At 43.3% G+C, this 57,671-nt stretch carries 51 protein-coding genes, 1 other RNA gene and 1 pseudogene (1 of these 53 cut by a window edge); 27 read left to right on the forward strand and 26 right to left on the reverse strand.

Annotated features, from left to right (window positions below; all coding sequences use genetic code 11):
- Positions 1-106 precede the first annotated feature (106 nt).
- Positions 107-661, reverse strand: coding sequence for a DUF4136 domain-containing protein (locus AB4135_RS09455; RefSeq protein ID WP_371992323.1), 555 nt, complete (start codon positions 659-661; stop codon positions 107-109).
- A 177-nt stretch (positions 662-838) separates the two neighbouring features.
- Here AB4135_RS09455 and AB4135_RS09460 point away from each other — a divergent pair, with 177 nt between their 5' ends.
- Entirely contained in the window at positions 839-1,144 is a 306-nt protein-coding gene (locus AB4135_RS09460) for a DUF1289 domain-containing protein (RefSeq protein WP_371992324.1), read from the forward strand.
- A 28-nt stretch (positions 1,145-1,172) separates the two neighbouring features.
- Here the strand turns inward: AB4135_RS09460 and AB4135_RS09465 are convergent, their stop codons facing one another.
- The 5 genes from AB4135_RS09465 to AB4135_RS09485 form a co-directional block, all read right to left on the reverse strand.
- On the reverse strand, positions 1,173-2,432 hold the full coding sequence (locus AB4135_RS09465; protein ID WP_371992326.1) for an ATP-binding protein: 1,260 nt from the start codon (positions 2,430-2,432) through the stop codon (positions 1,173-1,175).
- Between the two features lie 18 nt (positions 2,433-2,450).
- On the reverse strand, positions 2,451-3,164 hold the full coding sequence (locus AB4135_RS09470; RefSeq protein WP_020911068.1) for a response regulator: 714 nt from the start codon (positions 3,162-3,164) through the stop codon (positions 2,451-2,453).
- Positions 3,164-3,532 (reverse strand): DUF3019 domain-containing protein, encoded by a 369-nt coding sequence (locus AB4135_RS09475; RefSeq protein ID WP_283105655.1) that lies wholly within the window; start codon positions 3,530-3,532, stop codon positions 3,164-3,166. Before AB4135_RS09475 ends, AB4135_RS09470 begins: the two co-directional genes overlap by 1 nt.
- Before the next feature lie 56 nt (positions 3,533-3,588).
- Complete coding sequence (locus AB4135_RS09480) at positions 3,589-4,467, reverse strand: MipA/OmpV family protein (RefSeq protein ID WP_371992329.1); 879 nt, start codon at positions 4,465-4,467, stop codon at positions 3,589-3,591.
- 379 nt (positions 4,468-4,846) lie between these two features.
- Positions 4,847-5,329: a YcxB family protein gene (locus AB4135_RS09485; protein ID WP_371992331.1), complete on the reverse strand. Its 483-nt coding sequence runs from the start codon at positions 5,327-5,329 to the stop codon at positions 4,847-4,849.
- Positions 5,330-5,465: 136 nt separating this feature from the next.
- Here AB4135_RS09485 and AB4135_RS09490 point away from each other — a divergent pair, with 136 nt between their 5' ends.
- Entirely contained in the window at positions 5,466-5,807 is a 342-nt protein-coding gene (locus AB4135_RS09490; RefSeq protein WP_371992404.1) for a DUF1971 domain-containing protein, read from the forward strand.
- A 56-nt stretch (positions 5,808-5,863) separates the two neighbouring features.
- On the opposite strand, the gene AB4135_RS09495 is transcribed toward AB4135_RS09490, so the two are convergent.
- The gene (locus tag AB4135_RS09495) at positions 5,864-6,763 is read right to left on the reverse strand and encodes a universal stress protein (RefSeq protein ID WP_371992332.1); all 900 of its coding nucleotides are present in this window, start codon (positions 6,761-6,763) and stop codon (positions 5,864-5,866) included.
- A 271-nt stretch (positions 6,764-7,034) separates the two neighbouring features.
- Here AB4135_RS09495 and AB4135_RS09500 point away from each other — a divergent pair, with 271 nt between their 5' ends.
- The 3 genes from AB4135_RS09500 to AB4135_RS09510 all read left to right on the forward strand — a co-directional run bounded on the left by AB4135_RS09500 (position 7,035) and on the right by AB4135_RS09510 (position 8,427).
- Positions 7,035-7,238 (forward strand): hypothetical protein, encoded by a 204-nt coding sequence (locus tag AB4135_RS09500; protein WP_371992334.1) that lies wholly within the window; start codon positions 7,035-7,037, stop codon positions 7,236-7,238.
- Positions 7,239-7,320: 82 nt separating this feature from the next.
- The gene (locus tag AB4135_RS09505; protein ID WP_371992336.1) at positions 7,321-7,566 is read left to right on the forward strand and encodes a hypothetical protein; all 246 of its coding nucleotides are present in this window, start codon (positions 7,321-7,323) and stop codon (positions 7,564-7,566) included.
- Between the two features lie 108 nt (positions 7,567-7,674).
- Positions 7,675-8,427 carry an SDR family oxidoreductase gene (locus AB4135_RS09510; protein WP_371992338.1) on the forward strand — a complete coding sequence of 251 codons (753 nt, stop codon included), beginning with the start codon at positions 7,675-7,677 and terminating at the stop codon, positions 8,425-8,427.
- A 34-nt stretch (positions 8,428-8,461) separates the two neighbouring features.
- On the opposite strand, the gene AB4135_RS09515 is transcribed toward AB4135_RS09510, so the two are convergent.
- Together AB4135_RS09515 and AB4135_RS09520 are read right to left on the reverse strand one after the other, a co-directional pair.
- Positions 8,462-8,878 carry a VOC family protein gene (locus AB4135_RS09515; RefSeq protein WP_371992340.1) on the reverse strand — a complete coding sequence of 139 codons (417 nt, stop codon included), beginning with the start codon at positions 8,876-8,878 and terminating at the stop codon, positions 8,462-8,464.
- 37 nt (positions 8,879-8,915) lie between these two features.
- Entirely contained in the window at positions 8,916-9,524 is a 609-nt protein-coding gene (locus AB4135_RS09520) for an NAD(P)H-dependent oxidoreductase (protein WP_371992342.1), read from the reverse strand.
- A 124-nt stretch (positions 9,525-9,648) separates the two neighbouring features.
- On the opposite strand from AB4135_RS09520, the gene AB4135_RS09525 reads away from it, so the two are divergent.
- The 5 genes from AB4135_RS09525 to AB4135_RS09545 all read left to right on the forward strand — a co-directional run bounded on the left by AB4135_RS09525 (position 9,649) and on the right by AB4135_RS09545 (position 15,899).
- On the forward strand, positions 9,649-10,272 hold the full coding sequence (locus AB4135_RS09525; protein WP_371992344.1) for a helix-turn-helix transcriptional regulator: 624 nt from the start codon (positions 9,649-9,651) through the stop codon (positions 10,270-10,272).
- 4 nt (positions 10,273-10,276) lie between these two features.
- Positions 10,277-10,978 carry a pseudouridine synthase gene (locus AB4135_RS09530; protein ID WP_371992346.1) on the forward strand — a complete coding sequence of 234 codons (702 nt, stop codon included), beginning with the start codon at positions 10,277-10,279 and terminating at the stop codon, positions 10,976-10,978.
- A 306-nt stretch (positions 10,979-11,284) separates the two neighbouring features.
- The gene (locus tag AB4135_RS09535; RefSeq protein ID WP_371992348.1) at positions 11,285-12,250 is read left to right on the forward strand and encodes a LysR family transcriptional regulator; all 966 of its coding nucleotides are present in this window, start codon (positions 11,285-11,287) and stop codon (positions 12,248-12,250) included.
- Positions 12,251-12,437: 187 nt separating this feature from the next.
- Positions 12,438-14,786, forward strand: coding sequence for an OmcA/MtrC family decaheme c-type cytochrome (locus tag AB4135_RS09540; protein WP_371992350.1), 2,349 nt, complete (start codon positions 12,438-12,440; stop codon positions 14,784-14,786).
- Between the two features lie 486 nt (positions 14,787-15,272).
- Positions 15,273-15,899, forward strand: coding sequence for an acetate uptake transporter (locus tag AB4135_RS09545; protein WP_371992352.1), 627 nt, complete (start codon positions 15,273-15,275; stop codon positions 15,897-15,899).
- 101 nt (positions 15,900-16,000) lie between these two features.
- On the opposite strand, the gene AB4135_RS09550 is transcribed toward AB4135_RS09545, so the two are convergent.
- The 10 genes from AB4135_RS09550 to AB4135_RS09595 all read right to left on the reverse strand — a co-directional run bounded on the left by AB4135_RS09550 (position 16,001) and on the right by AB4135_RS09595 (position 28,182).
- Positions 16,001-17,533, reverse strand: a complete 1,533-nt coding sequence (locus AB4135_RS09550) for an MFS transporter (RefSeq protein ID WP_371992354.1) — start codon at positions 17,531-17,533, stop codon at positions 16,001-16,003.
- Positions 17,534-17,822: 289 nt separating this feature from the next.
- Positions 17,823-18,512: an LrgB family protein gene (locus AB4135_RS09555; RefSeq protein WP_371992355.1), complete on the reverse strand. Its 690-nt coding sequence runs from the start codon at positions 18,510-18,512 to the stop codon at positions 17,823-17,825.
- Positions 18,509-18,988 (reverse strand): CidA/LrgA family protein, encoded by a 480-nt coding sequence (locus tag AB4135_RS09560; RefSeq protein ID WP_371992357.1) that lies wholly within the window; start codon positions 18,986-18,988, stop codon positions 18,509-18,511. The genes AB4135_RS09555 and AB4135_RS09560 overlap by 4 nt, the downstream gene beginning before the upstream one ends.
- 197 nt (positions 18,989-19,185) lie before the next feature.
- Complete coding sequence (locus AB4135_RS09565) at positions 19,186-19,350, reverse strand: YqaE/Pmp3 family membrane protein (RefSeq protein WP_012144718.1); 165 nt, start codon at positions 19,348-19,350, stop codon at positions 19,186-19,188.
- A 214-nt stretch (positions 19,351-19,564) separates the two neighbouring features.
- The gene (locus AB4135_RS09570) at positions 19,565-22,537 is read right to left on the reverse strand and encodes an ImpA family metalloprotease (RefSeq protein WP_371992359.1); all 2,973 of its coding nucleotides are present in this window, start codon (positions 22,535-22,537) and stop codon (positions 19,565-19,567) included.
- Between the two features lie 220 nt (positions 22,538-22,757).
- Complete coding sequence (locus AB4135_RS09575) at positions 22,758-25,673, reverse strand: valine--tRNA ligase (RefSeq protein WP_371992361.1); 2,916 nt, start codon at positions 25,671-25,673, stop codon at positions 22,758-22,760.
- Between the two features lie 26 nt (positions 25,674-25,699).
- Positions 25,700-26,173 carry a DNA polymerase III subunit chi gene (locus AB4135_RS09580; protein WP_371992363.1) on the reverse strand — a complete coding sequence of 158 codons (474 nt, stop codon included), beginning with the start codon at positions 26,171-26,173 and terminating at the stop codon, positions 25,700-25,702.
- A gap of 256 nt (positions 26,174-26,429) precedes the next feature.
- Positions 26,430-27,098 (reverse strand): hypothetical protein, encoded by a 669-nt coding sequence (locus tag AB4135_RS09585; RefSeq protein WP_371992365.1) that lies wholly within the window; start codon positions 27,096-27,098, stop codon positions 26,430-26,432.
- A 483-nt stretch (positions 27,099-27,581) separates the two neighbouring features.
- Positions 27,582-27,763, reverse strand: a non-coding RNA gene (gene ssrS, locus AB4135_RS09590) — 6S RNA.
- Between the two features lie 110 nt (positions 27,764-27,873).
- Positions 27,874-28,182, reverse strand: coding sequence for a cell division protein ZapA (locus AB4135_RS09595; protein ID WP_371992366.1), 309 nt, complete (start codon positions 28,180-28,182; stop codon positions 27,874-27,876).
- A gap of 358 nt (positions 28,183-28,540) precedes the next feature.
- On the opposite strand from AB4135_RS09595, the gene AB4135_RS09600 reads away from it, so the two are divergent.
- From AB4135_RS09600 to AB4135_RS09630, 7 genes are all read left to right on the forward strand, one after another.
- The gene (locus AB4135_RS09600; RefSeq protein ID WP_044555647.1) at positions 28,541-29,116 is read left to right on the forward strand and encodes a UPF0149 family protein; all 576 of its coding nucleotides are present in this window, start codon (positions 28,541-28,543) and stop codon (positions 29,114-29,116) included.
- Positions 29,117-29,205: 89 nt separating this feature from the next.
- Positions 29,206-30,438 carry a 2-octaprenyl-6-methoxyphenyl hydroxylase gene (gene ubiH / locus AB4135_RS09605; RefSeq protein ID WP_371992368.1) on the forward strand — a complete coding sequence of 411 codons (1,233 nt, stop codon included), beginning with the start codon at positions 29,206-29,208 and terminating at the stop codon, positions 30,436-30,438.
- A gap of 77 nt (positions 30,439-30,515) precedes the next feature.
- Positions 30,516-31,736 carry an FAD-dependent monooxygenase gene (locus AB4135_RS09610; RefSeq protein WP_371992369.1) on the forward strand — a complete coding sequence of 407 codons (1,221 nt, stop codon included), beginning with the start codon at positions 30,516-30,518 and terminating at the stop codon, positions 31,734-31,736.
- Between the two features lie 267 nt (positions 31,737-32,003).
- Entirely contained in the window at positions 32,004-33,098 is a 1,095-nt protein-coding gene (gcvT, locus tag AB4135_RS09615; protein ID WP_371992371.1) for a glycine cleavage system aminomethyltransferase GcvT, read from the forward strand.
- Positions 33,099-33,540: 442 nt separating this feature from the next.
- Positions 33,541-33,930: a glycine cleavage system protein GcvH gene (gene gcvH, locus AB4135_RS09620; protein WP_020911098.1), complete on the forward strand. Its 390-nt coding sequence runs from the start codon at positions 33,541-33,543 to the stop codon at positions 33,928-33,930.
- A gap of 173 nt (positions 33,931-34,103) precedes the next feature.
- Complete coding sequence (gcvP, locus tag AB4135_RS09625) at positions 34,104-36,992, forward strand: aminomethyl-transferring glycine dehydrogenase (RefSeq protein WP_371992373.1); 2,889 nt, start codon at positions 34,104-34,106, stop codon at positions 36,990-36,992.
- A 471-nt stretch (positions 36,993-37,463) separates the two neighbouring features.
- Entirely contained in the window at positions 37,464-37,865 is a 402-nt protein-coding gene (locus tag AB4135_RS09630) for a hypothetical protein (protein ID WP_371992374.1), read from the forward strand.
- Between the two features lie 198 nt (positions 37,866-38,063).
- Here the strand turns inward: AB4135_RS09630 and AB4135_RS09635 are convergent, their stop codons facing one another.
- The 3 genes from AB4135_RS09635 to AB4135_RS09645 all read right to left on the reverse strand — a co-directional run bounded on the left by AB4135_RS09635 (position 38,064) and on the right by AB4135_RS09645 (position 42,154).
- A complete protein-coding gene (locus AB4135_RS09635; protein ID WP_371992375.1) occupies positions 38,064-39,845 on the reverse strand; it encodes an AIPR family protein in 1,782 nt (593 codons plus the stop codon).
- A gap of 485 nt (positions 39,846-40,330) precedes the next feature.
- Positions 40,331-41,116, reverse strand: coding sequence for an NYN domain-containing protein (locus AB4135_RS09640; RefSeq protein ID WP_371992376.1), 786 nt, complete (start codon positions 41,114-41,116; stop codon positions 40,331-40,333).
- Positions 41,117-41,251: 135 nt separating this feature from the next.
- Positions 41,252-42,154 carry a nuclease-related domain-containing protein gene (locus AB4135_RS09645; protein WP_371992377.1) on the reverse strand — a complete coding sequence of 301 codons (903 nt, stop codon included), beginning with the start codon at positions 42,152-42,154 and terminating at the stop codon, positions 41,252-41,254.
- Between the two features lie 394 nt (positions 42,155-42,548).
- Between AB4135_RS09645 and AB4135_RS09650 the strand changes: the two genes are divergently transcribed.
- From AB4135_RS09650 to AB4135_RS09665, 4 genes are all read left to right on the forward strand, one after another.
- A complete protein-coding gene (locus AB4135_RS09650; protein WP_371992379.1) occupies positions 42,549-44,678 on the forward strand; it encodes a TonB-dependent siderophore receptor in 2,130 nt (709 codons plus the stop codon).
- A gap of 238 nt (positions 44,679-44,916) precedes the next feature.
- The gene (locus tag AB4135_RS09655; RefSeq protein WP_371992380.1) at positions 44,917-45,405 is read left to right on the forward strand and encodes a DUF6985 domain-containing protein; all 489 of its coding nucleotides are present in this window, start codon (positions 44,917-44,919) and stop codon (positions 45,403-45,405) included.
- Between the two features lie 311 nt (positions 45,406-45,716).
- Positions 45,717-46,166 carry a DUF1842 domain-containing protein gene (locus AB4135_RS09660; RefSeq protein WP_371992381.1) on the forward strand — a complete coding sequence of 150 codons (450 nt, stop codon included), beginning with the start codon at positions 45,717-45,719 and terminating at the stop codon, positions 46,164-46,166.
- A gap of 355 nt (positions 46,167-46,521) precedes the next feature.
- Positions 46,522-46,659 (forward strand): hypothetical protein, encoded by a 138-nt coding sequence (locus tag AB4135_RS09665; protein WP_371992382.1) that lies wholly within the window; start codon positions 46,522-46,524, stop codon positions 46,657-46,659.
- Positions 46,660-46,942: 283 nt separating this feature from the next.
- On the opposite strand, the gene AB4135_RS09670 is transcribed toward AB4135_RS09665, so the two are convergent.
- The gene (locus AB4135_RS09670; RefSeq protein ID WP_371992383.1) at positions 46,943-48,850 is read right to left on the reverse strand and encodes a methyl-accepting chemotaxis protein; all 1,908 of its coding nucleotides are present in this window, start codon (positions 48,848-48,850) and stop codon (positions 46,943-46,945) included.
- A gap of 444 nt (positions 48,851-49,294) precedes the next feature.
- Here AB4135_RS09670 and AB4135_RS09675 point away from each other — a divergent pair, with 444 nt between their 5' ends.
- Together AB4135_RS09675 and AB4135_RS09680 are read left to right on the forward strand one after the other, a co-directional pair.
- Positions 49,295-49,708 (forward strand): MerC domain-containing protein, encoded by a 414-nt coding sequence (locus AB4135_RS09675; RefSeq protein ID WP_371992384.1) that lies wholly within the window; start codon positions 49,295-49,297, stop codon positions 49,706-49,708.
- 274 nt (positions 49,709-49,982) lie between these two features.
- Positions 49,983-52,097: a TonB-dependent siderophore receptor gene (locus tag AB4135_RS09680; RefSeq protein ID WP_371992385.1), complete on the forward strand. Its 2,115-nt coding sequence runs from the start codon at positions 49,983-49,985 to the stop codon at positions 52,095-52,097.
- Between the two features lie 516 nt (positions 52,098-52,613).
- Here the strand turns inward: AB4135_RS09680 and AB4135_RS09685 are convergent.
- From AB4135_RS09685 to AB4135_RS09695, 3 genes are all read right to left on the reverse strand, one after another.
- Positions 52,614-53,078 (reverse strand): Fur family transcriptional regulator, encoded by a 465-nt coding sequence (locus AB4135_RS09685; protein WP_371992386.1) that lies wholly within the window; start codon positions 53,076-53,078, stop codon positions 52,614-52,616.
- 334 nt (positions 53,079-53,412) lie between these two features.
- On the reverse strand, positions 53,413-53,727 hold the full coding sequence (locus tag AB4135_RS09690) for a hypothetical protein (protein WP_259649927.1): 315 nt from the start codon (positions 53,725-53,727) through the stop codon (positions 53,413-53,415).
- A 222-nt stretch (positions 53,728-53,949) separates the two neighbouring features.
- On the reverse strand, positions 53,950-54,924 hold the full coding sequence (locus AB4135_RS09695; RefSeq protein ID WP_371992387.1) for a methylenetetrahydrofolate reductase: 975 nt from the start codon (positions 54,922-54,924) through the stop codon (positions 53,950-53,952).
- Between the two features lie 303 nt (positions 54,925-55,227).
- Here AB4135_RS09695 and AB4135_RS09700 point away from each other — a divergent pair, with 303 nt between their 5' ends.
- The 4 genes and pseudogenes from AB4135_RS09700 to AB4135_RS09715 all read left to right on the forward strand — a co-directional run.
- Positions 55,228-55,758 (forward strand): outer membrane beta-barrel protein, encoded by a 531-nt coding sequence (locus AB4135_RS09700; protein WP_371992388.1) that lies wholly within the window; start codon positions 55,228-55,230, stop codon positions 55,756-55,758.
- Between the two features lie 227 nt (positions 55,759-55,985).
- Positions 55,986-56,087, forward strand: coding sequence for a DUF3103 family protein (locus AB4135_RS09705; protein WP_371992406.1), 102 nt, complete (start codon positions 55,986-55,988; stop codon positions 56,085-56,087).
- Between the two features lie 128 nt (positions 56,088-56,215).
- A pseudogene (locus AB4135_RS09710) lies at positions 56,216-56,296 on the forward strand (hypothetical protein); the annotation flags it as partial.
- Positions 56,297-56,586: 290 nt separating this feature from the next.
- Positions 56,587-57,671, forward strand: partial view of a lytic polysaccharide monooxygenase gene (locus AB4135_RS09715; protein WP_371992390.1) — the 5' portion only. 424 nt of this gene lie beyond the right edge of the window; only the first 1,085 of its 1,509 coding nucleotides appear in the window; its start codon is at positions 56,587-56,589; the stop codon falls past the right edge of the window.

The raw sequence follows: 57,671 nt of genomic DNA on the forward strand, positions 1-57,671 counted from the left end.
CTGCGTTAATGAACTTGAACGTAGAGCAACTATGGCCTTCACTCATTAACTTTCCTCAAAACCGCTAAACTCTCGCTGAGCGATCAAATCTTTATACTGATTGGTATTACTGCTCTTTCTTGGGGGGGAATTGCGCCAAAATTTTGCTAACTGTGGCATTGGTCTCTTGGGCTTTTTTTTCACCGCCATCATCGAAGCTGAATTTGTCGCTACCTCGCCAAATAAGCTGCTTTGTCTGTGGGTCGAGAATATCAATTTGGATAGTTTGAATTTTAGCCGTATCACTGCCTACAGGTACATCAACGCTGGTACCGATACTGCCGCCACTTGAACTGCCCCATGAGCCCGCGCCTAGGCCAATAGAAAAACCGGAATCCTTCGGCTTATCATCAACCCTAAATCCATAAGTGACTAAGAAGTCTGCCTTATCATCTTGTTGAACAAAGCCCTGAGTTGTAAGAGCTGTTGCAATCGATTGCTGTATTCTGGCGGCGCTTAGAGGATCCGTCGTTTGTGCTGGGTTAATTTGGCTAAAACTCTTTAGCGGAGCAAAGTTATAGTTAAGATCATAATCATTTTTGGGTGTTGAGCTGCATCCAAGCTGGGCTAATAGCGGTATTGATATTGCGCAGGTGAATAGAATACGTTTTAGTTTGTTCATGCTCGAACCTCTTATTTTAGGTGGCAACGCCTTTGTCTTACTAGCCTACAACTTTGAATCACTTAGCGCGATGACTGTATTAGGTTAAAGGTTAAGTATAGCCATTTTAGTTAGATTGGCAGTGGCAATTTTTCCAATGCAATTGGTATTAATCCTTACATAGTATATGTTTAGGGTATGGAACAGTTAGAGTTTTTTGAAATCCCCAGTCCCTGCATTGGTGTTTGCCAAAGCGATGCGAGGGGATATTGTAAAGGATGTTTACGTAATCGAGACGAACGGTTTAAGTGGCTCGAGTTTTCTGATGCGCAAAAATTTGATGTTATTAGGTTATGTAAGCAACGTAAGCGTCGCCGCCAACTTGCAATGTTAAAAGCGAGAAAGGCACAATTGGTTGAAGAAAGAGCGAAGGTAAATCCGAGTTTAGATTTTCAGGAACTGCCAGAAGAGTCACTCGACTCAAAGGATTTTAAACTAGATTAATGGATTACCTGTTACGTTTATTGTAGTGCTATCTTTTGTGCCAAATAAGCGTGAATTGGGTGAAACCTGGCTGACTTTTTAGCGTAACTTTCCCCTGATGTCGATCCATGATTCGCTTGATAATCGCTAACCCCAATCCATGACCTTTATTGCCATTTGTGCTGGTTTCACTGCGGTAAAAGGGTTCAAAAATTTTGAGCTGATCCTGCGCTAATATCCCTTCGCCATCATCAGTCACAGATAATAAAACTTGTTCACCTTCAACACTTATTTCCACTGTTATTTTGTCAACGCAAAAGCGCTGGGCATTGGTAATTAGGTTCTGCAATGCTCGCTCAATCAAAGACGGTTCAGCCATAATTTGCGCGGCTGTTTCTGTTTCAATCAGCTCTATCGTTGTTGAATGATGTGTCTGTAAGCGGCTAATGGTTTGTTTCGCAAGGCTGTTTAATTCACAACGCTCAAACTGTAGCCCCTCTCTTTGGGTCTCTAAGCTTGCGTAGGTAAGCAGCTCTTGCAGTAAGTTCTCCATCTCCTTGATATCGAGCTGCATCTCATCGAGAAAGGCTTGCCGGCGCTGGGGATCTGATTCCGGCAGACAATATTGTGGGATCAATGCTAGGGCAAACTTAAGACGAGCAAGCGGTGTTCGTATTTCATGAGATACAGCATTCGATAGATGCTTTTGGTTTTCAATCAACGCACTGATGTGGGCCGCCATATCATTAAACGTGGTGGCTAGTGGTAATACTTGAGAGCGTTTAGTCAGCTTAATGCGGGTATTCCACTTTGCTTGGCCAAACTCCTTGGTTGCATTACGCAGGGTTTTCAAATCTTTCGACAGCGGCCAAACCCAGATTAGGGCGACAAAAGCTAGGGACAAGTAAAAGAAGATATTATAAAGGCCCCGTAAACTAGCGTCGGGGTCGAGCTCTATTGGCCCCGCCATTAGGATATGATCGCCTACCGCTATAAATTGTAACTCATGGTTGATATCATAGGGGGTGGCGATCACGGCATCATTTTGCACCATTTGATCTTCTGAGAATGCAACTTGATCGGCATCGAGTAATGCTAGCGGGAATTTGGGATTGTTATTGATGCTTTTGAGCATCTCATGTCGCTCAGAGTGTGGCAGCTTGCTTAACACCTGCGCTAAAGCCACTAAAGGTGCGTCTAGCGCACCTTCTTGATCGACATTCTTTTTCCAAAGACTATCGAGCGTCCAACCTATACCCAGAAAGCCTAGGCTTAATAATAGATATAAACTTAAAAATAGACGCTTCATTTGTGGCTAACTTGAAAGTTAGTTATTCCATGCTTCCGGTGCGAATAGATATCCCTGTCCCCAAACCGTTTTAATCCTAAAAGGTGTTTCGATGTTGTCACCCAGTTTCTTTCTCAAGCGCGAAATACGCACATCTATCTTTCTATCTTTACCGTCAAAGTCGATATTTAGCAAGTACTGATAGATATACTGGCGGCTCATCACTTGACCAGCTTGAGAAGCGAGTAACCATAACAGTTCAAACTCATGACTAGTAAGATCAACTTCAGTCTCGCCTAAGCGAATGGCTTGAGTGTGTGGATCGATACTTAGTTTACCAAAGCTTAAGCAGTGAGATTCAACTTGAGGTGGCTTAGCTTGACGACGCAGCAAGTTATTAATTCTGGCAACTAATAGCGCTGGATCGACCGGTTTGACCACGTAGTCATCTGCACCTAGTTCTAGGCCTTTTATTTGGTCTTCGTTTGAACCTAATGCGCTCATCAATAAGATTGGGCCTGCAAAGTAGTCTGGAAGCTTCTCACAAAGTGTTAAGCCATCCATGCCTGGCAGCATTATATCTAACAGGATAATGTCAGGTTTATAGTTGATAAGACGGGTTAAGACAGTATCTCCGCGACGTTCGACTTCGACGTGCATTCCATGCGATTTTAAGTAATCTACGATCAAGTTGGCCAGACGAATATCATCTTCTACGAGTAGGACTCTATGCGTAGATTGAGAGTTGGTCATTAGAATAAACTCCATGGGTTGCGGTAGCGACGCCTAACCTGAGGCGACGAAGCTTGAGTAACTTTTAATTTTACACCCGCAAGCGTCTCGTGGGTATCTTTGTCTATCATGACAAACTGAATATCTTTGTTTGCACTGATATTTACCGCTAAAGAGTTAACATCTGGTGAACTGTTGCACCATTTCTTTAGTTCTTTGTAATCAGAAAGGATACAAATGGGGCGGTCGTGCAACAATTCCCACCCAAGTACAACTTCAGTATTGCAGGTTTCTTCATCTGCACTGGTGATACAAATCTCGGGAGATAGGCTTAGGCTTGCTGCCAATGGTTCTTCTTCATCTTCATCAGCGACAGCGTAGCCGCTCAATACTGAGCAGAAAATAAAACAGAGAAATAATTTTTTAGTTAGCGATAGCACTGATATTAAAACCTGTATGCTGCGCCTACAAAATAGGTAGTTGTGTAATCTTTCTCGACTAGAGGACTATCAACAATTGCATCGGCAATGTCGGTATAGCGGGCAACAAGCAGTAAATTCCAATTCTCAGTTAACACATATTGTCCTGTAAATTCGATACTTTGATTCAAAGCTGACTCCGCTTGATACTTCTCGCTCCAATAAGGGCTTTCACTCGCCCTGATACCATAGTAATAGTCAACGACTTGTTCGCTCTTCCAGTCTAACACTGCTGCAAACTCAAAATTCCAGCTGTCTAGCGGAATATTGTACAACCATTTTAGCTGAGCTTCTGTTCCGTTGTGCACATTAAAAAGATCATGTGCAACAGACGCTTTAACTATACCAAACCTTGTGTAAAGAAAAGCTTCTGCTCCGCCAAGATAGGTAAAGTTTCTGTTTGCTAGCTCGCTGGTGTCGATTTCTGGCTCGCTACTAGCGGCCATTATAGTCGGACCTCTGGTCGTTGCGCGTTCGACACTATTTCCCTTTAGCAGAAAAATATTAGAGGGATCCCAACGATAAAAGAAAGCACGATCTGTACTAAAGGTGCCGACTAAATTGATCGTATAGTTCTCACCCTCTGTCAGAGTGTAACCAATATTCCCATTATCAAAAAACCACTGATCACCGTAGTAAGCAATGGTAGGAATGGCGTAAAGAGGAATATCATCAAAATCTTTAAGAGGATTAGACTTCTCACCATAGCCAAGAGCAATACCAATATCCCAACGACCCACTTCAATGCAGTCGCTGTTGTTATCGCAGCCTTCACTACTGTTGCTAGCATGGGCTGTGGTTGTTAAGAAGCTAATACTTAAGATTAGCGCCAATAAATAATGCATATATTGATATCGACTTATGATTACAAAATTAACAAATGAGAATATAGAGTATCACTATTTGCTAATGGCAGCATGGGGTTAAAGTTGATTTGTTGCAAAGTGATACAGGTCACAAAGTGTTCAACCAAAGGCTCTCATTTACGCCATTGCAACTGTGATTCTATCGGGCCTGGCAAATTCACTTGCAGATAAAAATCTTAGGCTGCTGAATAAGCTAAAGTTTACTCATTATTGAGTGGTTAGGTTAAAAAATATGTCAGTTTTTTAATCAAGCGTTTTGGCTAAGGATTTGCCTTTATTCAGCATGCTAATACTCATCAAACAGTGCAATTTAGCTGAACATTATTTTTTAAGCTGAGTTGTATTAATATGAGCTTGCTCACGCTTCGCGGCTACTTTTGCTAACGACAAATGCAATGGCTTCGTCATCTAAACTACGCTTGGAAAGGTAGCTGACGGTTTTGCTTTGATTGAGTAAAAAGCCTTGCTCAGTCTCTTTGATTGAAACAATATCTTGCCAAAGGATAGTGCCTTTGACATAGAAAGAATCATTAGAGATCCCTTTGGTATCAATGGTTAATGTCACTTCGTTATTGGCCGCCTTACTCATCATTTGGCGCAGTAGCCACCATGGCTTTTTATAACGAATGTTGAGCGCCTCTAAAACCCCTAAAGCGATTAAAAACCAAGAGGCATAAGCATTGATACCTGTTAGGAGTAATAGCACACCAATAAGGGTAAAGATGATCGCCTTTCGATATGCACGTATCGATGTATCAATAATGACTGATTCATCAAAGCACTCGCTAAAGTGACTTTTATCTAAGGTGTACTGTGTGGTGTAGCTGTATTCAGAATTCATTGGGGCTCATTCATTTGATACTTGGGTGCTAGCTCTGCTAGCAATTGCCCTAAGTTTGCATATAGTTGATTAACTCAGGCTTAATCGCGCTATATTGAAGCAAAGCGTGATAATGATAAAGGGATTAAAACAGACTATGGCAACGATACCGAAAGATTTTGTTAATTATAAATCAACGCCGATATTTGATAAGGACACTGTGCCGAAGATGTTCCTGCACCTACATAACACTAAAGCGGGTGTATATGGGCAGATCCATGTACTGCAAGGCAAGCTCAAGTTTTACGGCTTTAAAGATAGGCGAGCTGAGGTTGAAAAAGAGCTCATTATTGAAGTCGGGCAAACCGCTATCTCGCCACCACAGTATTGGCATAAAGTTGAGTTAATGTCAGCTGATACCCAGTTTAGGGTCGATTTTTGGGCACAAGCTGGATCTGCAATAGTTGCAGAAAATCAAAGTGAAAGAGACGCTGACTAGTCGATAGTTGCGCCTATGTGTGGGTAATGTCTGTGGTGAATCAGAAGTTAACTCATTTAGTGGCTGACGGGTTTTATCGCTAAAATGTCACACTTTAATTGATCGATGATTACCGAAGAAGTGTGACCTTTTAAATCGCTGATAAAGCCGTGATGTTCACCTGCGCCAATCACGAGCAAATTGGCATTACACCGACTAGCGATGACGGGAATGATGTGATCGGGAAGCCCCTGCTCAAGATGTAGATGGTCACTCTCTAATTGATAGGCTCTTGCTGAGTCAACCAAATGCCCCCAATACTGATCTCTTTGCTGTTCATCGCTAATGAAGTTCGCCTCACGTTTGATGGACATGCTCCAGTTTTCCAGCTGGTAACAATTTAGCAGATGGATGTCATTTTCCAGCAGGCTTGCAAGTTGCTGGCTATCTTCAAGCAGATCTTGGTTAAGCTCCCTATGGGCAATATTAGATTCGGCTGTTTCTAGTGCGGTTAAAATGTGTCCTTGCCTTTGCCATGATTTATTACCGACGATTAATATCGGTAGGTTGCTTTCTCGCAGCAGGTGGTCCTCGCAACTGGGCACAAATTCACTGACTATAGTGTTGTGGTGCTGATTATTCATCACCACTAAATCATAGTCGCTGGCATTGGTCTCATTGAGAATTGCAATGTGGTCTTTGGTGTTTTTAATTTGCTTAACCTCTACTTCGACACCTAGGCGTTGATACTTACTGATTAGTTTATTGACGAACAGCATTGGATCGAGCGCATTATCGGGGATTAGACCTAAGCGGTTGAGGAAGTTGTTATAGGGCTTTTCCACTTTTAAGGCGGTGACCTTAGCTTTGGTTTTACAGGCAAGTTGCAGCGCTTTGTTTAAGGCAAATTGGGCGACTGAATTATTGTCGACTAGCGCTAATGTATGGTGGTACGAGATCATAGTGAAATACTCCATTTACCTTTCACTCCATTTCGAACAACTGTAGTCGAAAGCTCAGTAAACACACGGCTTAGCTAATATCAAATAGCACTTAAAGCCACTCTGGTAAGCGCCTTTCAATCTAATTACGGTAAATCGCTGAATTCCTTCGTATCAACTATGCATCCTTTTCACTCATTCAAATAATTTCAAAATAAATAAATGAGTAAATGTAATGTTAATTAACTTTAACCTGACATTAACATGGTGGTTAGGTAACATTTTGTGGTCATCAAGGAGTAGTGATATGCCAATAACTGACATAGTAAAAGTAGAGCAACCGACAGCTAAACCTGCCGGTTTTGAGCTCAATGACCTACTGGAAATGCAGACTGAATTTGCGCTAATAAAATCAGTGTCGCAATCGAAGACGTTAGCTACGATGTTATTTATCGGAGTGACCTTTTTTAGTGCTTTTGGCGTTTTTCTGTTTCACATGGCACCGAGCTAGTAAACACATGCTCTTCAACGGAACTGCAGCTGCAGTTAATCAATTTAGCCTCAACCAGTATCTGTGAAGCTAAGGAGAGGCGATGTTTGTATTTGCAATGGAACTTGCGTTTTGGGTGGTGTGGGACTTAGTGCTTTCGTTTATCTTGTATTTCACTGGCGCCGTAGTGATCCGTATTTTCACCTTTGGTAAAACCAGCTACCCCTTAGCACCAACCAGCTTTTTTCAACGTCGAAAAGTGCAGAAAAGGGATCCGTTTAATAGCGCTTTCATCGTTGGTTTTCTATTCTATGCTTCGTTGTTTGCAGCTGCAATTTGGCTTGCTTAAGATATCTTTTAGGAGCCACTTTGCCACAATTTAAGCTTCAAACAGCTGTTTACATTCTGTGCATTCAACAGTAGCTTAGCGTTAAATTACAGTTACTAGCAGAATCAAATGACAACCAGAAAAACAATTTTGATCACCGGGGCCAGTTCAGGTCTTGGCCGAGGAATGGCGTTAGAGTTCGCCCATAAAGGCCGAAATTTGGCATTGTGTGCCCGTCGAATGGACAGGCTAGAAGCCTTGAAAATAGAGCTTGAAACGATTAACCCATCTATCAAAATCTCGATAAAACCTCTGGATGTCACCAATCACCAACAAGTATTCGAAGTGTTTGGTGCCTTTAACAAAGAGCTGGGTAGTATCGATAGGATTATCATTAATGCTGGTATGGGTAAAGGAGCCTCTATTGGCACAGGTCACTTTGAGGCAAACAAGCAAACCGCCGAGACCAATTTTGTTGCATTAATCGCTCAAGCTGAAGCCGCGATGCAGATTTTTAGAGCGCAGAACGCAGGTCATTTGGTGACTATCTCTTCGGTGAGTGCTGTGCGCGGTTTTAGACGGGCAATGACTGTCTATGCGGCGACTAAAGCTGCGGTGACTTCATTGACTGAAGGGATCCGTATTGATGTGATGCACACACCAATTAGTGTCAGCTGTATTCACCCTGGGTTTATCCGTAGCGAAATCAACGACCATGTCGAGAAGGTGCCTTTTATCGTCGACACCGACGTTGGTTGTCGCGCCATGGTTAAAGCGATAGAGGCCGAAAAAGCTAATAGTTTTGTGCCGAGCTGGCCATGGGCAGTACTGCACAGGATCCTGCGAGTTGCACCTAGTTCATGGGTCAGAAAAATGAGTTGATCAGGCTCACTGTGATTTCTGGCTGCTTTAATTATCAGTAGCGATTTCGCTCACTAGGCACATCACTAAGGTACTGTACAAATTCAACTTCATAACCATCCGGGTCAATGTAATAGGCATTGCGGCGATAGGGATCTTCTGCGCCATCTTTATCGACGGGATGGCCTATCGCGGCTAGTCGTGCGATAACGCCATCAAGATCATCCACCACAAAGGCAAAGTGGGCCAGGCCTACTTGGTGGCCAGTTAGGTCGCGGTTGTTGCCAACACCATCATCGTTAAAGGTCAAATATTGGTAGTCATCGCCAAAGTGAACCCAGTTTCGATCCACTCCATGCCACTGACTGACGCCACCGCCACGGGTTTTCCAGTGAGGAAAGATGGCTTGATAAAAGGCCAATGCGGTTGGAATATCTTTTACCACTAAATTTAAATGTTCTAAGTGCATCATAATGTGCTCCTTGCTGCTGATTAATATTGCTATAAGGCTACATGCCGTAGCTGTACTCTTGCTGTTTAGGGTAGGGAGTTGCTTGGTGGTTAATACGGATCTGCGCTAAGGCATCGCTATATTGCGCTAACATGTGCAAGCTGTAATTAATGCGTTCACGCAAGTGCTTATCGCGCTCATCAACGGCATGTTCAGCATTTAATACCTGCTCGACATTGCGAATAATGAGGTGATCAGGTGTTGCAACCAACTTATTGTTCTTTAGCGCATTCATTCTCAATTCTGCTATTGGGTATGCGCCACTAATGCCGCTGACTACCGACACCAGCAATGCAGGTTTATGTGCCGTCTCTTGGTTATCACACATCAACAAAAAATTCTTAATGAGAGGCGATGCCATCCCGCCCCACTCAGGGGTGATCAGTATTAGTGCATCTGCACGTTTTACCTGTTGTGAGATAAACGGCCAGCGACTGCCATCGGTTGTTTTACTCTCGGGATCGCCGTCCCAAAAAGGCAGTTGATATTGGCAAAGTTCAATGTGTTTCACTGTATGACTCGGCTGGATCTGTTGCATTAAGTATTGAGCAACTTTGGCGCTTTGCGAGTCCTTTCTTTGACTTCCGCTAACAATAACTAATTCCATTTAAGTAAACCTTTTTGTTTATTAAGTTTTATGTAAAGTAATATCTTTACATAATAAAGTAAAGAAAAAAGTTTACTTAAAAGCTGGTTGGGTAATAATGTGCACTAAGCGTTAAGGGGAAACTATGAAAACCAGCGACAAAATATTGCAGATGTTGAAGACGCAAGGCGAACTGACCGCCAAGGTGATAGCAACAGAATTAGGGCTGACCACCATGGGTGTACGGCAGCACCTACAATCATTAGAGCAGAGCAATGATCTGATCTTTGAAGACCGTAAAGCGACTCGAGGAAGACCCACTCGCTATTGGTCATTGACCAGTAAGAGCAATAGCCACTTTTCCGATCGCCACGAAGAGCTCACCGTGCAGTTGATTGACTCTGTAAAAACGATTTTTGGCGATCAGGGTTTAGAGCAACTTATCGCCCATAGAGAAGATGCCTCTTTTAAGCTTTATCAAGCAGCCTTAGCTGATGCTAAAGACCTACCCACCAAGTTAGCCGCACTTGCTAAACTGCGCACAGAAGAGGGTTATATGGCCAGTGTCGAAAGCACAGGCGGTGTCTATTGGCTACTCGAAAATCATTGCCCCATTTGCGCAGCCGCGTCTTCATGCCTTAACTTTTGCCGCTCTGAGTTACAACTGTTTCAAGGACTATTAGCACAAGATGCCAGTATTAGCCGAGAGGAGCATATTATCGAAGGTGCCAGGCGTTGTGCTTATAAAATTGTGCCGTTAAACGGATAATATTATGCAATCTAAACGCGCACGATTAGATAGATTTATTAGTGCAACCAAAGGGATTAACCGCAAGCATGTCAGAGTGCTACTGGCTAAAGGGCTAGTTAAAGTAGATGGTGAGATAGCCAGAGATATCGATCAGATTGTTGATGAGTTTTGCCATATCACGCTAGAAGGCGAAGTGCTGCAAGCAAATGAACCAAGCTACCTGATGCTGCATAAGCCTGTAGGAGTGGTGAGTGCAACCGTCGATGATAAGCATAAAACGGTAATCGAGTTACTAAGCCACCCCGGCAAACATCAGTTACATATTGTCGGCCGGTTAGATCTCAATACTTCAGGCTTACTGCTGCTAACCAATGATGGCCGTTGGTCAAAGCGGTTAATGTCGCCAGAACATAAGGTGGCGAAAATTTACCGAGTAAAACTGAAAAATCCCATAGATGAAAGCTATATAAAAGCGTTTCATGACGGGATGTACTTTGAGTTTGAAGACATCACCACCTTACCAGCCAAGCTCGAAATTATTGATAGTCATACTGCTTTGGTAACGTTAATGGAAGGTCGATATCATCAAATAAAACGTATGTTTGGACGCTTTCGCAACCCCGTTATTGGGCTGCATCGTATTTCTGTTGGTGAAATAGTGCTTGAGCCGCAACTATTAGTAGGTCAAAGCCGAACACTCTCAACCACAGAGATCGACTGTTGAGTTATTCCTTTTGCTATGAGTCAGTGATGACTGATGGAAATGGGCTGCTTGGTTATTTCAATATAATCTTAAGTTGATCACGCCGTAATTCGCTTACTGCTTTGTGGTTGTGTACTAGTCATTGACTAGTGAACTAGTTTAACTATCTAGTGCTGTTTTACTTCATATTTATATCTGCTGTTTTTTCGCGCTGTGACCTAAGCCAAGTTATTGAACTTTAACTTGTCAGCAACAGCGTGGAGCACGCTTTCCCGCCTATCGCTATGCTATACCTATAACTAAGTATTCAATTAGACGTTATACATCATGTTAAATGACTCGCTAAAAAAGCTCTCTGAGTTAGATATTTTCTGCCTTATCGTGTTTAAGACTTTGTATGAGAATGGTCATGCAAATTCGACAGCAACTGCGCTGCAAGTATCGGCCCCTAAAGTGAGTCGCTGCTTAACTCAACTGCGTATTACGTTTAACGATGAGCTTTTTTATCGCCGCCAGCAGGGGCTAAAGCCCACCCCTTTAGCCGAGGCTTTATATGAACCTATCTGCAGTTTTTACCGAGCTGTTAACCATCTCGAACAAGTCGCTTTTGACGAAGATGAAATAGCTCAAATACCGTCACTCAATATCGCAGTTACTCAGAGCATCATGAGTAGCTTAGCAGTGGCAATTAGTGAACATGCAGAGCAAGAGGCGATGGGGAAAATCCGCTTACACTGCTGGGATAGTACTACTGCAGAGCAGATCCATAATGGTGAGCTGGATTTTGGTATCGGCTTTGACACATCAAATGCCTCGGAGTTGGAGTGTGAGCTACTGGGAACGCTCGATAGTGTGCATCTTGCTGCGAGAGTGCAGCATCCTATTTGGCAACACATGCCTAATATCACTTTAGAACAGATAGCTCAGCAACCATTCTTATACCTCGAAAGTAAGGGGTTTAATGATAAGATTGATCCGCTAGAAATGTACTGCCGCAATGCTAGAATCGAGCTTAAGAGTGTCGATAAAGTCGGCAGTCGAGAGGCATGGTTCTGCCACCTGATGACCATGGGAAGTATCGCGTTTTTACCCGCGGTAGAGGCCGGTGTTTGTAATAGTATCCCCACTCTGAGAACCGAACCTCTGCCTAAAGAACAAGTGAGTCTATTGCACGGTGACATGTTGTCACCCCAATACTTCATTGTAGAGAAAGAGGCCAGAAACCGCCGTTACACGATAGGTCAAAGAGAAATTCTTATCCAAATAGTTGCAGATTTACTCCACTCTCACTAGCCATTTATTGCACATTACCCTCATCAATTTCAGTTAGTGATATTGCCAATTTCAGTAATTGGAATTTCACTAACTGAATCTTTAAATTTCAGTCACAAGCTGTAAACAAAAACGTTTCACATCTTTCGCATTCTTCTATATTCAATTTACTGCACTAGCAGAAAAATAATACCTATAAAGGGATGAGATGATGAGAACACATAAGAAGTCTTTATTAGCAATGGCATTAATCACAGCTATTGGCTTAACGGGTTGTAGTGATGGTGACGATGGCAAAGATGGTGCGCCGGGTGAACCAGGCATTCCTGGTACACCTGGTACTCCGGCAGGCATTACTGTCGATACGGTTACCAGTGCTGCTGACTTTGTACTTACATTGGCTCCAGCTGATATCGTGGTGGTGGGAAGTGATGATTTTTCCATTAAATTTACAGTTACAGGCAAAGATAGTAAGGGGGAGCCAAAACCATTTACCGGTCTAGAAAAAGTTGCTCTGTATGTGATGAATCAAGCGGCAAACTCTACCGATACTGGCGCTCCTATATTATGGGAAAACAATGCACTAGCTAATGAATTTGGCTCAAGCATGTACTGTACCCCAACAGGTAAGGCGACTGCTCGCGGCGGCGCAGAAGTTGATGCGTGTACTTTAGTTGAAGATGAAGCTAACCCAGGTACCTATATGGGAACTTGGGAGCATGATGGAAATGCTCCTGTAGTACTTGCTGACGGTGATGCTAATGACCTATTCCGAGTCATGGTTCGTACTTACGATGTTGTTGATAGCACCGGAACTGGGATTTCAGATAAGTTACTGTCAACCCCAGTCGATTTTATTCCGGCGACGGGTGAGTTAGCGATTTCGCAAAAAGACTCTGTTTCTAATGCAGCTTGTATCAAGTGTCACAGTCAACTAGGCGGTTACGCAGTCACCGATATTCGCATTGCTAACATTGGTGCGCACCATAACTATCAAAAAGTGGAAAACTGTGTTGCGTGTCATAACCCTGCTTATGCGGGTGGTGAAGCAGACCCTGAAAAAGGTTGGAATGCAAACTGGAATGCAATGATCCATACATTGCACGCCGGTCATCATCTTGATCTTACAGGCGAAGCTAAAGATGAGTTTGGTGAAATTGGTTTCCCATCAGAGCTCAACGAATGTACCACTTGTCATGACAATGGCACTCAGTGGAACGATAATGTCTATGCTGAAGCTTGTGTCTCTTGCCACACTGAAGTTAACTTTGAAACGGGTGAGGGTCACTTAGGTATCGTACCTGAAAGTGATGCGGCCTGTTCTGGTTGTCATAGCGCGGGAAGCTTAAGTCCGATGCAAGCGCATAATGTTGGCGTGCGGGCGATGGCAACAGATTCTATCGAGATATCTGTATCAAGTGTCAGCTACACCGAAGATGCGCAAACAATCACAATTCCAGAGGAAACAAGCTGGGATGGTACCGTTACTCCTGCACATGACGAAGTGCATGATGAAATCGTAGTGACATTTGACGTTAAGATTGATGGTGCGCCAGTCGCCGATGGCTTTGAGTTCACAGGCTTCACTAAGTATGACGAAATGAAGACTGGCTATGTGACAGCCGATGGTACGTATTTCGGTAGTGCATCAGTTAATTTAAGCGGCGCAGTTGCCGCGGGTGGCAAGCTAGTCGTTACTCAGTTAGATAACTATGATCTAGATGGTAAGAGCATTGCCATTACACCACGCTTCTCAGTGTGTACTGACGCTAAAGGCGTGATGATTGAGTGCTTAGACGCAAGCGGCGAAGCACAATATGATGTTGGTTACGTTGCTATTACCATGGCTCCTGCATACTGGAACTTAGCTAATACTGACGGCAGTGATGCTAACATTTCTCGTTTCAGTGACCCTGAACGCGTGACCGCTGACGAAGCTAAATGTAATACTTGCCACACCTCGCTAGGTATCGCTAAGCATTACGGCAACGAGCGTTTTGACCAATGTGTTGGCTGTCATAATGATACTTGGGGCGGTTCTTACCATGTACAGCCTGAGTATAAGACTGATGAAGTCGATGCTGACGGCAATCCTATCTTCAAGCCAATTGAAGGTCTGAACTACAATACTCGTGACTTGTTTGCAGTCGCTCACCGTTTCCATTCAGGACTTTGGGATGACAACCGTGGTTTCCCTGCGATTCATATTGACTCAAATATGGAAACTAAAGGGTATCCGGCGGTAGCAACTAAATGTTCTGCTTGTCACAAGGATGGTGTTGAACTGTTTGCTGCTGATGGCGGTTTAGCTTCAGGTAAACGAGCTATTGCAGTTGATAGCGCGGCAACAACATTCATTAGTCCAACAGCAGAAGCTTGTCGTACTTGTCATGCTCACTCAGATGCAGCGGCGATGGCTCACTTTAAGAGTAACGGCGCAGTAGTTGATGGTGATCCTTCATCGACGGCTAATCTACCTGTTGAATCTTGTGCTACTTGTCACGCTGAAGGTAAGACCTATGGCATTGACCTTATGCATATGGGAGGCGCCCACTAACTTAAAATTATAAAAGCATCACCTACTATGAGATCCCTGCTTCTCATAGTCATTGAACCTCTTGGGAGCCTTTGGGCTCCCCTTTTTTTTGATACAAATCATCTTTTAGCTCGAATGGTGTCTGATGTACAACTTTGTGAGCCAGCGCAATATTTGACCTTTATAAATAACGAATAACATCTTTTGCTAAAGTGCTAATTCTGTATGCGTGTGACAGTGGTCACTTTGTTGCGGGAATTGTGACGTTGCTCTTGGTGGCCTTTCTTCGTTTGAGGCTTTAGCAATGATTAGCCTTAAGTTTATGAATATTAATATTAAATGTGGATAATTATGTTTAGGAGTGCATATTTGAGTAGCATTGAGAATGATTGATTGGCGTTATTGGTTACTCTAAAATCCGCGGCGCTAAGATTAACCATCGTTAATCTAGTGCGGTTAACTACAACCGCTACCTATTTGATTGGCCAATTCCTGTAGGGGAACTCAATGTCTACACAGCACACCAATTCTTTAGCAAATCCAGCGCCGCTTGGCTTAATGGGTTTCGGTATGACTACCGTTTTGCTTAATATCCATAACGCTGGCTTTTTCCCTATCGACTCGATGATTTTAGCGATGGGCATATTTTATGGCGGTATTGGACAAGTATTAGTGGGCATGATGTGTTTCAAACGTGGCGATACCTTCGGTACGACAGCGTTTACCTCTTACGGTTTGTTCTGGTTAACACTAGTTGCGCTTATTGTCATGCCAAAAATGGGCTTAGCAGCAAGTCCTGCAAGCTTTATGGGCTGGTATTTAGCGTTATGGGGCATGTTCACTGGCTTTATGTTTATCGGCTCAATGCGCTACCCACTGGCCAAGCAGATCGTATTTGGCTCATTAACCATACTGTTTTTCCTGTTGGCTGCACGTGACTTTACTGGCAGCGAACTGATTGGCACCATTGCTGGCTTTGAAGGTATTTTCTGTGGCTTAAGTGCTATTTACTTTGCCATGGCACAAGTACTTAACGCTGAGTATGGCCGAGTTATTTTACCTGTTGGCAAAGTACGCTTTGCAGCAAGTACCCCTGTCGTGACAGAAGCGACGCCATCGCTAAAAGCTGCCTAAGTTTTCCTACTGGTGCTGAAAACAAAAAAGCTGACATTCATGTCAGCTTTTTTAGTTTTAAACAGAGTTCATATAAGTAAGTTCACATAAGCGAGCTCAGCTTAACTCTGTTGTAGTTTGTACAGCCACTTACCATATAGATAAATACCTACTGCAGAAATCGTACCGATTGCCGCAATAATGTACCAAGCCATACCAATATTATGGGTGTTATACAGTAAGGTCGTTAGCTCTTGCGCAGGCTCGCCTGTGAAAGCCACCAAAGTGGTAAAGGCTTCACCTTGAGGAATGGCACTAATTTCAGTGGCACTCATACCGCGTTCTGCTAATGCTTCTAGAGAGAAGATCTCTTTTGAAGCATACATCTCATACAGTTTAGGACCAAAGAAACCTTCAAGTGTCCAGCCAATGCCCTGAGGAAGCATAACAAAACCAAGATACATGGCCTTTTTACCTTCAGGAGCGATGTTACCCATGAATTCGTTCTTCTTTGGGCTAATCATCATTTCGCCGAAAGAGAACATGGCGATGGCCAGTACGATCATCCAAGCTGCGTTAGTGGCACCAATCAGTACAAAGGCAAAAATACTCAGTAAGCAACCACCTAACATAGCTGTGGTAATACGGTACTTGGCCGTTAATGCCGCCACTAAGAAACAGGTAGTCATGATCATACCCGCGTTAAGGTTAAGCATGCCTTCTGGCATCACCTTAGTACCGGTATTGTCGAGTCCCAACCAGAACTGGAAGAAGCCATTTGAGGTGCCTTCTGGACCAAACAGTGAGGTAACAATCACGCTGGTATCGACCCATTCAGCAATATGAATAGGTAGAACATCAAACAGTGAGTTGAACAGGAACCAGAAACCGGCGAATACCAACATGTAATAGATAACTACAGGCTTTTTAAGTTCATGCAACGCATCGCGCCATAATGCAACTTGCTTAATTTCACCGGATTTTACTTTGCGGTTACGCTCCAAACGTTCCTCTTTACCAGGCTCTTTATAAGCCAGCAAGAATAGGAAGTTGAGTGAGATAATCGCCGCACAAGCATAGAACACGTTATCCCACGAAAGCTGACGCATATGCACAGCAACCAGTGGTCCTAAGAAACCACCAATGTTAACTACTTGGTAAAATATACCCCAAGCCATCGATGTGTTTTGCCGCCCAGTAGAAAGTACGAGTGTGCCTTGAATACCGGGTTTAAACACCCCGGTGCCCGCAGCGAGCAAAATCGCACCGAAAAGAAAACCATAGAAGCTTGGGAAAAAAGCCATCACCAAGTAGCCAGAAATTTTAATCAGCGTAGAGACAAAAATTGTTTCCTTGTAGCCCACCCGGTCTGAAATACCGCCTGTGAATACTGGAATAAAGGTCTGCATCATCGCCCATATCCCGATAATGATACCGTAGTCACTTAAAGTGATCCCAAGGCCACCTTCAGATACAGGTGCTTTTGCGTAAAGACCTGCACTGGCTTTAACACCATAATAGGCAATACGTTCGACCAGCTCCATGCCGCCGACAATCCAAAATATATAGCTTAAGCTGGCAATCGAGGCCCACATCCCCAGCTGTTTAACTTCCCGTAGGTCGTTATCTGCATAAGCATCTTTTGACTCGCTCATAACTTTCCTTTCATTGTTTTAATTATTTATATTTATTATTGCTTTCGTTTTTAAGAAGCATATTTATGTTGGTTTTGGGTAGATTGAACGTAAGAATCTTTGCCAAAACGCTGCAAGCTTGTGATTGCAGTCGACACTTTACCTAATTTGATGGCAAACACCAATGCGTTAGTCGCAGTTTGAGAGCAACTCATGCTGTAGAGCTAAAAAGAGGGGCTACAGAGCGATAGGAAAGGTAAAACGAATGGCGGAATTATATGTGGCTTTTCTCGATGATTTTTGCTGAAAATTATCCAATGATAGCGGCAAAGAAAGGCGCCATGATCACCATCGCAATGCCAGTAAAAATCATAGTGAGACTGGCAATCACACCTTCTTGCCTACCAAGCTCGCTGGCTTTTGCGGCGCCGGAGCCGTGCGCTGTTGCACCCAGAGCGACGCCTTTAGCGACTGCACTGCGGATTTTAGCGACTTTAAATAGTGGCTCACAGATTAGCATGCCCATAATGCCAGTGAGCAAAACCAGCATTGCAGTCAGCTCAGGTATACCGCCAAATGCGGTAGTTGCTTCTATCGCAAACGGTGTCGACACTGACCGCACCATTAAACTGCTGGAGAGCTCGGCAGGCATCGTGGTTAGTTGCATCAATATCCAAGATGTAAGCAATCCAAGCAATAAACCAACAATCACACCAACGCTCAAGGTTATTGGGTATTGCTTTATCAGTTGGCGTTCACGGTAAATCGGCACTGCAAAGGCGATAGTCGCAGGGGCTAACAGGGCTGCTAGCCAGTGGGTATATTGAAAGTAACTAGCAAGGGGGATTTTTAACACCACTACTGTGACTAAAATAACCAAAGGTGCTAATAGAATTGGGGCAAACCATACTCGTTGCTTGCGGCGGTACAGGGCTTTACTGCCGTAGTAGCTCACTAAGGTTAATAGCAAACAAAGTAGTGCAATCAAGGTAAGGTTCATGATGCCGTTCCCGAAAGTGTCTCGCTGACGAGTAATGGCGCGCGCAGTGCTTGCTGATGCCTACGTTGTTTTTGTAGCTTAAGCTTGCGTTCAAAATTGAATAGTCTATCTACGGTAAACGCAGTGCCAAGCAATACTAAGCAGCTTGCCGCCAGCATTGAGCTTAAGAGTGTGACGCCGTATTGCTCAAGTATATCTTCGTATTTGAGTACGGCGACTACCGGTGGAATGAAAAACAGCAGTAGATCGCCAATTAACCATGCTGCGCCGCTATTGACTGCTTTTTCAGGAATGATCTTAGCGCTTAGTAATAGCAACAGTATGGCGAGTCCTATCACGCTACCGGGTAACGGAGAGTGCAGCCAAGTGGCGAGTTGCTGGCAGCTATAGGCAAATAGACAAAAAAAGCTAACTTGAGTCAGCAGTAAAAAGAGATGACCGAGTTTAGATTGGATAGCGCTGAAGCGATGGGGCATAACGAACCTGATTTTGAATGCTGTTTAGAACTGACTAAAGTTTACTCCTGAACCATTAATTAAAAAAATGAATGTTATTGATTTAGTGTATTCCAAAATGGAATTTATGGTGCTAAATAAATCGCTGACAGACCATCAAAAAGCCCCAAGTTAATGGGGCTTAATCGGTTATCTATTATTGTTCTTTGAAACAAGGGCTACTTGGTGACGACCCACAGTGCATGCAGTAAACCTGGGATAAAGAAAAGTAGACACAAAATGATATTGATAAGCAGATCTTTACCTACGCCACTTTTTAGAAATACTGCCACAGGTGGCAGTAAAATTGCGATGATGATCAGTAACAGTTTGTTGGTATCCATCAATAAATCTCCATTTTTAGTTCTCTGTTTTGCTTTCAATATTAACTCATCAAGTTAACAGAAAACGAAAGCTGCTCTGATAAATCTAATGCAAATTTCCGAGGCTGTAAATGAATTGCCGTAATGAGCGGTGTCATTACGGCAATGAATACAGTGGATAAAAGAGCCATCGTTAAGTTGGTAAACGTTACGCTTTAACCTAAAGTGGCAATTGCTACAATGGCCAAGCCTGCTGACCATCGACAGGTACTGATTGAAGATCTAAGCTCAAGCAGTAGTCGCCTGGTGCATAAACGTATACCTGCTTCTCTATCATGTTAAAACCAAATGATGCGGTTTGATCTTTTGCCGCTTGAGTGGTTGCTAGCCCCCACATTTGGTAAAGATCACGGTAATCAAGTTCAGCCGAGTAGCTCATAGCGATCAGTAGAAAATCATTATTCGATAATGCTTTGGCTGCATCGAGACTAAATTGCTCAAAGCCTAACTTTGCTCTTTGTTGCAACCATAGCTCATTAGAGCCCTTAGCACGTTCAAACTCCCGCAGTAATATATGCAGTCGAGCCAATAGATGCCAGCCATTCTCTAAAGACCCATTTTTTTGTGCCGCCACCATCATCTGCAGCATGGTGGCCATGCCGTTTGACCAGCTAGTGAGATTTGCTGCCTGCATATAGGCGAACGGATCGGCCTGATTCATACTGGCTTGCAGCACCGCAAATTCATCATCAATGTTCAGTCCCTGACATTGAGGCAGCTTACCTAACTCTGTGTATGCACGAGACTTTGTGTAGTAAGAGTATGGATTGGTTGAGGCATGACCTTCATGGCCGTCAAAGCGCAGGCGACCTTTTTCTAATCCATGACCGAGTTCGTGAATATCACCGTGTCCAGTAGGGCTAAATGACCAACTGGCATCGTAGGGGTTACCTGAGCAACCTGAGCCGCAAGTTGGTTGGTCGGCATTCATGTGTTTGACGGTATCAATAGTATCGATTTGCCAGCCTTTACTGTTAGCAAAATCAGTTATCTCATTAACCTCATCAATGAAAAGCCCTTTAAAGCCAGCAAGCAGGTGAGGGTAGTTATGCACCTGAGTCATGATTGCATTTGCCATCTTTTCAGGTGTATTCCACAACGCCTCATGGCTCATCGTTTGCTGCATTTTATCGAGCCGTGAATGCACCTCAAAATGCTTAGTGGCTAGTTCTGCCCAGTCATATTGATTGGCGGTAAGAGCTTGCATAAACTTTTCGCCATCGTCACCTTCACGCCAGTAAGGGTGTTGACCCACGTGTTGGAAGTTTAATGATACCGCCAGATCTGTTTGATCAAACTTTACCTGCAGTGGTCCGCCATATGGGCTGGTGAGTTTAATACTTTCGCCTGCTTTAACCTCGATTTGAGTCGATTGTAAATACTTAGCACGGTTATAACCGTTAGCTGCAAACTCATGGGTTGAGCCTGAACGCTGAGTATTAATAAACACCCAAGTGCGTACCTCACTGTTGTCACTGCGGCTAACCGTCACTGTTTGCCCTGGTAGTGCGTATACGCCTGCAGAGCGAAAGCCCTTCTTACTCGACAGCGAAACGGCTTTGTCGATTGCGGTGATGTGGCTAAAGTCCGTACGACTGAAGTTACCTAAATCCTGTGGCAGCAGGTTAATATCACGGTAGTGGTAAACGCTATGATCAGCAAAGTAGGCTTGTAAGAATTGTAGTTTGTCGCTGCTACTAACATCCATTGGATATTCAATGGCGTGACGGTAACTATCACCTGTTAACACCATTAGCTTATAGAGTGCAAAACCTTGCTTGTTAAACATATCAATATGTTGGCTATCAAGACTGCGCACTTTACTGCGAATTGTTTGCAGTGCAGGCTGGTATTGTTCGCTAAAACTGGGATCACAGGTCTCTGCGCAGTTAGCTAAATTAAAATCAACATTACCGCTGTCAAATAAACTTAACCACAAAAGCTCATCGTCTAGTGGACTATGATCAGCTAGCATGCTGGTGGCGGAAGACCAATCTGCTTTGTCTTGTGCAAAGTAGTTTCCTGGGCCACCGGGACCTTGCATCGAGAAGCCCATCGGATTAAGCACTGTTTGGGTCAGTGGCACACTGTTCCAACTATGTAAGTGCATATAAAGCAGCGGTTGTTTCGCTGTTTGGATCTGTTCAATCAGTGGGGCGACAGTGTCAATTGCGAACAGCTCTGCCGATCCTGTAATGACAAGCTGAGCTTCGCTTAAACAGCCGCTAAGTTCGGTTTCATTATCACAACTGGCGACTTGCCATTCAGGATAGCTGGCTGTGAGCCAGCTCTTAATACGGTTGGTACTGCTGCCATTTATTAAGAATAAGCGTACTTGTTTTGTTTGGTTAAGCTGGCTTAGATCTTGGTCTAACATCCAAGCTAACAACCGCTTAAAGCTTGGTTCAAAACTGGCATTGTTACCCTGTTGTAGGCTAGAGATAATATCAGTGCCAAAGGCGGCATTGCGCTGGCCAGATTGCTCGCTAGTGGCGGCAAAAGTAAGGCCTTTATTGCCAGTCACAAGGGCAAAGGCTTTATTGTCAGGATAAAGGTGCTCACTGCCAGCTAGCTGGATCATTTGTGAGTGGCGACCTTGGTCATATTCAATCGCATCATTTTGATAGATAGTCTTAACTAATGCTTGTCCATCTGCGCGGTACTGGCTGATATGATTTAAACCGCGTTTTACCATTTGCGGCGTAAGCTCGGTAACTAGACTGGCATCGCCGCTAGCCATGGCTGCACTGATCTTGTCATTGAGTTTTAATTCAATCGAGTCGCTGCTGCTTTGATTGCTACTGTCTGTAACAGTTAAAGACAGTGTTATTTGACTATCAACCTCAAGCGCTGAGGCGTCGACAACTACGCCATCTATTGCTGCATTGATCAGTGACACAGCAGGGCCTGCGGTTTGCGACCACTCAAAGCTTGAGTCTCCGGTCGCATGCAGGTTAACCTCGGCCGCAACAGCGATCAGTTTGTCATTCCAGGCGGTCTTAGCCTCGCCTAGCTCAACCTCCGGGGCTTGGGTTACTGGTGGTGGGGTTGTACCGCCACCGCCAGTGTCTGGTGAGCTTGAATCGTCAGAGCCGCCACAGGCGGACAAGCCTATAAGTAAGCAGCTTGGTAGTAGCCAGTTTTTCATTAGTATTAACACCCCTATCAATTTTGTTACATTGTCCTTTAAAAACGGATGGTTGGCAAAATATTTAATTAAAACAAAGGTTAAGTCAATTTATTGGCTGTTGTTAGTATATTGGCTAAGCTGACTTACTAGCTCGTTTTGCTTAAAATTGGCAATAAAAAAGGCAACCCTAAGGTTGCCTTTCAGTGTTACTTTAGCGTTTTAAACGAGTCTGTAACCGTTAGCCTTCCAGCTTAGCCAGCTCAGTCTTTTGCTCGGTAAGCTTTTCAATATCACGTTGATATTCAGCTTGCTTAGCACGTTCTTTTTCAATCACGGCAGCAGGCGCTTTGGCCACAAAACCTTGGTTAGAAAGCTTGCCTTCAATACGCTTAAACTCGCCAGCGGCTTTTTCAAGTAACTTGTCGATACGCGCCACTTCTTTAGCCACATCGATAAGACCTGCCATTGGGATAAGTAGCTCCATGTCGCCCACAAGTTGGGTGGTTGACATTGGCGCTGCTTCACCGTCGCTTAGAATCGTCATAGACTCAAGTTTAGCTAGGGTCTTGAAGAAGGTTTGGTTCGCTTCAATGCGTGCCTTATCTTGCTCACTCACACCACGAAGTAGTGCATTAAGCGGCTTAGATGGCGCAATGTTAAGTTCAGCACGAATGTTACGTACTGCAGTAATCACCTGCTTAACCCACTCAAGATCTTCCATCGCTTGAGTGTCAACTTTATCAGCTTGGTACTCAGGGAAAGCGGCCAGCATTAAGGTGTCACCTTCAACACCTGCAAGCGGTTTAACGCGCTGCCAGATAGTTTCAGTCAGGTAAGGCATCATTGGGTGCATCAGGCGTTGCATCTGCTCAAGTACGTTCACCAGTGTATGGCGTGTACCGCGCAGTTGGGCGTCAGTGCCGTTTTGCATTACTGGCTTAGTAAGCTCTAAGTACCAGTCACAGAACTGGTTCCAAGTGAACTCATAGATAGTATTAGCTGCAAGGTCGAAACGGTAGTTTGCCATGTGCTCGTCATAGGTTTTAACGGTTTCGTTAAACAGACCGATGATCCAGCGATCAGCAATCGACAGTTCCATTTCACCTGGCTTGCCATCAACAAGAAGCTGGCCACAATCTAATGCTTCGCCAACAGCATCATCTGCAGCGTCTTCTGTTTGCACTTCAGTGTTCATCAACACGTAGCGAGATGCGTTCCAGATTTTGTTACAGAAGCTGCGGTAACCATCAAGGCGTTTCATGTCCCAGTTGATATCGCGGCCAGTAGACGCCATAGATGCTAGGGTAAAGCGCAGGGCATCTGTACCGTGTGCTTCAATACCGTCGCTAAACTCTTTACGCGTGCTTTTTTCAATCTTCGCCGCCATTTTGGGCTGCATCATGTTACCGGTACGTTTTTCAACTAATGCTTCAAGATCGATACCGTCAATCATATCTAATGGATCAAGTACGTTACCTTTAGATTTTGACATCTTATTGCCGACTTCATCACGGATTAGCCCGGTGACATAAACGGTTTTGAATGGTACCTGCGGCTTACCATTTTCATCTTTGATGAAATGCATGGTCATCATGATCATGCGGGCAACCCAGAAGAAGATGATGTCAAAGCCAGTTACCAACACGTCAGTTGGGTGGAAAGCTTTCAGCTCAGCGGTGTCTTTTGGCCAGCCTAGGGTAGAGAATGTCCACAACGCAGAGCTAAACCAAGTATCGAGTACATCGTTGTCTTGGCGTAGTACTGCTGAATCAGCAAGTTTGTGCTTAGCACGTACTTCCGCTTCATCGCGGCCAACGTACACTTTACCCGCTTCGTCATACCAAGCTGGAATGCGGTGTCCCCACCAAAGCTGACGTGAAATACACCAGTCGTTAATGTCACGCATCCACGAGTTGTACATGTTTTCGTATTGCTGTGGCACAAACTTAATGTCACCGTTATCTACCGCTTCCATAGCGGTTTTCGCCATTGGCGCAACCGATACATACCATTGGTCGGTCAATAGCGGCTCAATTACTACGCCGCTACGATCGCCATAAGGTACTTTTAATCCATGTGGGTCAATCTTGCCAAGTAGACCTAAAGTCTCAAGTTCAGCAACAACCGCTTTACGCGCTTCAAAACGGTCTAGACCAGCGTAACGCTCTGGCAGTGTACCGTCTAACTCTGTGTTAGCCGTTCCGTCAGTATTAACCACTTCAGCGATTGGACGAATAGCCGCGTCAAAGGTCAAAATGTTGTACATAGGTAGTTCGTGACGCTTACCGACTTCGTAATCGTTAAAGTCATGCGCAGGGGTGATTTTCACACAACCTGTTCCGAACTCCATATCAACGTAATCGTCAGCAACAATCGGGATAAGACGGTTAACAATCGGCAGGTGGATGAACTTACCAATCAGTGAAGCGTAACGCTCATCTTCAGGATGCACCGCAACCGCACTATCGCCTAACATGGTTTCAGGACGGGTAGTAGCGATCTCTAAGTAATCTTTACCATCGCTGGTTAACGCGCCTTCAGCTAGCGGGTAGCGGAAGTGCCACATGCTGCCTTGCTTTTCTTTGTTTTCAACTTCCAAATCTGAGATTGCAGTGTGTAGCTTTGGATCCCAGTTAACCAAGCGCTTACCGCGGTAAATCAGGTCATCTTCATAAAGGCGAACAAACACCTCTTGAACCGCTTCAGACATGCCTTCGTCCATGGTAAAGCGCTCACGATCCCAATCAACTGACGCGCCAAGACGACGTAGTTGTTTAGTGATGGTGCCACCAGACTCATTCTTCCAGTCCCAGATGCGGTCGATGAAGTTTTCACGGCCAAGGTCGTGACGGTTTAAACCTTCTTCAGCTGCAACCTTACGCTCAACCAACATCTGCGTGGCAATACCCGCATGGTCAGTACCGACCTGCCAAAGGGTGTTTTTACCCTTCATACGTTGGTAACGGGTCAAGGTATCCATAATGGTATCTTGGAACGCGTGGCCCATATGCAAACTACCCGTCACGTTTGGTGGCGGGATCATGATGCAATAGTTGCCTTGAGACTCGTCGCCGTGTGGCTTGAAGTAACCTTTCTCTTCCCAGTTTTGGTAAAGAGACTGTTCGATAGACTGCGGGTTATATGTTTTTTCCATGGGAGCGTGCTTATCTCAAACTAAAATTAATTGGTTGTATTGCTCAAGTCTTGGGTCGTTAACGCTATCCCAAGAGTACGATATTGCCGGTAGCGATCGCGTGCAATCGCTTTATGGCCGTCGTCGTTGGCAACGAAGTCGATAATCTGCACAAAGTTTACCGCAAATTGCGGCACTTGGTCTGCAAGATTAATCAGAACATGACGATTTTTGTTGGCCCCAAGCCGATCAAAGCCTATTTCAACTGGGGCGCCGCCTGTCGGGCCTTCACCTTTAAGGTTGTGGGGCACGAACGATTGCGGTGCTAACTGCCATAACAGTTCATCGATGGCATAAGCTTGTTCTTTGTCAGCGCAATGAATATAGACCCACTGCTGATTAATAAACGCCTGCCGAGCCAATTCACAGGCAAAACCGTATACCTGTTGCAACGCCAATAATGGGTCATGGCGCTGGGTACTTTTGCCATTCGGCATCAGGTAAAACAGAGTCTGCGACATCGTTTAATCTTAAGGTCTAAGCGTACTTGGCTTTTGGACTGACGAAAGAGGAGATTTTACACTAAAAGTAGCTTAGAGATCAGCCCCTTTTTCAAGGGGCCAATGAGTTTCTAGATATGATGGGTAATAATTCTAAAGTTAAGCCGTACAATGTCGATAAGAAGTCATTTTGATATTTTGTAGCTTTTTGTTTTTAAATTGTTTTGTTGGGATTTAGCTTCCGTATGAATAGGGGCGAGCAAGAATGTTAGCCTTTTTAAATATTGAGTTTTTCTTTTTTGGATTTAAATACTTTGGAAGTCACTCGCATTTTCTTCTTTTTTTCATTAGATAGTGTAGGTAAGTTAAACCTTCTGCGTTCGTTATTGACTAATACTTCAGGCATGTTTTTTTCACAATAATGAGCGAATTGCTCTAAATAAATACGAGAATATGCACCGTTTTCAATAGTTAAAGGTTCATCTAGATCAAGTCTTTTATGCTTTACCCAAGCTTCTAGAGAGTACCATGTGGATAGATACATAGGGCCCCAAATATTCATAAAGTGATTTCTTGAGATCAAGTTATGAAGAGCCATATAACCTATGCGCTGGAGTTTTACACTTACCTCTTGTGCTGCGGCCAATTCTTCTTTGTTCCAACTACAGTCGTAATGCTTAATATGTTCACCAGGACAGTTGCAAAATGAACGAGTTTTGTGAGCATCAGTTAGAATGCGAATAGCTGGCTTCAAGAGATCCATCTCTGTCATAGCCCACCTTAGAATATCAGCGTCTCGAGATAGCGAAGACTCTTTAATATTACTAGATCCTTGCTTCAGTCCGTATAGAAGTAACCCAGTTAAAATAACCATCAGAATATTGGTTAAACCTGAAACACCGTTCCAGTCAAATGTGGTTAGCTGTACTTTAAATTCGTCGAACATAAGTCTTTGCTGTGGATAAAAAAATTAAAATAACATAGGTGACTGATTATTCAAATTGTAACTTGTAGGTATTTGTATCAGAAGTTAAAAATTCAAGATCATATTTGTTTTTGGTATAGGGGCTGTGTTAGATATTGTTGCGATTTATCACTAATGTGGAATTACTAGGCATTATCCGGTTTTATGCTAATCATAGGAAGAAAAAGGCATCAAAAAAGTATTGGCTTTAAGTAAATTGAATTGCTCTCCGCATTCTATTTATGAAGAGTCCGACTACGTCGGTATTCTGGGGAGAAAATTGGGAATACAGTAAATTTTAGGTACAAAAAAACCATCATAAGTAGATGGTTATTTTGTAAATTGAATTGCTCCCCGCACTCTATTGATAAAGAGTCCGACTATGTCGGTATTCTGGGGGGCGGGGCAGAAATCGCAGGCATAAAAAAGGGCTACCACGTAGGATAGCCCTTTTTATTATTTGAATTGCTCCCCAGAATACCGACCGCTGGCGTAGCCCTTGAACCGTAGGTTCAAGGCGGGTAAACGAATACCTCCTAAGGCTTCTCGATACGAGCCGAGCTTGCACAATGTCAGTAAAACGTTCACCCTGGGTTTGTAAATATCGGCACAGGGACATTGCCAGCTAGCGCGTATCCCAGGGAGCAAAACTTGCATTCGTAAGCAGGTCAATTGACCTTAAAATGGCTTACGACAATTATTCTTTTATCACGAAATTTGCTATCGCAAACATTCAGTACAGCTGATTATAACCTGTTTAATCACTTTTCGTAGAGCGTTCGACTAATGCATCTTCTAAAGTTGACTGTAGCAAACCGATTTTTTCATCCATCTGCTTGTTATAATCTTGATTCTTCTGCTGTTCTTCTAACAGCTCATAACCAGTATTTAATGCTGCCATAATCGCAATTTCTTCACGGCTGATGTTGTTAGTGCGCGCTTTTAGCGACATTAACTGCTTTTCAAGGTTATTCGCGACGTGCCTAAGTGCTGTCTCTTGTCCATCCGGACAAGCGATAGAGTAGGTGCGCCCCATAAGGGTAATTTCAATCGCCTTGTTACCCATTCCTAAAGGAATCCTTAAACCGTGTACTTGAGCGGACTATATCGGTCTAAAAAGCAAAGTGCAACACGATATCCAACTAAACAGGAATAGTTTAGATTAATTGTTGTTTAGATAGCCATTAGCGTACAAACATGAAGCGCTTTGGGCGCTAGTGTTATTTGAGCTGTTACTTAAGTTACCGTTATAAGCCCTCATTTATCACCTGTTAGTTGCAATTGTATATACAGCAACTGATCTTGATTGCTGTTTTTGTGGCTAAACCGACAAACTTTTCACGACTTTATGGTGGCAACTCTTGGTCGAAACAGTCACTTCTGCTAGCATGAGACCAGTAAATCTTGTCACTGGAAACGACTTTATGGCGACTCTACCAACGCTGCGCATGGATAACCTACTTGCGGCACTTAATGAAGCTGAAATTGGTCAGCACCCTGTTGAAGTTCACGGCGCATTAGTGGGCTTAATTTGTGGGGGTGTAGAACAATCCTCTAAAGGCTGGACTCTGCCGCTATTAGAGTTGATGAATGATGGTCAAGCATTGCCACCGAAACTGCAAACGATGGTCGAAGAGCTTTATCAAGATGCAGTGACTCGTCTTTCTGACACTGACTTTGGTTTTAGCCCTATGCTTCCTGAAGAGGAAGAAACGTTGGCAAAGCGTGTTGAAGCGCTATCGCTATGGGTACAGAGTTTCCTTACTGGCATCGCCATTATTCAACCTAAACTGAATAAAGCCTCAAAAGATGTTCGTGAAGTGATTCAAGATCTATCAGAAATCGCGCAAGTTGAATTCGATGTGGCTGAAGACGAAGAGTCAGAAGCGGCACTTATCGAGTTGATGGAGTTCACCCGCATGGCAGCGTTGCTATGCTACTCCGAGTTTGGACCTGCAATAGAAGACGACAAACCAATTGACCTTGGTGTGTTGCACTAAACATTTGTCATTCAAACCGCCATCGCATTAATGCCATGGCGGTTTTGCTTTCTAGCTAGCATTAAATCAGTTATCGGGTTAAACATTCCATGACTAACACCACTACAGTCGAACAGGTCGATATTGCTATTGTCGGCGGTGCAATGGCTGGCGCTACCTTAGCGCTCGGGCTGGCACATATCGCCAAGCAAGCGGCTCGCCCGCTAAAAATCGCCTTGATTGAAGCACATCGACCTAATGATGAGCATCCCGGTTTCGATGCCCGCTCAATAGCGATTTCCCATGGATCCATTTTTCAGCTAAAAAAATTGCAAATATGGCCACATATTGCAGCGCTTGCCAGCGAAATAAACCATATCCATATCTCCGAACGTGGCAATTTTGGCATGACGGAGCTAAGCCGTGACGACTTTCAACTACCTTATTTAGGTCAGGTGGTTGAGCTTGAAGCGGTCGGTCAACAGCTGTTTAGTCAGCTTGAAAAGAGTGATGTTCAGTTATATTGCCCAGCTAGCTTGAGTGAGGTTGAGGCGCAAAGCAGTCAACAACTGCTTACCTTAAATAGCGGCCAGCAAATCGCGGCTAAACTGCTGGTGGCCGCCGATGGACTCAACTCCAAAGTACGTCACGCCTTTAAACAGCCATTAGAGCAGGTCGATTTTCAGCAAAGCGCTATCATTACTAATATCCATACTGAGCAGCCACACCAAGGCTGGGCCTATGAGCGTTTCACCCAAAGCGGGCCTTTAGCGTTGTTGCCGATGGCTGACAGAAACGGTGAGCACAGATTATCGATGGTATGGGCACTGTCACCAAGCGAAGCCGAGCAGATGCTCGCAGCACCTAAAGCCGAGTTTATCGAAAAGTTACAGGCGACCTTTGGTTACCGAGCTGGGCGCTTTATCGATATTGGTGAGCGCTTTAGTTATCCGTTGATGTTGTCGTATATGAAGCGGCCTATCTACCACCGCACCGTGTTTTTAGGCAACGCAGCGCAAACGTTGCATCCTATAGCAGGGCAGGGCTTTAACTTAGGCCTACGCGATGTAGTGAGTTTGCTGCAAGTGATAGAGCAAGCGCTCACTAACGACGATGGCAGCGAGCTTGATGTGGGGATTAATCAAATTACCCATGACTACCTAGCTCGTCGTAACGCCGACAGAGACAGCACTATGAATAGTATTGAGTTCTTGGTGCGCGGCTTCTCTAATGATCACTGGCCGTTAGTGCTCGGGCGTAACATAGGTTTGCGTTTGCTGTCGTGGTTTCCGCCACTTAAAGCGCCTGTAGCTCGTAAAGCTATGGGCTGGACAGTTAGCTAGAATAGTTCGCTAAACAATTAGCTGAGCAAGTCAGCTTTATTGATTTTTAACATTGCTATAAAGAGTAAGGGTAAAAGATGTTAAGCACACAAACTTATGATGTCGCCATTGTTGGCGGCGGTATGGTTGGGTTAGCGACCGCCATTGGCTTGGCAATGAAAGGCGTGAGTGTGGTCGTTATCGACGCAGGTCAAACCCATGCCGTATCCGGTGCACCCAAACTCAGAGTGAGTGCAATTAATAAAGCCAGTCAGCACTTACTCACTAACCTCGGGGCTTGGCCCTATCTTGCGGCGAGTCGCATAAGCCCTTACCAAAAGATGCAAGTTTGGGACAAAGACAGCCTAGGTAAAATTGATTTCGATGCCCAATCACTCAGCGAAACTCACCTTGGTGCGATTATCGAGAACGACGCTATCGCCTTTGCACTTGCCGAACGCGCGACAGAGTTCGATGAGCTGACCTATATTGAAAACCAACGACTAGAGCGTATCGCCTTTGGCGAGCGAGAAGCTTGGTTAACCTTAGCCAATGGTGACAGTATCAGTGCTGCATTGGTTGTTGCTGCCGATGGCGCTAATTCGTGGGTGCGTGAGCAGTGTAAGATCCCCATGACCTTTTGGGACTATAACCACCACGCTGTAGTCGCGACCATTCGCACCGAACTGCCCCATAACGACACCGCAAGGCAAGTGTTCGACAGTGAAGGGCCGCTGGCTTTCCTACCTTTATATGAAAAAGATCTCTGCTCTATTGTTTGGTCAGTATCGCCAGACAAAGCCAAAGAGCTACAAGCATTAGATGAACAACAGTTTGAGCGGGCACTGACTGCCGCTTTCGACGGTCGTTTAGGTATGTGTTCGCTAGAAAGCGCCCGCCAAGCGTTTCCGCTACGTATGCGTTATGCGCGCCATTTTGCTCGTCACCGTTTGGTGCTGGCAGGCGATGCGGCGCACACTATTCATCCATTAGCTGGACAAGGGGTTAACTTAGGTTTTCTCGATGCTGCCAGCATAGTGCAAACCGTGAGTGAGCTTAAAGAGCAGGGCAAAGATATCGGCGATTATCGCCATTTGCGTAATCTTGAGCGCTGGCGTAAAGCCGAAGCACTAGAGATGATAAGCGCAATGGAGGGCTTTAAAAGGCTGTTTGAAGGCAGTAATCCACTCAAAAAAGCCATTCGCGATATCGGTCTAAATCTGGTCGACAATTTTGCGCCATTGAAAACACTGTTTATTCAACAGGCGCTCGGCAACAAGAAAAGCCTGCCTGAGCTGTGTAAAAGCGAACAAGATTAACATTTTGCTGCTTTAGCTAAAGATGAATAACTCTTTAATTTCATGTACTTGTTATTTTATCTAAGCAAAGCAGCATTTTAGTGTAAAAAAATTACAGGTATAACATGAGAAAAACTAATGGCGAAACTGTTCGGATTAGAAAATTCTTTTGTATACAAAGGCAATACTCAAGGTATAATTTCGCCGCATTTTAATACGACCAAATTGATCTGGTGACTAGCACCCTACACCAGTTGCAGACTTGAATACCCCAAAGAAGGGATAAAAATGGCTAACAAAACTGTACTTTTTAACAAGCACCTAGAATCAAATGGCAAGATGGTAGATTTCCATGGTTGGGATATGCCACTTAACTACGGTTCTCAAATCGAAGAGCACCACGCTGTGCGTCAAGACGCAGGTATGTTCGACGTTTCTCACATGACAGTGGTTGATGTGATTGGTGATGACGCTTGTGCCTTTTTACGTAAGTTGCTAGCCAACGACGTAGCCAAGCTAAAAGTACCAGGCAAAGCGCTATACGGCGGCATGCTTGATCATAACGGCGGCGTAATCGACGACCTTATTACCTATTACCTTTCTGATACGCAGTACCGCATCGTGGTTAACTCTGCGACTCGCGAAAAAGACCTTGCTTGGATCAATGAGCAAGTTAAAGGTTTCAGTGTTGAAGTCACTGAGCGTCCTGAACTGGCGATGATCGCCGTTCAAGGTCCTAACGCCAAAGCAAAAGCAGCAACGGTATTCAACGACGCGCAAAATGCTGCCGTTGAAGGCATGAAGCCATTCTTTGGCGTGCAAGCTGACTCACTATTTATTGCAACCACAGGCTACACTGGCGAAGCCGGTTACGAAGTTATCGTGCCTGAAGCAGAAGCCGAAGCACTATGGCAAGCTTTCCTAGACGCTGGCGTTAAGCCATGTGGCCTAGGCGCACGTGACACACTGCGTCTTGAAGCGGGGATGAACCTTTACGGCCTAGATATGGACGAAAGTGTTAACCCACTAGCTGCAAACATGGGCTGGACAGTGGCATGGGCACCAGAAGATCGTGACTTCAACGGTCGTAAAGCACTCGAAGCGATTAAAGCTGCAGGCGCAGACAAGTTAGTCGGCCTCATCATGGATGCTAAAGGCGTTATTCGTCACGGCATGTCAGTATTCTTTACTGACAGCGACGGTGTAGAGCAACAAGGTACTATTACTAGCGGTACTTTTTCGCCAACACTAGGCTACTCAATCGCAATGGCACGTGTACCAAACACGATTGGTGATGTGGCAGAAGTTGAGATGCGTAAGAAGCGTGTCGCGGTTAAAGTGATTGCACCTTCGTTTGTACGCAACGGTAAGCAAGCATTCTAATTATGTTGCTGAGGTTATAGCTATTGGCTCCGACTTCTGTGTCGAAAGTGCTCATTGATACTTATCAACTGCGCGCTTTCTCCTAGAATTCGAATCCAATATCGGCTAACCACAGCACATAATGATTTCTGGATTAATACGGGTTACTTCGACCTACTAGCAATTTAGCTCGAACTGACTAACGTATTAATAGTAGAAAAAAGCATAAAGCAGACTTGCTTTGATTGATGGATAGCGCAAGTCAGCGTAAAATTTGTGGTTACATCGTGCATGAGTAGTAACGTTGACGTATACGTCACTTTATACCCTAGACGGTTAGCGTTAATATCAACTGCAAGCATGAGCCGCTGCGCTTAAGCGCAAAACTGATAAAAGCCTTATAAATCAGTGTAACGTCTTATAATATTACAGAATTAGAACAATCGAATAAGGATTAAGACCAATGAGCAATATCCCAGCAGAACTAAAATATGCTTCTTCTCACGAGTGGGTTCGTAAAGAAGAAGACGGTAGCTACACAGTAGGTATCAGTGAGCACGCTCAAGAGCTATTGGGTGACATGGTGTTCGTTGAACTTCCAGAAGTTGGCGACGACGTTAACGCTGGTGAAGACTGCGCAGTAGCAGAGTCAGTAAAAGCAGCATCTGACATCTACTCACCACTAACAGGTGAAGTATTGGCAGTTAACGAAGCACTAGAAGATTCTCCAGAGCTGGTTAACAGCGATGCATTTGGTGATGGTTGGTTCTTCCGCGTGATGCCTTCTGACACCGCTGAGCTAGAAAATCTGCTTGATGCCGAAGGTTATCAAGCGGTTATCGACGACGAGTAAGTCGCGATAATCAACAAAGCCCCACTCTGCTAAAGGTTGGGGCTTTGTTCGTTATAAAGCATGTCACCTTTTACCTATAAGACATGCCACAGAACAATCGAATTCTAAACAACGAGACCGGTAGCACCGCCCCCTACAGGCAGGATACTGGCAAATATGGAACTAGGTTACTCATGACCAAAGAAACCCTTACGCAGTTAGAGCAGCACGAATTATTTCTTAGCCGTCATATCGGTCCTGGTGCCGAGCAGCAGCAAGAGATGCTGAATTTTGTGGGTGCTGAATCGTTAGCAGACTTGACCGGACAAATTGTTCCAGAGTCTATTCTGATTAATCGTGATCTCGCCGTTGGCGATTCATGTGGCGAAGCCGAAGGCATGGCCTATATCCGTCAAATCGCGGATAAGAACAAGGTCTTCAAGAGCTACATAGGTATGGGTTATCACGGTACTGAAGTACCGACTGTTATCCAGCGTAACGTGCTTGAAAATCCAGGTTGGTACACAGCGTACACCCCTTACCAGCCAGAGATTGCGCAAGGTCGTCTAGAAGCTATCCTTAACTTCCAGCAGATCTCAATGGACCTTACCGGTCTTGATCTTGCCTCTTCATCACTACTTGATGAAGCCACCGCTGCCGCTGAAGCCATGGCGCTGTCTAAGCGTGTTTCTAAAGCTAAAAAAGCTAACATCTACTTTGTAGCAGATGATGTATTCCCACAAACATTAGATGTGATTAAAACTCGCGCTGAATGTTTTGGTATGGAAGTCGTTGTTGGTCCTGCCGCAGAGGCAGTTAACTACGAACTATTTGGCGCCTTGTTCCAGTACACCAACCGCCACGGTCAAATCGTTGATCACAGCGAACTGTTTGCCAAGTTACATGAGAAAAAGGCCGTTGTTTCTGTCGCTGCCGATATCATGTCTCTAGTGATGCTTAAGTCGCCAGGCTCTATGGGCGCCGACGTTGTATTTGGTAACTCACAGCGCTTTGGTGTACCAATGGGCTTTGGTGGTCCTCACGCGGCATTCTTCGTGACCCGTGATGCACACAAACGCTCACTTCCAGGCCGTATTATCGGTGTATCACAAGATACTCGCGGTAACCGCGCCCTGCGTATGGCAATGCAAACTCGTGAGCAACATATCCGCCGCGAAAAAGCTAACTCAAACATCTGTACTGCACAGGTGTTACTGGCCAACATGGCATCGTTCTACGCTGTATTTCACGGCCCACAAGGCTTGAAGACCATTGCTGAACGTATTCACCGTTTGGCTGACATACTCGCTGCAGGCCTAACGGCTAAAGGCGCAGAACTGGTTAACAACACTTGGTTCGACACAATCTCTATCAAAGGGCTAGATGTTGCCGCTGTAGTTGCGCGTTCAGAAGCTGCTGGTCTTAATCTACGTATCGATAGCGATGGCATTGTGGGCGTTAGCGTCAGCGAAACCACGCTACGTACTGACGTTGCCGAGCTATTTGACGTGATTTTGGGCGCAGGTCATGGTCTAGATGTGGCAGCACTTGATGCTGAAATCGTTGCTAACGGCAGCACATCAGTGCCAGGTGAACTTGTTCGCACCGACGCCATCTTGACCCACCCAACGTTTAACCGCTACCAAAGCGAAACCGAGATGATGCGTTACATTAAGCGTCTCGAGAACAAAGATTTAGCCTTGAACCACTCAATGATTTCACTCGGTTCATGCACCATGAAGCTTAACGCTGCTACCGAGATGATGCCTATCACTTGGCCTGAGTTTGGCAACATGCACCCATTCTGCCCACAAGATCAAGCACAAGGTTACGCTGAGCTGCTTGAAGAGCTATCGACTTGGTTGGTGGATATCACAGGTTACGACGCAGTATCCTTGCAACCTAACTCAGGTGCACAAGGCGAGTACGCCGGTCTACTTGCGATTAAGCAATACCATGAGTCACGTGGCGACGCCCACAGAAACATCTGTTTGATCCCACAATCGGCGCACGGTACAAACCCAGCATCAGCGCAACTTGCAGGCATGAAAATCGTGGTTACTGCCTGTGATAAAGCCGGTAACATCGACATGGATGACCTGCGTGCAAAAGCAGCAGAAGTGGCGGACAACTTATCGTGCATCATGGTGACCTACCCATCGACTCACGGTGTGTATGAAGAAACAATTAGCCAGATTTGCGACGTTATTCATGAGCACGGCGGCCAAGTTTACCTTGATGGCGCCAACATGAACGCACAGGTAGGCCTAACATCACCAGGCTTTATCGGCGCTGACGTATCGCACCTTAACTTGCACAAAACCTTCGCTATTCCACATGGCGGCGGCGGACCAGGTATGGGCCCAATCGGTGTTAAAAAGCACCTTGCGCCATTCTTATCTGGCCACACAGTGGTTAAGCATGGCCTAGAGTCAGACAACAATGGCGCCGTTTCAGCCGCGCCATACGGTAGCGCTGGGATCTTGCCTATCACTTGGATGTACATCAAGTTACTCGGTAAGAAGGGTCTGCGCGAATCTACGCAAGTGGCACTGCTTAACGCTAACTACATGATGAAGAAACTGTCTGAGCATTACCCGGTACTTTACACTGGCCGAAATGACCGTGTTGCCCATGAGTGCATCATCGACCTGCGTCCACTTAAAGAGTCATCAGGTGTGACTGAGATGGATATCGCTAAGCGTCTTAACGATTACGGCTTCCATGCGCCAACCATGAGCTTCCCAGTTGCGGGCACGCTTATGATTGAGCCAACAGAGTCTGAGTCTAAAGTTGAGCTAGACAGATTCATCGAGGCAATGGTGTCTATTCGCGGCGAAGTTGCCAAGGTAGAAGCCGGTGAGTGGCCAGCGGACAACAACCCGCTACACAATGCTCCACATACGCTAGCTGACATCATGGACCCTGCGTTTGATTCACGTCCTTACAGCCGTGAAGAAGCCGTGTTCCCAACGGCAGCGGTTAAGCTGAATAAGTTCTGGCCAACAGTTAATCGTATTGATGATGTGTTTGGTGACCGTAACCTCATGTGCGCATGTGTGCCTGTTAGCGAGTATGAGTAATAATTGGTGCGTGGGCTCGGTGCTGCTAGCTTTCATAAAGAGTTAGCATCGCCAGTGACGCAATTATGATGAAACGCACCCTTAGTGGTGCGTTTTTTATTGGGCTTTTTTTAATGGCCTGCGGCCACTAAAGTCGTGGCGCTTCGCCCACACCCGACCAAAAAGGGGAAAGCGCTTGCCCCCCTTTTGGATATCCCTCAGCGCCCCAGACGAAGTTGTTTCCCTCTTACTTATTCGAAATCGCCTAACGCTTCCGATGGGACATCCTGTCCCGCGAAAGCTATGCCCACATCCGTGTGGGCATTACGGCTATTTCTTCAACGTACTTCGGCAACTTCGATGGGGAAGAGGTGTGTTCTGTAAGTCTGCGTTGAAAGTTTATTCGACAGTGGTTGCATCACGCGATATTAGCCAGCAGAATCACCCTCATAATGCTTGAATTTAACCAGAACAAAGTGACGATAAAAACCGATGAGCCAGACTGATATGCAAGAGCAACTTCCTATTACTATTTTGGCTGATAGCCGCTTTTCCAGTTCGCTTAAACCTTTGCTGACTCAACTGGAAATGTGGATCAATTTCCAAGCCTTAAAAGCGGATTGGTTTGGCGATGAAGCCTGTATCTTGTCGTTTGAGTTTACCTTGGTTAGAACGATTGAAGAGCAAGTTCAAGATTTCAAATCAGAAAACTGGGTCGTAAAGTCAGGTTATGCTTACTCTTATGACTGCAAGAGCTTAAAAACGACTGCTTTTATTGCGGTTGCTGACTTGCTTGAGTCGGGTGTAGGAATAGAGCAGGGGATCAAGCAGCGGTTGCTGGATGTGGCTAATAGTGTTGGGGCAGAGCATGGGTTGTTGGGGCTGTCATTGTAAGGAGCTGAGAATTACTGCTTAGGCTGCTACTGAGGTGTTGAAGCTTGGCTCCAGTGCTTGTTGACAGGAGTCAACTCCGCGCTAGAGCCTTCGGTTCGTCTGTTGCAGGGCGTTTTTTAGGTTAGAAGATGCATCGCCAGCAACGCAATTATGGTTGTTTGATTGGGAACAAGGTTCACTCTGCCCACTTATTATTTGTCAAAATAAATTAAGTTGACCTATTGATTGCTTCTGGTCAAATGTATCTGAATTTATAGTTCTATTTTCTAATGTAAACCTTATTAATCTATCTGTTTCAATTTTTCTTTCTGGGGCTTTTCTATCATGAAAATTGATACCATTTTTCGTGTCTATCAGTAAGTTTTCAGCTTGCTTAAAATACCTATATGATGAAACTTCATTGGTTAATATACTCTCAAATTTATTTGAATATGTTATTGTCTTTTTATTTGAGTTTTTTGGAGGCGTGTTTTCAGTAGTAACTAAATACCGGAATATTGTGAGCAAGTGATAACGATATTTCTTATATGTTTTATCTAAATAGTTTTTCTGATATAGCTGTTCTAGTATGAAATATGCTAGAGCGCTAATGTAGTAAAGGTCGAAACAATCATCATCATGGAATAGGTCCGCCCCCATTTGTTTAATTAGCTTACCATAATGGCCAGCAACCTCATGAGGTTTGTCATTGAACATTGCGGAAAATGATTTCAGTTGGATTTCTATTGATATTATTCTGAATTTCTGAACGTTGTTTTTATAATGTTGATTTGTTCTTCTTTCATAGTATATCTTATATAGTGGTGCTATTTCCTTAGCGTTATAGAATGTTTCTAGTCGTCGTTGAAATTCAGTTAATGCTTCTAGTTGCTCGATACCTACTTGGGTTTGATTATTAGTTGCTCGGGTTATTTTACTCTTAATCTCAGTGTTATCAGTTACAATTATTTTCAATGGCACTTTTATGTCTTCTATACCAGGAACAGCTCTATTTTCAAATAAAACATGACTAGTTTGACATCCATTAACTATCTGGTAATTTCTTAGTGTTATTTCACTACTTGCACCAGTAACAGACTCAGCGACGACAGTTACTCCATTATTTAATATGCTAAAGTAATCAAAGTCACCTTGCTTAATTGTTTTTGCTATATCAGAATTAACTATGTTTGTGTCTGATTGTAGGTAATCCCTAATGTTATCTTCAAATACAGGCTTAATTTGACCATTCTCATCTATTATTATTTTTTTAAACTCACTAAATGGAACAACACCTGAACAAGCCATTTCAACATCTCTAATTCCAGATATAAATGTTCTATCTTGGAAGTTAATTTTAGCTTCTACTGGAGACTTGGTTTTTCGATACAAGTTTTGAATGGCTCTTGCGTCAATTGAATTGAATTCTAAATCTGAAAAAGTAATTGTTTGTATTAATTCTGATTTGTTACTATCAATCAAATTTACTAAAGTTTTCTCGCTTTGCCAATTTCCAAGAGTACAGAAGTATAAGTGACAGCTAGGATTTTTATTAATGAAAAGGTTCGAGTGCTCGAAAATAAAATTTCTTATCTCGATAAAATTCTCCATTTCCTCAGTATTAAATGTACTCTCCCCTTGGAGATCGAAAAAATGCTTTACGTATTGAAGAAAATTTAATATTTTTGTGTTATCAAAAGACTGACTTGTTTTAGCTTGGATTAATACAAAATTAACGTCTAGGTATCCATTTAATTCAACAAAATCCTCAATCTCTCGAACTGTAGTGCAGTGCTTGTTATTAACTATTACAGCAATACCATCAATTCCTTGAGCATTCTTTCCTGTTGATACTGAAAATAGATCAAAATTTACATTTCCAGTTTCCTTGTTTACAACACTAAAATTGCAAAATGCTTCAAAGGCCTCTGGTTCTGTTAGGTGGCTGCAGTTATTGTTAGCAGAAAACTCTTTTAAAAAACCTTTAGTAATTGTATCCATTTTGACTATCATTCCTATGAACAATTGGGAACAGAGTAAAATCTACTCAAATCTAACTGATTTGGTGTTTTGGGATATGCGTGTTCGTCACAGTTTCGTGATGAGTCTCGAGGGGAGTTTGATGTAAATCAAATGCTTGCGTGACTCTATGCATATCGATGCGAGAGGTGTGCGCGTTTCTTCCCTGTTGGCGGTGTCTCTATTGCCTGCACTTTTTACAAGAGACGAGAGTCTTGCCTGCATTTCCTTAGCTGGCCAAACAATAACCTAATTTTTGTATGGCTTTCAAGTATTAATCGTCATTATTAGTGTAAATACTGCACTTTTCCTAAATGCTTTAAATTATTAGTGAAAAACGTTGTTTCGTTGAACTCAACAGTCTTGCTATCTAATCGCTTTCAACCACTTAGCGGCGCTAATGACTCGACTCAGATCTTGCCATACACATAGCGCTTTGGTCTGTCCGCTAGCGGACAGAAGCTCTATTATTTCCGATTGTCTTTTACGTAGATGTGAAAGGCGGAAAAGCCACTTCCTTTTCTTTTTTGTACATCGAAGAGTTCTGTTGCTTCAATCAAATTGGTTAAGTTGGCAAATCCATAGTTTTTGGCGCTAAAGTCTGGGTATTGCCTTTTTATCAGGCTGCCACATAATGCAAGCGATGACCAACCCGCTGCATCTGCATATTCAGATACAGCTTCCCGCAAAGTTTTAACGAGTTTAGTATTCATACGGAGTTTATTGCGTACTGAAACAGCATTGTTCTTATTGTTGGATTTACTCGGCTTGGTATTTGCTGCTGTATCTGGTTCATCTTCACCATATCTACTCTTGAGCACTTCTGTATACATAAAGTCGTCACAAGCATTTCTAAAAGCAATTGGAGTACTTTTACGCCCCACTCCAAATACATAGATTTCAGATTCTTTTAGGCGTGAGGCAAGTTTTGTGAAGTCGCTGTCACTGCTTATCAATGCAAAAGCATCAAATTTTCCTGAATAGAGTAAATCCATTGCGTCGATAATTAGTGCCGCATCAGAGGAGTTTTTTCCTTGTGTATATGAAAATTGCTGTACGGGAGATATAGCAAGCTCATTGAGCGGTGCTTTCCAGTTTTTAAGTTGATCAGTGCTCCAATCGCCATAAGCTCGCTTTGCGAGTAAATGCCCGTGTTTGGAAATTTCTTTGAGTGCAAAATCTAGGATTGAATGTGGAGTATTTTCGGCATCAATTAGTACTGCAATTTTCTTTTCTGAACTGATATCTAACATGTGGGTACTCCAATGGAACTCGACAATCGTTTGGTAAAATACCTTACTTATGATTCTTATATATGGCTGTTCGTCAAAATAAATACGGCCGAATTAGCGATATAAGTACTGAGCAGGAAAGCGCATTCACTATTTTCATTTGCTTAACGTCTTCTTACTCAAACAACGTTGTGTGACTTGATAAACGATAGCGTCGACTTGCTGTTGTGTGAGCTCTTGATTACCTGCGGTAGGTAGTACTTTGACTAATTGTTTATGATTTAAAATTGGAAATGGTGGCTTACTTTGACTGGTGACAAACCACCCTGGAAATACTAGAACAGGAGTTGAAGTTACCGGGTTTCCGGTTGCTTTGCTGAGCCATTGATTTACCCAATTAGCTTGTCGTAATGCTTGCTCGATTGGTTTGGTCTCTACCCATGAAGGAAAGCACAGACGGCCATCTTTAAATCGTAATTGATAGTTCTTGCCGTTACCTTTTGATGAAGCTTTACTGTCTCGGTTCCGCTTGTGACGCCCTTTAGTTTCAATGGTAAATACACCATTTCTACCTATTGCTAAGTGGTCTATATTAAATCCATCAGCCTGTATGTCATGAAATACTTGATAACCTTTACCTTGAAGTCCAATCAGTTCATTTGCTGTGGCTATTTCTGCGGTATAACCTAAACGAAGTTTTTCAAGCGTGGAGAATTGTCGCCATGTTTTGTATGCAGCAAAGGTTAGGCCTAAGGTGATACAGAGGGCTAAACCCCAAGGGAATTGGTTGCTGAGTATATGTGCTTTCATACCAAAATAGGAAAAGGGCAAAGAAACGATTAAAGTTGCTAATAGCTGTGTGCCCATTAAATCCATTTGCATATTCTGAATTTGATCTTGTAGACCATGGGCTGCAGTTCGAGTGAGCATTTCTTTATCGACAGGGGATTTAACTGTGATTTCTCGGCGTTTTAGCATCAATGACATAACGCCCAAAACAACAAACATACCGATTAGTAAAAGCAAAATTGTAAGGCTTGATGCCATAAAGTCAGTCATTTTCTTCCTTTAAAGAACAACATTATCATCCATTGATTAATCTATTTTTCTCGAAGCTTTGGATACGCATACTCATCACCGTTCACCTTTGAAGAGTTGAGTTTTGGCCGCATTTCTTTAGCTGGCGAAACAATAACCTTATTTTTATATGGTTTTCAAGTAATAAACATTATTTTCAGTGTAAATGAAGTGATTTTACTCCTCGCTTTCAATTACTTATTAAAACCAATCATTCACATTTTCTGTCTGTTTTTAATCCATCAACTCACGATGTTACCTCGGTGAATTAATTGTAAATTTTGTTGAGATTGATAATCGTTTTCATTAAGATCTCGGCCTTTTTAGCGTATTTAGATTTCTGCTTGTACTAACAAAGAGGCTGAAGATAGACCAAATGTTTAAATTAAAATACCCAGGATTGCTACTCGCGATGTCCCTTACTGCTCTGCCTAGTTGGGCTGAAGAGCAAGTACAGAAAAATGCAGTTGATGATAGTGAAATGGAAGTGATTACTATCAGCGGTAAAGGGCTGATCTCATACGTCAGCGCATCTGCAGCCAAAACTGATATGCCGATTATTGAGACGCCATCTTCAATTTCAGTATTAACTGAAAAGCGTATTACTGATTTGGGCGCAGAGAATGTACAAGACGCTATTGGATACGTGGCTGGGGTTTATAATGGCCCTTATGGCGTCGATACTCGTGGCGATTGGGCGCAAATACGAGGTGTGTCTCCGCTGCAATACCAAGATGGGTTGCAGATGATGTTTGGCAATTACAATAATGTGCGCACCAATCCATATATGCTGCAGCAGATCGAGATCCTCAAAGGTCCATCATCAGTGCTCTACGGCCAAGGTTCTACGGGCGGTATTATTAACTTAGTGACTAAACGTCCGCAAGCTGAGCAAAAAGGGGAGATCTGGGCGCAAGCGGGTAGCTATGATCGCAAGCAGCTAGCTGCAGACGTGACGGGGTCTTTCGATGATGATGATGAAACCCTTTTGTATCGCTTAACCGGCCTATATCGTGACAGCGACACTCAAACTGATCACGTAGAAGATAATAGTTACTTTATTGCGCCTGCTTTGAGCTGGTTTGCGACTGAAAGTACAAAAATCACTGTATTAGCCAATCTACAAAAAAATGAGTCCGGTTCAAGTACCCAATTCTTCCCCCATGCCGGTACGATATTGCCTGCTCCTTATGGCCAGATCCCGAGCGAACGTTTTGTTAGTGAGCCAGGCTTTGACCAATATGATACTGAACAACGTGCAGTGACATTAATGGTTGACCAAGACCTGAATGACTACATGTCTATTCACTGGGCAACTCGTTATGTGAATAGCGAATCGACGTACCGGACTATGTACGCTTGGCCGTTTGCATTACAGGCGGATGATCGCTCATTGCTACGCTCTATTTCTATGAGTGATGCAACTGCAGAGACTTACACCTCAGATCTGCGCCTACAAGCACAGTTTGATACCGGTGATGTTGAGCATAACCTGACGTTTGGAATCGACTATCAAGATGTTGAAATTGATACTGATCGACTGTTTGTCTGGAACGGCGGCGGTTTGATTGATATCTATAATCCTAAATATGGCGTCAATCCTGAAAGTTATCCAACAAGTGCAGATATTCCGGATACCCCTGCTGAAAACAGCAAGCAACTCGGGATTTACCTGCAAGACTCTATTAAATTGGGTGGCTGGGTGATCAGTGGTGCGCTGCGCCATGATAAAGTTGAATCTGAAACGGCGTCAGTTGGCACGCAAGATCAAAGTGCCACTACCGGCCGACTCGGAGTACTTTATAGCTTTGATTCTGGCATAGCACCTTATGTCAGTTATTCACAGTCTTTCTTGCCTATTTATGGTTCTAATGAAGTGGGGACGCCATTCAAACCACAAGAAGGTGAGCAATATGAGGTCGGTGTTAAATACCAACCGAGTGGCACTGAGCATCTGTTTACCGCGTCTATTTACGATATAACTGATAGAAACCGTAAACAATCGGCAGGTCCTGATTTAACCTTGCAGCTTGGGGAAGTCGAGATTCAAGGCTTGGAGCTAGAAGCGCAGTTAGAGTGGGATGAGATTGACGTTTATGCCAGCTACGCCTATACCGACTCAACAAAGCACTCATCGACCACCGGTGAAGATGGTGCCAAACTTGCTGCTATGCCAGATAACATGTTGTCGACTTGGGTAACTTACCGGCCACAGTCATTTTGGCAAGGTTTCAAGGCGGGTGTTGGTTACCGCTTTGTAGGCGAAACTTCTGATGGCAGCATTGATGTGGTATTGCCAGACGGTACAGTTGCACATAAAGCCCTTACAACCGATAGTTATCACCTGTTTGATATGATGATTGGTTATGAATTTGACCAGTTCGATATTAGCGTCAATGTTGACAATCTTACTGATGATACAGTGATTACCAGTTGTTTAGCTCGCGGTGATTGTTTCTATGGGCAGCGCCGTACTATCAACGCCAATGTGAAATATCGCTTCTAAGTGTTAGAGCGTGAGGTTTAGTCATTCAGATCAAAAGCCATAGCAACCGCTATGGCTTTTTGTCATGTAGATTAACCCATCATAAATACCCATCACTAATTAAGATAATAAGAATAGCTGGCTTGGTTATAGCATTCGCTAGTATTGTTTCTTTAAAACAACATTGCTCGTTTGTGCTTGAACTACATACTAATTTTCAGTTATTTAAAATATAATTTCTACTTTTTGCGAGTCTATAATGAAGCCATTAAATGTTACTTGGAAAGCGGGTTCTGAATTGCATGAGGGCATGACAGAGCACAGTGCTTGGCATGGTTTTAACGCGTACGGTAGTGTTGGGTTTCTCACCCAAGAAGACCTTTCCATTACAGATAGCATGCAGCAATGGTTCATCGATAACGAGCAGCGTATTTATGCACTTGTCTGTGATTATGTGAACAACAACTATCAAGAACTGCTTGAAGAATCTGAATTTCTAGATGTGTTTGATGAAGACTCTGAGCTTTATGAGACACGTTGCGGCGCGGTGAACAAACAAGATATGCATGCTGGGGATATCTTTAAATTAATGCAAATCTCAGCCTTTGTTTTACATCACCCCGACAAAAGTGCCGTTGGGGTGATTTTTGAATGTGCTTGGGATGCAGAACATGGCTTTGGGCTGGTGATCCAAGCTGACGATATTATTTCGCAAGGCGGCGAACAGGTCGTGTATAGCGAGCTATAGTCCACTTCAATTAAGCGGCAGGCTTCAGACTCTGCCTGCCTCTTTCTAAAGTCTGCTTTTTAGTAGCTACTACTTTTTAAAAGGTCAAAAGTTAAACCTTTCTTATTTCTGATTACTCTTTGTTGGTTTAAATAAATTTATGATATGTAAGGGTAAAAATTGTATTCCACTAAAGGAATATAATCAGAAGGTTAATTTTTCCTATTGTTCTAATCTGTATTGCGACAACCAGTTTGAAGGGCTTGTTTGTCACTCAAAGCGGTATGTTGAAATGGATATTTTACAGACGATCAAACAAAAGGAATTATCACATGACTCAAGTACAAAGCTCACAAGAACAGATCCAAGGTGTTTTTAACGTGTCTTACGAAATTACCAATCACTTACAAGGCGGTGTCTCGTTGCATGTGGACCTACATGTTGCTGGTAAACAGGTGACAGGGTTTGGAAGAGTCTTCCAGGCAACCAGTAAGCGTGTAAATGTTTTATCTAAGCTTAGCGGCGAATGGTCATATATGTGCACTATGTCATCGTGCAATATTCTGGTGGTATTGGATGGTGTAGATCTTAATGGTGCAGAAAATACCAAGGTAAGAATGTCTCTGGCAGATAATTGGCAAACTGGTGCTGCTAGTTTCCAATACTTATTTGATGGCGAATGGCATGATTGTGAGATTGCAAAAGTTGAACTATCAGAGCCTTTACCTATATCAAAGTTGGCAGAAGCCACAATTGAATATGCTAAGAAAACACTAGTATAAAGTTGTGCTCATAAGGGAGTTATTATTGCTTTTCAAATCTTTAAATTGGTTGATGGCAGGTTAAGTTGCTCTAACAATTACTCCCATTTGAGATATACCGATTGAAATGCAGTATACAAGCTGATTGGTTGTGTACTGCTTTTTAAAAGCTGGGGCACTCAGACCCCGCTTTGCCATTTTTTAGTGACAGGAATAACCCACATATTGTTGTCAATGGAGCCATCCATCAATTCAATGACAACATTGTCGATCACTTTTAAGCCTGTTTCAGCCATGTTCTCAAAGGTATCAATGCCGTCATTTGGAAAGTTTTGGCGAGTGCGGTGTGCAATTAATCATAGACATCCATCATTAATTGACTAAAGAAAAAGCACAAAAAGCTATAGGCTTAGATATGGATAAGTTAGAAGCCGAAAAAGCTAACTTTTCGAAAACTATTTTGCCCAAGTGGGATAAAGAAGCTAAAGAAAGAGAGGCAAAGCTTAATAAGTAACAGATAAGTCCTATACGATAATGTCTTATCTTCATTACCCCACCGACAATAGTTGTTACCGTATAGGCATTAACAACATGCAAGCCCCGCAAGGGGCTTTAAAATAAGTGGACCCCGACTGGCACAGGGTAAAGCTTATTCCAGTCCCTATTTATTCCATGGTTGCAGCTACAGTATTAAATTCATCTTAGACTACCTAGCGCAGACATAAACACCCATTATCAATCGTATTAGCTACTTGCTATAAGATTGACAATGGGTGGTTATAGGTTGTGTTCTTTAGTTAGAGTTTGAATCGTTTTACTAGACCATCTAAATCATTTGCCATTGATTTAAGTGCTTCGCTAGAGTTTTCGATACTGGCTGAAGCCTGGGCGCTACTGTCGCTACTGTCACTAATATTGACCACATGCTGGTTGATCTCATTGATCACCGCTGATTGCTCTTCCGTAGCGGCTGCGACTTGAGTATTCAGCTCTGAAATATGCATAACATTAATGGCGATTTCCTCAAGGGCTTGATGGGTTCTTTGTGACGCCTTAACTCCCAGTTTTGCCTGCTCACGCCCCTCATGAACCGATGACACTGCTGCTTTAGCTCCGTTTTGTAACTCCGTTATCATCTGATGAATTTCATCAGTAGAATCGCTAGTTCGCTTGGCAAGATTGCGCACTTCATCAGCAACCACGGCAAAGCCTCGGCCTTGCTCACCGGCTCGTGCAGCTTCAATAGCCGCATTTAATGCCAGTAAGTTTGTTTGTTCTGAGATAGCCCTAATAACATCCAATACACTTGAAATAGCATCACTTTTTTCGGCTAAGGTTACAATATTGGTCGATACACTTTCCATGTTGGTGGCCATGTCATTAATGGTTGAGTTTGACTGTTCTACGACCGTTTGTGCCCGTTGTGCTTTTTGAGTGGCTTCGGTGGTTGATTGGGCGGCAACTGACGCATTACTGGCTATTTCAGCAATGGTGCTGCCCATTTCGTTAATCGCAACCGAGACTTGGTGGGCGCCGTCACGCTGAACCTCTGTGAGTTTTTTGGAGTGCTGCGCATCTGCATAGACTTGCTGCGACGCGCCATTAACATCTAGGGTGGTTGTCGCAAGCTCTTGGATGACATTTTTTAACTTGCCGATAAACGCATTAAAACCTTGTGCTAAGCGGCGCATCTCCTCGTTGCCATTTTCACTGAGACGTTGGGTTAAATCACCTTCGCCTTCACCCAGCTCCTTAAACGTATCGGCCAGTTGATTTATTGGGCGCACTAAGGTGTTAGCTAAATAAATACTGATAAGGGTGAATAATGCAGCAATTGCCATAAAGGTGATGATGATGTTATTGCGAGAGGTGTCTAGGCCCGCGTATAGCTCTTCCATAGGGACTTGTGCAATGATGTACCAGTCTAAACTTTCAATGTAACTTGACGCAATCAACTGTTTATCTAACATAACATGAGCGTAATTTTTTCCGTTAATCAGCTGGTTACTATTAATTGAAGGGTATATGTCGGCAATGGTCTTTTTAGACTTGTAATCAATACTTGGATGCACCTTGATGACACCGTTGCTATCGACGAGATAAACAAAGCCAGTTTGTTCTATTTTAAAGCTGTTGAGATAATCGACCATTTCATCGAATGGCTTAGATACTCCTGCCACGCCGTAACCATTGGGTTGTTGGTAGTTAAAGTAAATATCAGTGGAGCCTTTGCTATCTTTATAGATGCTGCTGGATTCTGTTTTGCCACTGTTTTTGAAGTTAAAAAACCACTTTTCACGCTCCGGATTAAATACCCGTAAAAACCCATTTATGTTCCAGTGTCTTTGCTGGTCGTAATCGGTAAATGAAACGTTGCTAAAGCCGTTATCACTCGCCGTTTGCGCCAAGTATTGAATGATATATGGCTCGCTTTCTGCGCTTGCGCCTTCATCGAGCCACATTTTTATCATGCTGTTTGACGCAATTGATTGAGCCATGACCTTCATTTGGTTGATTTCGCCATCAATGGCGTTGCGAATACGCTGCAATAGGTTAGGCATGTCTGATTGCTCTAATCGAGTCGACAGTACATTCTTTGCACTCGTTTGTCCGACATAAGCCACTATGCTAGTTGATGCTACTACCGCCAGTAGCATGACGGTGATTAATTTATTTCGAATGGATAATGTCGACAGAAAACTCATGAATATTGACTCCTACACACTGGCAAACTGAAAGTGTGACTATGGTTTAGGTTACCCCAAATTTTAATTGTTAATTATATCGGCTTAAACGTTGAGATTGTGAGGTGTTAATGTGTGGATTTGTGAATTGAGTGGTCAAATGTCCTGTGTTAAAGGTTTGTTTGCTTGTAATTTGAACGACCGGGCTATAAATGCTGCGCTATTGTTCTGTCGTTACTTGTGTGGTCGTAGATTTTATAGCCAAGCAAGCCAATTATAGGCGGCCATAATGAATAGCCTATTTATCTGTTTGCTATTTTTGCTTTAGTTATGGTTGTAAATATTGCCGAGAAAATAGCTAATCAATTGTTTGCTAATGTTGATTAATGTTAAGTTACTGCGACATTTTCCATGTAGCCGCATCGCTTTGCGGTATTAACTATAATTACTACCTTGAGAATTTATATGATTAAACCCACACAAATATTACTCGATCGTCTTGCTATTACAGCCTCAGCATTGTGTGCATTACACTGTATCGCTGCGCCTCTGTTATTAGTTATATTCCCGTCTTTACTCGCGCTTCCGGTGGGTGATCATTTTTATCACATACTTATGGTGTGGTTTGTTATCCCAACAAGCTCTATCGCTGTATTACTCGGTTGTACTCGCCATAAAGACACTGCTGTATTGGTGTTAGCTTTTTTTGGTATTACAGGACTTGCTATCAGCGCCATTTATGGGCATGACCTTTTAGGTGAAATAGGAGAAAAACTAGCGACACTGACTGCGACTTTTCTATTGATTGCTGCACATTGGCGTAACTATTCACTTTGTCGCAACGATTCATGTGATCACGCTAAAAGCGAAAAGTGCTAACAAATAGAAGTACTAATCATAGACACTCGTGGTTATCTACATGTTTGTGTCATTCATTTCAACTTTAGGTATTACTTAACTAGAAGGTGGGTAAATACAAGTGGGGTTAGAGGCGAGCGTTAGTTTTATCGTTTCCGATAGTCATGCCTTTGTTAGCAGCTATCACTTATTACTAAAACTGCTTTGTTAATTTGTTATAGAGTCTCTTTGACGATAAAAATGATATGTTGTAACATAACGCGCAAATTTGACCCCACTCTAAAGAGTAAAGTACGTGAAGAAGCATTTTTTATATTCACTAATTATCATGTCTAATGGTGCGTTAGCGCAGGATAATATTGAACAAACCTCAGAAATTAATGATGATATTGAGCGCATTGAAGTCAACAGGCTATGGCAGCCATATCGTGGTAATGTGCCACTGATTGATACTCCACAAGCGGTGGATCGTATTAACGCTGAGACCATAAAAAATGAGGGCATTACCCGTTTTATGGATGCCTTGGATTTTTCGCCTAGTATCGTAAGACAAAACAATTCAGGTGGCATGTTTGACAGCTTCGCTATTCGCGGCTTTTCTGGAGATGAGAATAACCCAACCGGTTACTTAGTTAATGGCTTTAACTCTAGAGGGTATAACGGCAATAGAAACACGGCCAATATTGAAACGATTGAAGTCATGAAGGGGCCGGGTTCAGCATTGTATGGACAGGGTGAACCTGGTGGCACTGTAAATATCATTACCAAAAAACCTCAGTTTGAAGAGCAAGGATACATTCAAGGCACCCTAGGTAATTATAATCAAAAGCAAGTGGAGTTTGACCATACTAAAGGGCTTACCGATACCGTTGCTTACCGCTTAAATGGTTTTTATGAAGATTCAGATACCTATCGTGATCATGTTGATATTAAGAGCTTAAACTTAAGCCCTTCACTGTTGTGGAATATCTCTAACAGCACCAGTTTAAGTTATGAAATGGAAATTCTTGATCAGAAAAAGCCGTTGGATCGTGGTGTGTATGTGTTAGATAACGACTTTGATTCAGTTAACTCTTCTGATTTCTATGGTGACACTAGAGATGGTGCGCACACAGTTAAAGCGCTTGGGCATCAATTACTGCTAAATCATCAGCTGAATGACAGTTGGCATATGCTAACTGGTTTAGCTTACAGAGATTCATCATTTAAAGGGCAATCTTCAGATACCGAACTTTCTGACGGTAGACAGTTGATTTATACCGATCCGAATACCTTATCAAGACAGCGAAGAGAGCGTGATTATCAAGCGCAAGACTTATCGGCGCGTTTTGAGGTTAGTGGTGATGCCAGATTGGCTGGGTTTAAAAATAACTTACTGATTGGATTAGATTACTATGACTTTAAATTAGACACTGATTACAGAGTGTGGCGAACAGCTTGGGGCTCAGGTGATCCAACTTATTCAATTGATCCTAATAATCCTGATTACACCATGGATCAGCCTGAAACATCGCCAACGACTTTAACCTCTGAAAAGCAAAAAGGTCTTGGTTTTTACGCACAAGATTTAATTGAATTGACGGATAAAACCAAGCTATTGCTTGGTTTCAGGGTCGATCAATTTGAACAGAGTATTTTTAATAAGCTGGATAACGAATCACAAGAGCAAGAGCAGACTGAAGTCTCTTCTCGCTTTGGTTTCGTTTATGAAGTCAATGACAACATAAACTTGTACACCAGTTATGCTGAGGGCTTCAGACCTAACCCAGGCCTTGATTCAGACAGAAATGCATTTGAGCCTGAGCAAACTAAATCGTTTGAAGTTGGTTTGAAATGGCAGAACGTTGCAGACATGTTCTCTGGTAGCCTTGCTGTTTACGATGCGAGTAAAACCAATATGTTAACTGCTGAGCCTGACACTGGGCTTTCTGCAACCTTAGGTGAAGTTGAAAGCCAGGGCGTTGAGTTTCAGCTAACGACTCAGTTGACTTATGATACCAGTATTGAGCTTGCCTATGCTTATACCGATGCCAGAACAGCTAAAGATTTGATTGATAGTGATTGGGGCGTCCCTATCCCTAAAGGTTCTCGCCTAATTAACGTTGCTGAACACGCAGGCCATGTTTCATTGAAGCATTACGCTGACATTATGGGTAAAGAAGCATACTTTGGCGCCACGGTTAATTACGTAGGCGACCGTTTGGGGGAGACGACTGACCCTGATTATATTTTGCCAGCATACACCCTTGTAAATCTTTCTGCTGCAATCAACTTAACCAGTAGGTTTAGTTTTATGCTCGATGTGAATAACTTATTTAACGAACAATATTTTGAAAGTTCTTACCATAAGTTATGGACCATGCCGGGTGAGCCGATTAACTTTACCGCAAGTGTTAAGTACCAGTTTTAATTGCTAAGTATATAGCGCCTTAACTTCAGTAATACTGCATTAGCCGTTGCTTCAGCACTCATTGACAGCAGTCAATCAGTGGTGAAAGCAGCGGCTTGTTTGTCTTATAGCAATCAGTATAAGAAGTTGAGCTACTCAAGCGGACTAATACCAAGTGCATTAAGTACTTGACCTGTTCAGAGCCCTCAGCCTTTTCAATTCAAAGCGCATTGGTAAAGAAATGGTTATTCCCTTATGAGTTTATTCAGCGCAGAAGTAGCAAGCCAAAAAATGCTCTTTACAGGTGAGTTTTAGCGGCTTTGATGCAGCGTTAATGAAATTGAACCTAGACTGTGAATCTGAATGACAATAATCAGCTTGGGGTTAGCGTTCCGTGTGAGCCTGGTCAGCGCCACTATTTAGGCAAGTGGCCGATATCACTGCTGCACCAACGCCATTGCAGAACCCGCTGAAATGAAATTAAAAATTGACCTGTAGGTTTTTTCTTAGAGAGAGTCGAGATGAAACTAAATTCTCTTAGCTTGGATTAGCACATTCATTACATAAGCACTGCAGTTCAATTTGCGAGTTAAGAAGTTGAAAGTCCGCTTGGTTAATACTTTCTTTTAATGCCTCTATCACACTTGCTTGAATGGCTTTTTCAGCGACTTTGCCGCAGCTCTTACAAATTAAAAATTGAGGAACTTGGTGCTCGTGATCGCAAGTGATGTGTGAACAGGCGAGGTATTTGTTTTCTGATGACAGCTTATGCACCAGTGGCAACTCACTGAGTATATCGAGCATACGATATACAGACATAGGTGCTAACGACTCTTGATGTGCTGTTCTGTACAAATCGACAATTTCATAAGCCGACAATGGCTTACTGGAGTTGAGTAATACGCCTAATACATTTTTTCTCTTCGCCGTTAGCTTGACGCCATTGTTACGACATATTTGTTCTGCTTTAGCAAAAGTAGCAGCGAGACTGGGATTAGACATAGTTAAGCTCAAGGAGATCGTTATTGCGGTTATTATTTATTGTCGAAGCGGTATTGTAAATGATAAACAATAAAAGAACCTAGCATCATTCAATAATTAACGCCTTCTGTGATTTCACACCATTTCTTTTGATAATAAGCATCGAATAGTCAAACTCTTACTCCATATATTTGAACATGAATACCTCTTAGGAAGGTAAAGCGAATATTACTCGTTGTTACGGCCTTTAGCCTTTTTCAATAACTGTTTGAGCTGTAATTGGTATTAAACGCAGCCACAAAAAAGCGCAGCTTGTGCCGCGCTTAAATTTCAATTTGGTTAGCTTGAGCAATCATTAATTCTTCAGGGAAAGCATCTGTTTGATCTGGGCTTGTTCTGCATCAGTAAGCATCGTCTCGTGGGCGACTTGCATGTTAGTTGGGCAACGGCTTTCATTGTCTAAGGCCTTGTCAAACACTTGGAAGTGGCTACCAGATACAGTTTGATATTGGCAAACTAACAGGTTCTGATCAGTTTTTGATTTAACTAAATCAGCTGTTACTGCAGTATTGGGTGATGCATGAACGCTGCCAATTGAGACAAATAAAGTCAGCGCGATAGTGGTTACTGTTTTCACTGCTGTCGTTAACATATTGGTTAAATTTTTCATCTGTCGCCTCTGCTTAATCATCCTAATTCGATAATTAATATAACTGCAGAATGCTGTACCGTAACTTAACGATTGATTAACTGGTTAAAGAATTGATAAAAAATTGCAATCAGTAACACTGTGATTGTGTGCCTTCGGGCAAGCTTTAGGTGTGATGCAGAGCGGGGCGTATTATGCCCCACGGTCAACGCACACCGCAGGGCGATACTTTTACAACTGGTGTTATCTGTTTAGCACAAATTGATCTATTTGATTTTGGGCTAAGGCTTGATTCATTGTGCCCTTAAGTAGCTTGTACATCAAAATAGAGGCATCAATCTCAGCTTTACGATTGGTTAAGCTTTCAATATTCAGCCCCAATGGGATATTGAGCGGCAGTACCGCTGCCAAAATTTTCAGTAGGTTACTGTGGTTGACCTTGATTGACTCATATAGAGGATCGTCGGCTGACAATATACGTTCGCGGGTGGCTTCGGGAACGGATACACCCAGCCAGTTGATAAACTCTAAGGTTTTAGCGCTACCGCAAGGGGAGAATGTCAGAATGACCCGATTTGGCTTTATATTATTGAGCGCACATTCCTGGGCGTAGCAGGTTAACATATCGATAGTTGCTTGGGCGTTATACACAGCTTGGGTAATGTAGTATTCACAGCCTAAAGTCGACTTACCCAATAGACGAATATGCTCATTCTTCTTACTTAAATGACGCTCCGCAATTGCAATGCCACCAAGATAGAACTCCTTAGAGTGTGCGGCTAACACACGGTAAGCGTCATTTAAAGGCAATGAACTGGCAGCTTGAGTCGATGGTGACCCAACTAATACTAAATCTCTTACATTATTTTGATACCACGCACGAGATAACCATTCATTAAAGCTCTCCTCATCAAGACCGGCGACACTCTTATAGGCGATAACAGGTTTGGCTGACTTTTGATTGAGCAGCTGAGCATAGGTGCCAGAATCATATGTGGCCTTAAACGGAAAAGGCCGCGGCGTATCAATACGGCTGGTTTCATCCTGAATATCGTAAATGATTAAACCATCAAAGCTTATCTCATCAAGACGGGCTAACAACTTATCAGCAATGGTACTGACCGATTCAAAATCAGTATCGATTTTAGGTGGGGTTGTACCAATAAAGTAGATCCCACGGTGATGATCGGACGAACGCTGTTTCAATGATTTTTTCATGTTTAGCCGTCTAGATGGATATTAGCCCCATTGTGTCTTAAATTTTGGCTGTTGTTAAGACTCAACATAATAAATTTTTATCATGTTGAAATTAGTGGTGCTAATTAGGTCATTAGCTTGCTCTGGTAAGCCCCTCGTTTTCTAGACGTTACTCTTATCTTATTTTTCCATGCCGCTTGCTGAATTTGCACTAATCATGTTGTTGACTATTCTCAATGAGTGCCAGTGGTTATTGAAGCACAGCTTGATAATGCTAGTTGCACACTCGCGATATTAATTAGGGAACAAGGGGAATTAAGGATGATGAAATATATCAATTTGCTCATATTGAGTTTGATGTCAGTGTTGATCTGTACTTCGGTGCAAGCTAAAGATGAAGGATTATACTTTGGTGCATCTGTTGGGTCGGCGAGTATAGAACAATCTGGCAGTGATTATAATCTCGACGATTTCAAGTTTGATGAAAACGATTTCGCATGGAAAATCTATGGTGGCTACCAGTTTTCTGGTGTGCTGGCGATAGAAGCAGGCTATGTCGATTTAGGCTCTCCGTCTGACTTAAGTACCAGCGTAGACCCTTATGGTTTGGATATATTTGCCGTCGCAGGTATTCCGGTTGGGCCTGTTCGTATCTTTGGTAAGTTAGGGGGGATCTACTGGGATACTGACTTAAAGTATTTTGAAGAAAAAATCACAGATGACGGTTTCGATCTCGCCGCGGGTGTTGGACTAGAGTTTGAACTGGGCAGTTTTGCAATTAGAGGTGAAGTTGAATACTTCGATATATTAGATAAAACATGGATGTATACCGTGGGGGCGACAATTACATTTTGATAAACTTAATCTGCTGACATAAAAACAAGTGATGGTTGCAAACCATTGTAATCGTTAGCAACCATATCTCATGTTTCTGCAGCAGATTTAAAATTGAGAGTTGCTGCGGAGCAAATCTCAACCACAGTGTTAACTCACATTAGTTTAAAAGATGACCAAGAGCCTGTACTTGAAATCGTTGAACTGGCTTACTTAGATTACGATGCGTGACTTATTTCCCGAACCAAGTGTTGATCCATTGGTTGCGCTATCGCTCGCCTGTTGCTGACGTACTGCTCATGGATCATGATGATGGCACTAACTACAGGGTGCTAGCCGGTAACAGTTAGAAGCAACAGCTCTCATGCGCATGTTCCCTGACGCCCAAAGCTATACAATCATTCCGCAGCTCACCAATGGTATTTTGCAAGCTATAGCTTAGGCTTGGTTCACCAACGATGATGATTACGTCGATGTTTATTACACCTTACTTGAAGGAACTGCTTACAACTGCATCTGGGGCAAGCAGCAATGCTACGGTAACCTTATACGCCGCTAACGATTCTACCTAGGTAATAATCAACAGTAGAGAGAACCTTACTCTCTGCTTTTCTTTGATAAAACTTTTTTGTCAGCCAATCAATATTTTGGGTTTGGTTAGCACTCAGCGCTAAGCCATTTATCTCGTCTGATAGGGTTATTCAATCCACTACTCATTGCCGATATATCCTGCTGTAAAATCGTCACTTGGTAATATTTAGTTTAAGAATTGAAGAACTTTTGTCGCCTGTACAGTTATTGATATTAGCAATTGGTGAAACACTCTTATTTAATAAAGGAAGTATTAAGATGAATAAAAGTTTGTTCAATATAGCTGTTACTTCGGCACTATTGATATTTTCTAGCAGCCAAGTGCAGGCACATGGCTGGTCAGAGTATCCAGAAGCCAGACAGCAAACCTGTTTCAAAGAGGGCGGTGTTTGGAGTGGAAACCCACCCAGCGCAGGCTGCGCACAAGCTAAAGCTATTTCTGGTTCCTACCCCTTTGTTCAACGTAATGAATTCTCCATCAACATCACTGATTACAACAATATTCAAACCGTAAGAAATGCGATTCCTGATGGCACGCTTTGTTATGCCAATGACCCACAGAAAAAAGGCATGGGTGCTGCTAGCGAAGGTTGGACACGCTCGAAAGTCCAAGCGGGCACCTTTGAATATGTATTTAACGCAACCGCTCCACATAACCCTTCATTTTGGCAATTCTACCTGACCAAGCCCAGTGCGGATCTTTCCAAAGCATTAGCTTGGGGAGATCTTGAGCTGATTCAAGAAGAGGGCAATGTTGCGGTGGTCGCTGGTAAATATCGTATGGATGTGACCATTCCAACCGACCGAGTCGGCAATGCTATCTTGTTTGTTCGCTGGCAGCGTATTGACCCTGTTGGAGAGGGGTTCTATAACTGTAGCGATATTGAAATCGTCAATGATGACGTGACGCAGCCGCCTGTTGATCCGACACCAGAACCGAGTGAGCCTTACCTCGTTGCTGGTAGTCGCTTTATTCCAGCATCGATCAGCTTAGACTCCGTTGCTATTGGCGATAAGGTTCATTACAAGGTATTCAATAAGAATGGCGAAGAACATTCATCTTTTTCGCTCGGTATCACCTCTGAAAACCAAAATGACTGGGACCGTTTACTCGCTTCACAAGTGAATGGTTGGTATGAAGCGAACCATCAAGGCAATGTGTTCATTGGTCGCTGGCATGAGGAGATGAAGCACTATATGTATTTCAAAAATGACCTTCATGGCAATAACTTCAACTCAAAAGATGCCCGCGCTTCTGCTGAGTTTAGTATCACAACTGATGATACTAGCCCAGTTGTCGCAGCTATCTCTCCAAAAGTGCTTAAACCATTGAATAGTGCGAG

This window comes from Shewanella sp. 10N.286.54.B9 (assembly GCF_041468565.1).
Taxonomy (GTDB): domain Bacteria; phylum Pseudomonadota; class Gammaproteobacteria; order Enterobacterales; family Shewanellaceae; genus Shewanella.

Excerpts from the sequence above, each read along its gene's own strand:
- AB4135_RS09455 (WP_371992323.1), bottom strand. The coding sequence starts at position 661 with ATGAACAAACTAAAACGTATTCTATTCACCTGCGCAATATCAATACCG.
- AB4135_RS09460 (WP_371992324.1), top strand. The coding sequence starts at position 839 with ATGGAACAGTTAGAGTTTTTTGAAATCCCCAGTCCCTGCATTGGTGTT.
- AB4135_RS09465 (WP_371992326.1), bottom strand. The coding sequence starts at position 2,432 with ATGAAGCGTCTATTTTTAAGTTTATATCTATTATTAAGCCTAGGCTTT.
- AB4135_RS09470 (WP_020911068.1), bottom strand. The coding sequence starts at position 3,164 with ATGACCAACTCTCAATCTACGCATAGAGTCCTACTCGTAGAAGATGAT.
- AB4135_RS09480 (WP_371992329.1), bottom strand. The coding sequence starts at position 4,467 with ATGCATTATTTATTGGCGCTAATCTTAAGTATTAGCTTCTTAACAACC.
- AB4135_RS09485 (WP_371992331.1), bottom strand. The coding sequence starts at position 5,329 with ATGAATTCTGAATACAGCTACACCACACAGTACACCTTAGATAAAAGT.
- AB4135_RS09490 (WP_371992404.1), top strand. The coding sequence starts at position 5,466 with ATGGCAACGATACCGAAAGATTTTGTTAATTATAAATCAACGCCGATA.
- AB4135_RS09495 (WP_371992332.1), bottom strand. The coding sequence starts at position 6,763 with ATGGAGTATTTCACTATGATCTCGTACCACCATACATTAGCGCTAGTC.
- AB4135_RS09500 (WP_371992334.1), top strand. The coding sequence starts at position 7,035 with ATGCCAATAACTGACATAGTAAAAGTAGAGCAACCGACAGCTAAACCT.
- AB4135_RS09505 (WP_371992336.1), top strand. The coding sequence starts at position 7,321 with ATGTTTGTATTTGCAATGGAACTTGCGTTTTGGGTGGTGTGGGACTTA.
- AB4135_RS09510 (WP_371992338.1), top strand. The coding sequence starts at position 7,675 with ATGACAACCAGAAAAACAATTTTGATCACCGGGGCCAGTTCAGGTCTT.
- AB4135_RS09515 (WP_371992340.1), bottom strand. The coding sequence starts at position 8,878 with ATGATGCACTTAGAACATTTAAATTTAGTGGTAAAAGATATTCCAACC.
- AB4135_RS09520 (WP_371992342.1), bottom strand. The coding sequence starts at position 9,524 with ATGGAATTAGTTATTGTTAGCGGAAGTCAAAGAAAGGACTCGCAAAGC.
- AB4135_RS09525 (WP_371992344.1), top strand. The coding sequence starts at position 9,649 with ATGAAAACCAGCGACAAAATATTGCAGATGTTGAAGACGCAAGGCGAA.
- AB4135_RS09530 (WP_371992346.1), top strand. The coding sequence starts at position 10,277 with ATGCAATCTAAACGCGCACGATTAGATAGATTTATTAGTGCAACCAAA.
- AB4135_RS09535 (WP_371992348.1), top strand. The coding sequence starts at position 11,285 with ATGTTAAATGACTCGCTAAAAAAGCTCTCTGAGTTAGATATTTTCTGC.
- AB4135_RS09540 (WP_371992350.1), top strand. The coding sequence starts at position 12,438 with ATGATGAGAACACATAAGAAGTCTTTATTAGCAATGGCATTAATCACA.
- AB4135_RS09545 (WP_371992352.1), top strand. The coding sequence starts at position 15,273 with ATGTCTACACAGCACACCAATTCTTTAGCAAATCCAGCGCCGCTTGGC.
- AB4135_RS09550 (WP_371992354.1), bottom strand. The coding sequence starts at position 17,533 with ATGAGCGAGTCAAAAGATGCTTATGCAGATAACGACCTACGGGAAGTT.
- AB4135_RS09555 (WP_371992355.1), bottom strand. The coding sequence starts at position 18,512 with ATGAACCTTACCTTGATTGCACTACTTTGTTTGCTATTAACCTTAGTG.
- AB4135_RS09560 (WP_371992357.1), bottom strand. The coding sequence starts at position 18,988 with ATGCCCCATCGCTTCAGCGCTATCCAATCTAAACTCGGTCATCTCTTT.
- AB4135_RS09565 (WP_012144718.1), bottom strand. The coding sequence starts at position 19,350 with ATGGATACCAACAAACTGTTACTGATCATCATCGCAATTTTACTGCCA.
- AB4135_RS09570 (WP_371992359.1), bottom strand. The coding sequence starts at position 22,537 with ATGAAAAACTGGCTACTACCAAGCTGCTTACTTATAGGCTTGTCCGCC.
- AB4135_RS09575 (WP_371992361.1), bottom strand. The coding sequence starts at position 25,673 with ATGGAAAAAACATATAACCCGCAGTCTATCGAACAGTCTCTTTACCAA.
- AB4135_RS09580 (WP_371992363.1), bottom strand. The coding sequence starts at position 26,173 with ATGTCGCAGACTCTGTTTTACCTGATGCCGAATGGCAAAAGTACCCAG.
- AB4135_RS09585 (WP_371992365.1), bottom strand. The coding sequence starts at position 27,098 with ATGTTCGACGAATTTAAAGTACAGCTAACCACATTTGACTGGAACGGT.
- AB4135_RS09595 (WP_371992366.1), bottom strand. The coding sequence starts at position 28,182 with ATGGGTAACAAGGCGATTGAAATTACCCTTATGGGGCGCACCTACTCT.
- AB4135_RS09600 (WP_044555647.1), top strand. The coding sequence starts at position 28,541 with ATGGCGACTCTACCAACGCTGCGCATGGATAACCTACTTGCGGCACTT.
- ubiH (WP_371992368.1), top strand. The coding sequence starts at position 29,206 with ATGACTAACACCACTACAGTCGAACAGGTCGATATTGCTATTGTCGGC.
- AB4135_RS09610 (WP_371992369.1), top strand. The coding sequence starts at position 30,516 with ATGTTAAGCACACAAACTTATGATGTCGCCATTGTTGGCGGCGGTATG.
- gcvT (WP_371992371.1), top strand. The coding sequence starts at position 32,004 with ATGGCTAACAAAACTGTACTTTTTAACAAGCACCTAGAATCAAATGGC.
- gcvH (WP_020911098.1), top strand. The coding sequence starts at position 33,541 with ATGAGCAATATCCCAGCAGAACTAAAATATGCTTCTTCTCACGAGTGG.
- gcvP (WP_371992373.1), top strand. The coding sequence starts at position 34,104 with ATGACCAAAGAAACCCTTACGCAGTTAGAGCAGCACGAATTATTTCTT.
- AB4135_RS09630 (WP_371992374.1), top strand. The coding sequence starts at position 37,464 with ATGAGCCAGACTGATATGCAAGAGCAACTTCCTATTACTATTTTGGCT.
- AB4135_RS09635 (WP_371992375.1), bottom strand. The coding sequence starts at position 39,845 with ATGGATACAATTACTAAAGGTTTTTTAAAAGAGTTTTCTGCTAACAAT.
- AB4135_RS09640 (WP_371992376.1), bottom strand. The coding sequence starts at position 41,116 with ATGTTAGATATCAGTTCAGAAAAGAAAATTGCAGTACTAATTGATGCC.
- AB4135_RS09645 (WP_371992377.1), bottom strand. The coding sequence starts at position 42,154 with ATGACTGACTTTATGGCATCAAGCCTTACAATTTTGCTTTTACTAATC.
- AB4135_RS09650 (WP_371992379.1), top strand. The coding sequence starts at position 42,549 with ATGTTTAAATTAAAATACCCAGGATTGCTACTCGCGATGTCCCTTACT.
- AB4135_RS09655 (WP_371992380.1), top strand. The coding sequence starts at position 44,917 with ATGAAGCCATTAAATGTTACTTGGAAAGCGGGTTCTGAATTGCATGAG.
- AB4135_RS09660 (WP_371992381.1), top strand. The coding sequence starts at position 45,717 with ATGACTCAAGTACAAAGCTCACAAGAACAGATCCAAGGTGTTTTTAAC.
- AB4135_RS09670 (WP_371992383.1), bottom strand. The coding sequence starts at position 48,850 with ATGAGTTTTCTGTCGACATTATCCATTCGAAATAAATTAATCACCGTC.
- AB4135_RS09675 (WP_371992384.1), top strand. The coding sequence starts at position 49,295 with ATGATTAAACCCACACAAATATTACTCGATCGTCTTGCTATTACAGCC.
- AB4135_RS09685 (WP_371992386.1), bottom strand. The coding sequence starts at position 53,078 with ATGTCTAATCCCAGTCTCGCTGCTACTTTTGCTAAAGCAGAACAAATA.
- AB4135_RS09690 (WP_259649927.1), bottom strand. The coding sequence starts at position 53,727 with ATGAAAAATTTAACCAATATGTTAACGACAGCAGTGAAAACAGTAACC.
- AB4135_RS09695 (WP_371992387.1), bottom strand. The coding sequence starts at position 54,924 with ATGAAAAAATCATTGAAACAGCGTTCGTCCGATCATCACCGTGGGATC.
- AB4135_RS09700 (WP_371992388.1), top strand. The coding sequence starts at position 55,228 with ATGAAATATATCAATTTGCTCATATTGAGTTTGATGTCAGTGTTGATC.